We start from the raw sequence: 57,671 nt of genomic DNA on the forward strand, positions 1-57,671 counted from the left end.
TGTATCAATTACCTTAGCAACAAATTGAAATACATTCGCAACCATTGAAATACCTGGTTCTATAATTAAATTGGGTTTCGTTTTATAGTGGCCAAATTCGTTATTCATAACCGTGCACACTGCTTCAGCATATTCCTCAAATGTTGGAGTATTTTCGATAAGGATTTTAGGTACTTCCCCAAAGAACCCTCCGCCAATGTCTATATAATCTAAGTCTGTTAATGTGTATTCCTTTGCCAGGTTACACAAAACTTGAGTTATTTTTTGAAAGGTTTCTACCTTTCTCATGCTAGTAGAAAAATGACCATGCAGCCCTGAAATTTGCACATTTTTTATTCTACTTAACTTGTTCATTGCCGAATCAAAGTCTCCATTTTCCAAGCAAATACCGAACCTACTGACTTCGTGACCTTCAACGAGAGGACTTTCTCCATTTTCTGAGAGATCAAAATTCACTCTTAATCCTACTTTTACTTTTCGATTTGGATTATTTCGGGCATATTCTTCTACAAAATTTATCTCATATTGGGAATCAAGATTGATTTTACTTTCGTTTTCTAAAGCATAGTAAATATCCTCTTTATTCTTTAACGGACCATTAAAAATAACTTTTTTAGGGTCTACACCTATCTTTATTGCCAAATCATACTCTAATCTAGAAACTACTTCTGCATGGGCTCCTAGATTTTTAAGTTGTTTACATACAAAGGGCACGTAATTGGTCTTATACGAATAACCGATAATAAATTGGTCATATCGACTTTGAAAAGCATACTCAATCTTTTTGTAGTTTTCTCTTAATTTATCTACATTCAATAAATAAAAAGAAGCCCCATACTTTTTCTCTAACTCTGTCAAAAATTTATGGCTAGATATTAGTTCATTCTCCATTCTAAAATTGGCCACATTCTCCAAATGATATTCCCCCATTTAAACATCAAGTCATGCACAAACTAAAGTTCATGTTAAAATATGAACTTTTTCATCCTGGTTTGTACTGAACTTTGTTTTATTAGCAAAATAATCTACTACTATATGATCAATATCTTCATCAAATTTTCTAGCGAAGAAATCCCCTGATTTCTCTATTAAAGGAATATCAAGATTGGTTAAGTATTGCGGTGAACTTTGTTCACTGAACTTTTCTCCCCACTTGAGAAACATAAAATTGTTATTTACTACGTCTATTTTATAGGGCGAATTCATAATTAGTGTGTGAAAAAACCACTCATCCGGACACAATGTATTTTCAAAATATTTAAAGTACCATTCATTGTTATCTAGAAACTCTATCATGTATTCAGCAACCTCTAAAGGCACACTAAACCATTGAGATCCGTTAAAGAATGAGTATTCTTTTGGCCAATAATTAGTGTTAGGAAAAATATTTAGTCCTCTACGATATAAGCTTTGTAGTACTCTCCTATAAATCCTATTAGGGTGGGGGGTTGTATACCGCTTACGTGTATTTTTGGGCCAATTAATATTCATTAGTCCTAGATTAAATCTGCTAACATCCCGTAAAGTCATATATATATTTTTTTTATCACTTAATAAAAAATCTTTAAATCCATCCTTGATCAGTAAGTCTTGGCCGCTTCTTAAACAAACATAATCATATTTCTTATTAGCAGCCAAAACCTCCCTTAGCAACATGGTAGTAGTTGTGACTTGGCTTATGTCACCCCATTCACAATTAATGCTGTCCTTCAGCACAGTCACAAATGGGCTTTTTATGATTTTTTTGCTCATACTTTCATAACTTCTTTTGTCAATATGAACAAAAACATCTGCATAACCATCAGAGATAAGCTGGTTAATAAACTTATTCACTTGATTAGGATTTTTGTGGATTTGTAACATATAGGCCGTTCGTGGTATGGAAGCCATATTCATATCCCCTTAAAAAATAATCTTCTGGAAAAACCTATTTTTCTTTATAAAGAACATTAAAGCGAGAATTTTTTTATAATATTAAAAATTTAACTTATTTGAACTAATTTTAGTTCTATATAAAGAACAAGTCAACCGATATTTTTCTTTATATAACTATCAATTTCGCCATTTTACTAATTTTATCGTAATGCTTCCTTTTGCTTTTTTAATAGATTTCCAAGCACTCCACGTTTCTCTTTAGCTAGCAAACTATACTCTCCATGCTGAATAACCTCTCCTTGATCTAGCACTATTACACGATCTGCATTACGAATTGTCGATAGTCGGTGGGCAATCACGATTATTGTCATTTTTCCTTTTAACCTGTCAATAGCCTCCTGTATCTTTAATTCGTTTTCAGAATCCAATGCGCTAGTCGCCTCATCTAGAATCAGGATTGATGGATTCCGTAAAATAGCACGTGCAAGAACAATTCGCTGCCGTTCTCCACCAGAAAGCTTAATCCCTCTGTCCCCAATGATTGTATCCAATCCTTGTGGCAGCCTTCTTACAAACTCTCCTGCAGAAGAAAATTCAAGAGCCTCCCACATTTGTTCTTCTGTTGCAGTTTCATTAATCAGTAGAAGATTATCCTTAATGCTTGTATTAAAGAGGAAAGGATCTTGCGGCACATAACTAACAGCTCTTCTTAAGGATAAAAGTGTTTTACCTCTAAGCGGGGTTCCGTCTACCAACAGTTCTCCACTTTCTGGAGAATTAAGACCCATCAATAAATCAATTAATGTACTTTTACCAGCCCCAGAACGTCCTACGACAGCGGTAGTTTGGTTAACAGGGAAATTAACATTAATATTCTTTAATGCATATTGAGGCTTGTTTTTATAATATCGAAAAGAAATATTGCTGCATTGTATTCCTTCTCTAATTTGTAACGGTTCCGTCTTGTCTGTACACTCCAATTCTCTATCCGCATGACATTCTTTATGTAAAGCCATTACCGCCTTAAACGAAGGGAGAGTTGCAGCAATCTGCTCCATGGAGGATTGTATTCCCGAGACTCTTGGCCATAACCTTGAAAAAATAATTATGATTAACATCAATTCACCAGATTGTGCCTGATACAAATTTATTGCTACTAAAATAAAGAGAGCAATTAGAAGGGCTGAGGATGCTTTATAATAGAATTGAGATTTGGTCCTTAATTTTGTATATGCAACCTGTTCATCTCTCATTTGCTGAGTTATATTTTGATACCATTCCATCCGGGATTCTTCCAAGGTATTGCTTTTTATATCCTTGATCCCGTTTATTTGATCGGTAATACCTGCAAGATAACTCTTTCCTAGTTCAAAATTTGTATTGCCTAAGGCTAAAGAGCGCCGAAGAAATTTGCGGTTAAAGAAAATGAGAACTAATCCACTTAGTAGTACAAATATTGTTATATTTGGTGAAAGAGCAAAGGCCAAAGCAATCTGTATGAAGGTAAAGATCAATGAGGTAATGAATTGTAAAAAAGAATGTGTTCCAGCACTTGCACGGGTTATTTCTGTTGTTAATAAATTTATTAAATCCGATTTTCTTTTCTTGATAAAGAAATCCCAGTTGGAATAAAGAATCAAACTGTAGGTATTTATCCGTAAGTATCTGAAAAAGCCATGCTGGATCATAGCATTTCTGATCGTGATTTGACGTTGTAATACATTTTGGCCAATAACAATTAAAACATAAATGGCTAATATCATTGGTAACACCAAATTATTAGGAATAGTTTGTAATAGATTGAATGCCCCTACACTAAATACCTTTCCAATATCAATGTTTACGATTCCACTGATATTTATCATTGGAATCAACAATAAAATTCCAATACCTTCAAGTAAACTAATAAAGACCATTGCAATGAGATTCATATATAAAGTCTTTCCAGCAAACACGTGGATTTGCTTCAAGAAATAATTCACATGTTTCATCGTTTCCCCCTGAGGAAAATGTGGCGTAGATGATAATTTATACTGGGCCAAAGAAAAAGTATTATCTATTTTCACTCGGAAATTTCGCTTGCGGTACTTTATTGGCAAATTTTCCGACTACTGTGAATTTCTCCATTCCTTCAGCTCCTGAAACATAATAAGATCCACTGCGAAGCCATGCGTGTGCAATCATTTTTCCTGTTTCATCTTTTCCAGTACCTAAATAAAGAGTACTCTCGATATTTCTCCTTTTGAGCATTTTCATACCAGCTATTGCTCTTACAAGACACTGACTTTCCCAAACGGTATAACGGCTCATTGTATGAATAGCCCAAGAAATGTTGCGTAAGGTCTCCTTAGTATGGTCATTTAGCTCAAAAGAGGTCTCTTCCATATGATTGCCAAGTGATGGAGCAATTTTTTTAAAGGGCATCAATTTTAATAGTCGAGCCCACCCCAATAAAATAAAAGCTTCGAGTAACTGTTTTTTTCTATTGGAACCGAGAGATAAATATATTTTGAGTTTTCGTAAAGCTGTAGTCATCACTTCTCCCCTTATCGCTTTTCAATTAATCCTTCCTCTAAGAGATGCTCTACAAACATTAACACCTGCTGCTGACAATCCATTTCCTCCACCTGGTAAACAGCAATTAAGGCTTTCACTACATCAGAAATTTTTATTGGTGACTCAAGTAATCCCCAAATATCACCACCAATTTCACCTAAGTTGTAGTACTTACCATTTTTAACGCTTAACATTACCTTTTCTCCGCCCATATCGCTGACAATGTTCCCTTTCCCTTGTACAACAAGATCTGTTAGTGAAATATTTGTTTTTATTGTCATTCTTAATCCCCCTAATTTAAAGTCGATAATATAATTGAAGCCAGTTCATTTGCAGTAAAACGTGCAGTCGGACGTCGTAATTGATAAAAGTCCAATTTATCTACTAAACCTGCGGTAAAGGAAAAATGCCATTCCGTCCTTCCAGACGGTCCCAGTATAAAATTACGATATGTGTGATAAAACAAGGTATGCAGCCTTTCAAGACCTTTTACTTGGTGCATTTCAATATTCAAAGTTTCCGTTTTTACTAGTTCAAACACTCCTGCCAGTGGTATAGGTTTATTGACAAATTGAGAAGAAACAGGAACAGCAAACTTCGTCTCCCGGTCAACAATGGGACGTAATTCTTTCGTTGAAATACCAAATTCCAATAAGCTTTCCTGCCATAGTTTTTGTTGTGGATAGGCAGGTGTTACTACCGGTAAGCCTCCGTCAGCTAACGAAACAGGGATAATATCATCACTAAGAAGTTGATAACCTTTCAACAAAAACGACGAGGCAAGTGTTGATTTTCCTGCTCCCGAATCACCAACGATCGCATAGGCTTTACCATTGATTTCGATCGCACTTCCATGAAGCGGGAGTATTTTTCGCTGAATTAAAAGAGCCCCCATACATGAACCTAGTAAATAGAGGCGTACTTGGTCTTCACTGGCTCCATCAGCAGGGGAATATTTAACTGTCATACCGTTTTCAATAGAGTAAACTGCTACATTTGGGATATGAAACATGGTTTGGTTTTCTTTAATAACAAAAAACCTGTTAGACTTTGCAAACTCGTTCCATATCTCTGTTAATTCACCCTTTTCAAAAACTATATCGTATGATTCTTCCTGACAGGTGGACTCAGGCAATTCTGGTAATGCAATATCGCTGGATACCCGAAAACCAAACCCTATGTATAAAACCTTTTGGACTGTATTAGGCATATATCCTCCTGCTTGTTAGAATTATAGCCCTCAATCTTATATGTAAGGACGAGGGCTCTTTTCAGTAAGCGTATGATTTCTAGCTATCTAAACAACTTGCATTCGATCTACCGGTGTGCGTTTCATCCAAACCATCAGAAACATCAAAACAATCAGCATTTGCATTTCCTGGACCATTCATCGTCATACTAATATCTAGTACTTCTAATATAGGAACTTTCCATTCTTTCTTCAAAACCTCACCTCCTTTTATACGCTTTTTATAAAGCGATACACAATAAGGCTCCTCGTTAATAATCTGAATTCATTTGAAAAAACATACTCTGGCCGCGGATTTCCTTCTAGCTTGGATACTGCCTGTTTAATCAGTTCAACATTCACCAATTCGGAAAACAACGAGTCTTTATAAATAGCTTTAACTTCATCAATAAAGGTATTCCAGTATGGGGCCATTCGATGAATCACATCTGCACCTTGGATACCCCTCGTTCTAAAGTTACGTCTAACTTTTTCAGGAAGATAATTTGCAGTTGCCCTGCGTATTAATGAGCGGTCCATACCATCTAGGACATATTGTTCATCAGGTATAGATAAACAAAAGCGTATAACCCGTAAATCATTCGTAGGATCCCTATCCCAAATTCCATAACGCAGCGATAATTTTGTCGTGGCCGTCCCGCTTTTATTCCAATAGTAGGGCAGTTCATAATGACTGTTTCTATATTTGTTTAGATTCTTTGCATGAATGTTTCCATTTGAAAGGTACATACCTTGGTCTCGAAGTTTCTGATATACCTTTGTCTTTTCAGCAAATAACGGATTGATTAGCATTGAGGATTGTTCACCCGTTTGAGTTTTTTGTGTACTGGAGGTAAAAGATGTATATGTTTTTCTCATTACCATGGGAAGAATTGCAGATTTACCAGTTTGAAAATTCATACAATATTGATTTAACTCATTAAAAAGACGTTTCCATCTTAAGCTTTTCAATAGCCGACTATAATAATTGAGTGTTAGATTAGGAGAACCCCAGGAAATTGAATGATTTCCCCTTGCTCCGTTTAATAGTACCTTAACCTCTTGTTTTTGGGCTTCTTCAAAAATCCCCTTTAACCAGAAAGAATTCTCAAAGAACTTATAAGGCATTTCCATTAATTCTAGGAAATCATCAACCTCTGTATATGGATTTCTTCCTTTAAAGTTAAAATAGTAATCATTTATATTACCAACATGGCTGACAGTTTCTTGGATATAGGGCCTTTCATCCGGATTATAGTAATAAGCTGTCCAGTCAACAAATTCATCTTCTGGTACATAACTGTATGTATGGAGTCGTTTTTTTTGTTCATTTAGACCTTTGGCAGCAAAGCTCACTACTGTGCCTGAATCCAATCCACCACTTAAATGTGAGCCAACGCCTCCGAATGTTCGAATTCTTGCTTTCACTGCTTTATTAAAAACGTCACGAAATGCTTCTTCATATTCTTCATTTTTTTTAAATCTTATCAATTGATTTGATACAACATTTGAATACTTTGAAATAAGCACCCTTCCATTTTTCACTGTGATTGAGTGGCAGGGAGGAAGTTGGTTAATTTCTTGATAAACAGTAAGTGACATATCAACTGCTTCTACCATTGTTGGAATAGCAAGAAATTCTGCAAGCCATTGGTCGTTAAGGCTCCTATTAATAAATGGCAGTTTAAGTATTGGTTCTATAGTGGTAGAAAAAGCAAATCGCTTATGATCATGAAAGAAATACAGTGTCCTTGCCCCTGAAAAATCTCTTGCCCCAAACAACTTCTTCTCGCGAGAGTCCCAAATCATAAAAGCGAAATCCCCCACCAAATGTTTAGGGGCTTCTTCCTGCCATTTATAATAGGCTAACAAAATTAACTTACTATCTGATATTTTTTCTCTTTGATTTTGGCTAACTTGCAATTTTTCAAATAGCTCTTCTCGATTATCAATAATCGCATCTGCAACAATCGCAGTATTTGTACCATCATCCCAGTACGGCAGAGTTTCACCTTTTGATTGCGGGGTAATCCATTGTCCATGGAATCCCATGCTGATTTCTTCCCCACTCCAGGTATGAATAATATCAGCTGGAAATTTCCGGAGTGAATCCATCATTATTTTAACTTCTTGAAAATTTACGGGGGAACCATCGAAATGTAAACAACCAGTTATCGCACTCATACCTACCTCCGTAAATTTCATTAAAATTTTAAACATGACCATTATAAAGAATTTTTTAATTCTATATAACGAACATATTGATATTAGTAAATTATCATTTATCCATTAATTTGTCAACATTCCCGAAATTGTTTAAAAGCCTTACTTTGCTTCTTTCAATGTCAGTAGGTTAATTTCAGGGGTAGTAAATAACCGGAAATTTAAAAACGGAATTGCATCGCTACTTCCTAGACCCGTGCTCACATATTGTTTTATATTTCGGTAATTCCATAGACCTTTAACTCTATCCTGAGGCGGGAACAGTCCATCCCTTGGGTACCAACCTTCTGGTATAAATAGCGCACCAATGAACGGGATTCGGAATTGACCTCCATGATAGTGTCCAGCGATGAGTAAATCGTAGTCTCTGAATCTATTTTTTGAATTTGATATTAAATAGTCGATCCTTTTATCAACAACAGGATAGTGCGTCAGCCCTATTAGAACATCAGATTTCTCTATTTGCTCAAGAGTGGATATACCTTCAAATAATTGATCCCGATAGGTTAATATTTGTGAAGATGTTTCCTCTGACACCAACTTTTCCTTTAGTGTTCCTACTATCTCCTCTTTATCCTTTAAGGAAAATTCAAAATCAACAAAATGCAATTTTGAATGGCCGATATCCATTGTAACTAATGACTCCAGAAATTTAACTCCTCTTAACTCCATTCCATTAATAAAATCTGATTTGATAAGAGGTTCTTCAGAGTCTATACCCATTTCGGGATCTGTATTTCCTGGAACAAATAAAGCTATTTCTTTATTGTCAATTCCTTCTAACAAATCATAAAAGGGATGATAATTGTTACTCGTGTTATTTTTCAACATATCACCCGTAAATACAATTGCATCATAATGAATAGAATTAATTTTATCGACGAGTTTTGTTTGGCCTTTCCCAAATTCCTTTTCATGTAAATCGGTAATTTGAAGTATAGTGAATCCATCTAATTCCTTGGATAAGTTAGCAATTTCAATTTCCTGTTTAGTTAAATTTATTTTGTTATTGTCATAAAAAATATAAGTAATTAGTACCAGTAGAATTACAAAAAAAACAATCCATTTTCTGTATTTAACTATTTTCATTTCTTCCTCACTGCCTAGAAATCATAATGTAGGATTTTATCATCCAGAAGCCAATAGAATATGAACAAAAACACCTCTTATGTAATGAAACATCTAGAGGTGTTTTTAAATTCGATATTCTAAAGTAGAATCATTCAATATACATTAAACGATTCCCACTAGCTGTCATTTCCCCAGGTTAAGTCACTCCAACGTGTTCCAGCTTCAAAAGTATCATCTAGAAAATTACCTGGATTAGTATTCGCCATTGTCATACTAACCTCAAGGACTTCTAGTACAGGTTGCTGCCATTCCTTTTTCATTCTATCACCTCCTTTCAAGTAAAATTGCTTAAAAATCTATAGACAATTAAAGCTCGCATTAACATTCTAAAATCTGGATGTGTCGCATATTCAGGTTTTGGTTCCTTTGCATTTTCAATTGCAGATCTTATCGCATTCCCATCCATATATTTTAGTACTCTTTCATCCTTACTTAGCTGCTGAAGCTCTTCAAGGAATTGCCCCCAATAAGGAATCATCCTATGCACCCAATCAGCTCCTTGAACACCTCTTATCCGCTGATTTAACCTTACTTTATCCGGCAGAAGTTTATCTGTAGACCTGCGAATTAGCCAACGATCGACTCCGTTTTGAACATACTGTTCTTCTGGAACAGATAAACAAAATCGAATAACCCGTAAATCATTGGTTGGGTCACGTTTCCATAACGAATACTTTAACGATAATTTCGTTCCAAGCGTGTTAGTGGCATTCCAGTGAAATAGCTTCTCAAAATGGTTTTCCCTTTGTTTGTAAATATTCGATGAAGCTAGCCAGCCTGTTGTACCAATGCCATGAGCCAGAAGTTTCTCATATATTTTTGTTTGTTCTGCAAAATTGCTATTAATTAAACTTTGGGGTACACTTGACTGTTCTGCACGGTCAATAGCAGGAAAAGCAATTCTTGCTATTAAAGGAATTCTGCCTAACCTCGGCCCTCCAACATTCTGACTATATTTGTGCAATTCTTTTAAAAGTTGAATCCATTTAAGTCGCTTAAGCAGAAGGGCATAATAATCTAGTGCTGACCCCCAAGAGATGCTTAAATTTCCTCTTCCTCCACTCAACAAAACACCAATATCCAGTTCAGAAGCCTTCTCAAATATCCCTTTTACCCAGAAAGAATTTTCAAAGAATTTATAAGGCATCTCCATTGTTTGCAGAAAGTCGTCAATCTCTAATAATGGATTTCTTCCGTTAAAATCATAGTAATGATCATTAACCCCCCCAATAAATTGGACTGTAGAATATATAAACTCCCTCTCATCAGGGAGTAAATATTTGGGGGTATAATCATTAAAATCACTTGGCGGGATATAGCTAAAGGTATGTAAAGGTTTATTTAGTTTATTTAGGTGCTTTGCAGCAAAACCAACGATCGCCCCAGAGTCCAGTCCTCCACTTAAATGGGAACCAACATTACGATATGTTCGCAAGCGGGACTTAATGGATTCATCAAAAACTTCCTTAAATGCTTCAACATATTCATCATTTGTTCTAAACTTTAATTGTTCACTCATTGATAATGTACAGTACCTCTTAATTGATAATTTATCCCTCTCAACCGAGATGCTATGAGAAGGAGGTACTTGAAAAATATCTTTATAAGGTGTTAGTGAAACATCTACAGTATCTACTACGGAAGAAATCGCTAAAAATTCAGCCAACCACTCTTCATTTAATTGTTTTTGTATATATGGCATTGTTAGTAATGGCTGAATAGTTGTTGAAAAAGTAAAGAGATTTTTATGCAGATGATAATAGAGGGTTCTGCATCCCGAGAAATCCCTTGCTCCAAAAAGGTTTTGCTTTCGTTCATCCCAAATCATAAATGCAAAATCACCTATTAAGTACTTAGGAGAATCCTCTCCCCATTTCTGGTAGGCAAGTAAGATTAGCTTACTATCAGTTATTGATTTTCGATCTAACGGTTTTATTTGTAATTTTTCAAATAACTCCCTGCGATTATCAATAATAGCATCAGCCGTAATAGCTAGTTTGCTAATAGAATCATAGTATGGTAAGCGTTCACCAATAGATTCTGGTGTAATCCATTGGGCATGACACCCAAGAAAGACATTTTCTCCAACCCATGATTGTATATCATCTGCCGGAAAACACTCTAGAGCCTTCATTATGCTTGAACTATTTTGCTTGTTTATTGAACTATTATCGAAATTGACTAATCCGGCTATTGCACTCATGTGTTCCTCCCTTTACAAAGAAACAGTTATTCAAAAAAAAAGAGATGTTTATTTGATACTTATATGTCACTTTTCAATAATATTTTTCATATTAATAGTCTTTTTAGTAGAATAAGATTCTATTTTTCATTGTTTATGAATTTTATTGTCTTTTAAAGAGCTTTGTAAGTGAACTGGTACTGTAATACTATTCATTGCGTTATTTTTTAATACATTTTTACTAATAGAAACATCTGAAGTAGCTTTAGAATTTTGATCTAGTTCAATCGCAGCTCCAGAGGAATATTCGTCACCTGTTGTATCTGATATTACATTTTCTGAAATAGTTAAACCTTTTAATGTACCATTACCATTCTGAGTTTGGACTATACCCTGTTTTCCGCCTGATATCATATTATCGCTAATTTTAATATTTTCCATTTCTTTTTCTTCAACGGTAATATATACCCCCGAGGCATTTTTTATCACATTGTTTTCCACTGTAACGTTTCCAGTTCCGCCTTTTAAATAAAGGGCATAATCACTGAATTCTTCAAATTTATTTTCAAGTACATAAAGTCCATTAATGCGGTTATCACCATAATAATCATAGTCAGTAATAATTCCGTAATCAAAGTTTTTAAATATATTATTAGATACTGTTGTATTCGTTATATCTGTCTCTGAAGCAAAAAAATAAACACCTGTGTTTCCTGCCCCTGTGAATGTATTTTGATCGATTATTGTATCTTGTGAACCTGCTATTAGCTGTACACCATCACCTTTAGTTGTAATATTATTATCAGTAATTTGGGTTCTTTTGGAGTTAACTCCCCAAGTTCCTTCAATAACAATTCCATGCTTAGAAGAGATCTTGTTTTTGAATATCTTAAGATCTTCGTTTTTTATCCATACAAACAACTTTGAAACATTGAGGGTATTATGATGAACATTCGAATCTTTGGTTTCCATAATTAGAAATTGACCTGTAGGACAATTAACGATGTTTTCGTAAAAATTGACATTATGATAAAAGTTCCCTTCGTTGACTCCGCCTTCTAGTTGGACACAGTAACCTGTGGTATTAGAACTAAAAGTATTATTCCAAATTTCAGCATTATAAAAGGACATTTCCTCCCAAGGCTCAAAATGGAGAGCAGGGCGTTCTACCTTTGATGTGCTGGTATTATTAAAAATTTGTAAATTACTAACTTGTTCAAGGACAATATTTGAGCGATGATTATCTTCCAAAATATTATTTGATATAATAACATTATTACTTGTTACTGATGAGCCTGAAATGGAGATTCCATCCGCTACAGCATTTATTAATTTATTGTTATCAATCAAAATATTTTTACTATCCCACGCAAAAATACAATGCATATGCTCAATTCCATTTGGATGATTCTTTTTATTGCCATCACAAGTTATGTTTTGTATTTTTACATCCTGTATATTTTCAAGGTTAATAACACGGGTATAATCATCCGGAGCATTATCAGACAATTTAATGAATACACTATCCCGATTTTCTCCAACAAGATTAACCTTAGATTGCAAATAGATTGGAGTTAAACTATAGGTTCCCTTAGGTACATATACATCCCCTCCGCCTTTGGCAGCTACATAATCAATCGCTTTTTGAAAGGAGTCCGTTTCATCCTTAACTCCATATCCATGAGCTCCAAAATCTTTAACATTTACTTTTAGAGAGGTAGAGGAAACCGATACAGACATTGATGTAATAATTCCTTGAAAATTGGCTGTTATACTGGCAAAGCCTGGACCAACACCAGTTATCGTTCCGTTCTCGTCAATCGTTACAACATTCTTATCTGAGGTTGAGTAATGACTTTGATTGGTTACCCTGCTACTTGACCCATCTGTCTTATGAACAGTAACAATTAGCTGATGTTCCTCCTTGGATTCTAAATTGTAACTTGTTGAATCTAAGGTAACGAATGTTTGATCCCCTTTAGAATTTACTACTGGAGCTAGTGTCTCCGAGTCTAATTGTTCTTTATTTAAATTCTCTTTTATTTGGAGCAGACTTAAAATTATCATCATTGAAAATAAAAAAAAGAATATATAAACCCTTAGTTTTTTTCTTCTTTTTCTATTAAATCGGTTCATCCCCTAGCCTCCTTCCCAAAACGAATATTAATTATTTTGATATTGAGTGCTTCTTCGTTCTTCTTATGGCTAAAAGGAATGGTCTTAAAGGAAAATATAAAAAGTATAGCCTTTTAGGTAACTTGATTGTTTTTACATCAGTTATAGAAGGATATAGGACACTTAAGAAAAATAATAGTTTTTGTTTTGTTGTCATTAGTGATAATAGGTATTGATTATGATATGATTCGATTCTTTCAGGAAGATGTTCAGAATGTAAATTCACCATTTCCTCAAAGTAAAAAATTGCATTTTGAGCAAGTTGTGTAGAAATAGGGTCAGAAATAATTAGTTTCATTTCCTGATCAATCGGTGTCTCTAACAACTTTGATGAAAGTTTAAGTGCTTGCCCACCTAAATAAAGAAATTGATACTTTAGCAATAGACGAGTAACAAATTCCCATTTAATATTTTGACGGGCCAAAAGGTCAATATCTACCAACCAACGAAGTCTAGACCATCCATGGCGTGCTCCGTGAGTTATAAGAAAGAAAAATAAGTCTTCCCTTCCTAAATAATGTACCGGATAGTTGGTTAGTGAACTAATTCGTTTTCTCTCCCATAAATCATTAAAGGAAGGCTCTCTTCCTGGACCAGGGTTCAGCCTCCAATGAACTTCTATTTTCACATGTTTTTTAGGGTGATAGAATGATAGATGATGATGCCGCCACTTCCAATCATTTAGGTTCAGATCAATTTGAAATTCTTCTTCTTGCTCAAATCCAATCTTTTCTAAAAGATGATGAACTTCAATTATATCTTCAATTGAAACAAGAATATCTAAATCTCTGCATGTGCGTTTTGAAATATCCCCGTATAAATCTTCTGCTAGAACTGGTCCTTTTAAAACAAGAAGGCGCAAATTATTTCCCGTAAATATTCTGCTTACCTCCTCCATTACAGCTGTAAGATGAAGCATTTGAAAGGTGTTTTTTTTATAAGCATTATTTATTTTTTTGAATACTAAATTCGGAACCAAGCCTTCATTAATTCGCTTTAACTTAGTATATATGATTGGATAAAGTCGGTGGTGGGCAACCAAATCAAGGAAAAGTTGCCAGTCCATATCTGCAAGTTTGTTTTTCAGGTTATGTTGATAGTGTTCGTTATATCCATCTGCTTTTTCATTTAGAATATCTAGTAAAAACATTAGTTCTTTAGGTATTCGTTCTAAATTGATACTAAATGTATTCACTTATTTTACTCTCCTTCGGCTACCTGCAGTTCTAACATCGCATTTTGCAGTCTCTGTTACCCTACCCATTTCTCCTCATCTTCTTAAACCTGTCATTATGCATCCAGTTTTCCACTAGTTCTAATTTTTGCGGAATTTTATAACCCGGCAATTTATCACTGCAAAACTGAATTAAGCGAATCCGAAAATCTTTTAAACTTTCAGGTGAAGATAGTTTTATAGTGGCTTTAACAATTTGTCCTGTAATAGGGCTTGGTACACTGCTGACAGCTACTTCCTGTACTCCCTCCATTAACTGAAGGATACTTTCCACTTCAGCTGGAAAGACTTTTTCTCCTCCAACATTAATGATTTCCGATGACCGCCCAAGAATCTTAATATATTCTCCATCTACCTCGACCTGGTCTTGAGTCATAAACCATCCATCTTCCGTATAAGGAGATGGTGCATTAAGGTACCCTAACATCGCGGATTGTGCCTTTATTTCTAACATTCCATTTCTCACTCGAGTCTTAAACTCTTCACCGCCGACCTTCACCCAAAGAGAATTGGATGATTTTGATTTAGATCGGAGTATTCCTACCTCCGATAGTCCGTAAGTCTGCAATAAACGAATAGTTGGAAACAGAGCATGAAACTTTTTAAGTGTAGTTTCTGGCATCACTTCCGTACCATATGTAACCAATTCTAGACTGCTAAGGATAGCATTTTTATATGCTTCACTCAGCATAATGAGATTAATAAAGGTTGGCGATGTCGGAAGGGTCTGGACCTGATATTCTTCTACCGCAGCACAAACTGCCTCTGGCGATCTATCTTGAACAGTAACAAGACAGCCTCCATTGGATAATGTATAGAACATGGTGTTCAGTCCGCCAATATGGTCAAAAAGTAAAAAGGCAATTGTAACTTTTGCATGCCTTTGAATTTTAAATTTCTCAAGTAATGGAACAAAATCATGAACAGCAGCTTTGCTCTTGCCAGTAGAACCAGAAGAAAAAAGGACTACCCCAGGACGTTGTTTACTGCGTAATTTGCTATAGATGTCATGGGTTGCTTTTCGGTCATGTTTAATAATTGAAACCGTATCATTTTTATTTAAAGAGATCATATACTCGGCTTCTGCAATTTCACAAAACTCATGTTTCTTATCTTTCACAGCCTTACTCAACAAAGCAATAATGCTTCGCTTTTCGATTAAGGCCAGCAAGAGGGCAATGGATGTCGGTGAAAAATCCGCATCTAAAGCCACAACACTCCCTTCCGGAAAATGCTCATTTTCTAAATTTATCATCAGACTATTAGTTAACTCATGCATTTTACCGTAAGAGTAAACTTCATTTTGCCAAATAAGCGCTTGCTTATCGGCATTCATTTTAAATCGATCAAGTAAAAAATCGATATACATTATATCCCTCCTAGAAATAGCGTTTGCCCTGTAATAAAGGAGCTTTGCTTTTGGAGGAAAAAATCCACTACGTTCGCAACATCTTCTACAGTTCCATATTTTTTAATTGCCTGCCTGCTAATAAGAGCCTCTATCTTTTCCTTTGGAACTGACCGAATTAAGTCTGTTTCAATTGGAGTAGGGCCAATACTATTGACTGTTATTCCATAAGTGGCTAACTCTTTTGCAATTATTTCTGTAAACGAAATGACAGCCGCTTTAGAAGCTGCATAAATGGATTCTCCTTCAAGCTTTAAAGGGGTTGCAACCGTTGTAAAGTTCACAATCCGCCCATAACGATTTCTTTGCATCAGCTTTGCTGCTTCCCGACTGAATAGGAAAGTCCCAATAACATTTGTATTTAGAATCTTGGTTACCGTGGCAGCAGGCGTCAACATAAAGTGGTTCATTGAAGCTATACCTGCATTATTAATCAAATGATCTAACCTTCCATATTTCTTCTTTATATGAGAGAAGATGTTTTTCACACCGATCTCATCTGAAACATCTAATAAAAAATGCTCATACCCTTCAAGACTCCAATCTGGTTCATTTCTACTGCAGCCAATGACAAGGTGACCTTTTTTTGCATAATACTCTGCTAAATATTTCCCTATTCCCTTACGAGTGCCTGTAATTAAAGTGATCGGTCTGTCCACACGGGTATCTCCTCATCCATCAAGCTGTTAATGTAGTTGACTAGTAAACTGACATTTAAAAAAGGACTAGTCTTTTGTGACAAAGCCCTTTCATCTGCTAATATTAATGACACTTCCCATTCATCTTCAATTGCCTGTTCAATCATCACGATTAATGAAACAAGCCCTAAAGAGTCTACAACTCCATCTTTTCCATATAACGGTGTTTCTTCTCCTTTTTCTAATGGGAGTTTTTGTTGATAAGCAATATTAAATTCATCGATTGTTTTTAAAACCAGCTCTAACAGCTTCTCTCTCATTTTAAGTTCCCCTATTCCTCATTAATAGTTATACTTCAATTGGATCTAAAATAACGGTCGAAGATAAATCGAGGGAACAGGCTGCCCATGATAAACCGACACCAAAACCACAACAAATTACCTTTTCAAGCTGGTTTCTTTCCGATAATTTTTTATGTTTGATGGCTAACATCAAGGGAATTGAAGCGGGGCCAGTATTCCCCACAGAAGATACAGCAATAGGTACAGATTCCTTTTGCAGCTTCATTTTTTTTCGTAAATACTCCAGCATAAATTTGTTTGCCTGGTGAAGTGCGTATGTCCCAACATCTTCTTTTTTCCAGCCGCTTAAATTAAGAAGGTCTTCAATCATGACTGGAATTTCCCTTAACGCAAAGGACATGATTTCCATTCCATTCATATACACAGTTTCTTCACTACGTACATTACCATCTTCTGTTTCAATTGGTTTCGAGGTTGCTTCACTTATTGGCTTTCGTGACCCTCCAGCAGGAATGATTAAATGTTCCGCTCCAGATCCATCTGTTCTTAAGACAAAATGTGTTGTATTTTTTCCTTTTTCAATTAGTGCAGCACTCCCGGCGTCTCCAAACACCATCCGAACCGAACGATCTCCTGGATGAACCATCCTTGTGGAAGTATCCCCGACACATACCAATACTCTTTCACAGCCACCTGCTTCGACCATCATTGAAGCTTGGTACAGGCCATAAACAAATCCGGAACAACCATAGTTGATATCAAAGGCAACCGCAGTAGTTGGTAAACCTAGCCTATGTTGAAGCAACACACTCGTTGCAGGCATTCTATAATCTGGAGTCTGCGAAACAAAAACAAGCCCATCAATAGTTGATGGACTGATCTCTAGTCTTGAAAGCAATGCTTCTGCTGCTGCTTCACATAAATCTGATGTGCACAAACCTTCTCTAGCAACATGAATCTCTTCTATACCAGTACTAGCAATAATTCTATTAACCTCATCTTCTCCATAAATAGAACTTAGTGAATGAAGATTAACTTGTGTTTTAGGGATTGCTGTAGAAATACCTTTAATAATTGAATTGGTTAAAGTAGCTTTCACAGTTGCTCACCTTTCTAATGGTGAATAATACCATCATCTTATTGAAATATACGTTTGCTTTCACAATATTGATTAACTTATTTCTTTTTCTCTGTTAATAACAACTGGAAACTGCTTATTTAACTTGCTAGATAAGTGGTTAGCCAGTCTAATAGAAGGTTTTTCAATTGTCAACCAAGCAATACTTGAAACAATAATGGTGAGAATTACAGATAAACAAACAATGATTATTAAAGGTAATTTCTCATAAAATATATAAATCAAACATAGTAAAATCGGAAAGTGATATAAATATAAACTGAAAGAAACCTTTCCAAAAAACTGTAACGGTTTGAGCAACAATATCTTTGATGCAACTTGTGAAGATAAAGAAACTATAAGTAAGATTGATACCCCTAATGTTGCTGTCCAATCAATTAATAGAGGATTGATCAATAAATCTGCATAAATGTAAAGAATTGTTCCAAAAAGAGCAATTACAATTTTTCTACCTTTTGTGAAAGACTTGAACATACTTATTAAATAATTTCTATTTTTACTTAACAATATCCCTACAATAAACATTAGAATATAAATTAGTGATTTATAAAAGGGTTGATATGAATCTTGATATAAAAGATGGAATGCAGCTCCTATTGTTGCTAATCCAATACCAATAGTTAAATTTATTTTCCAACCAAAACGTATTGCAAAAACGACTAACAAAGGAAGGATAAAGGATATTCTCATCTCATGAATAAGTGTCCAAATTACTATATTGAACGAATAGACGTTATAATTACCGATAAACAAAAAGTGATCAAGCACACTACTTATGTTCATAGGGTCCATCCACACAATATTAAATAAATTACCAAGATTGTCATTACCTTGTTTAGAGAACAGTAAACATAATGTAATTGCGACAACTATAGAAACAGCATAAGGTAGATATAATCTAAAAATTCTTTTAGTAATAAAAGATGGATATGAAATTTTCTTACCTGAAAAGTACACCAAAGATAAAACAAAGCCACTTAGGACAAAAAAGAGAATCACTGGCTGCTCGCCGGTAAAAAAAATGTGTAGAGGGCTAAAAAATAAAATATCCCATAATATGTCTCCCTTCCATGAGTCTGGAAGAATCATTGCAATATGAAAAAGAAAGACACTCATAGCAGCAATTCCTCTCAATGAATCTAGTTCCTTGTAGCGACTGTTCAACTTGTTCCCCCCTTAAACTAATCTTGATTATTCTTAGTAACAGCTAATTTAATCTGCGATTTTATATCTTCAATAAAATTACTGAGGTCTATCTCCTTGTTTTCTTCTCCTTTTTGGTAAATATTCATTAAAATTTCTTTTAGCATCTGTTGATTAAGATTTTGGGAACCATACATTTATAAATCTTCCTTATCAAAAGAATTAGAACTTTTACATGATACTTAGAGCTTTACTAAATTCGTCTGGGATACTTTTAAAATTAAGAACTTTCAATATTAAATTAATTACCCTCATTTGCTGATCAACTGTCATTCCAGATCCTGAAGGAAGACAAATCCCCTTATTAAATAGCTCTTCTGATACACTTAATTTCTCACTATGCGGATAATAAGAGGTACCATTAAAAAGAGGCTGCAAATGAAGAGGTTTCCAAACATGCCTCGCTTCTATGTTTTCTTCCTCCAGCTTCCCTAAAAGTTTTTCCACTGTTATTCCTGTAACATTTTCTTCTATTAATAATGTTGTTAACCACCGATTTGAACGGGTATATTCTAACTCCTTCATAAAAGAGATTCCAGGTACATCGAACATATGTTCTAAATAACGATGAAATATTGCCCTTCTAGCGCTTACCCTATCCTCCAGTACCTCTAATTGAGCCCTTCCAATTCCAGCTAAAATATTACTCATTCTGTAGTTAAACCCCATCTGACTATGCTGATAAAATGGTGCCTGATCTTTAGCTTGAGTTGCTAAAAATCGTGCCTTTTTTATTTCATCAACATCATTCGATACCAGCATTCCACCTCCAGAAGTCGTAATGATTTTATTACCATTAAAAGAGTAAATACCATACTTCCCCATGGATCCACTAGCTTTTCCTTTATATGTAGAGCCCAGAGATTCTGCTGCATCCTCGATGACAGGAACATCATACTGATCGCATAGATGAAGAATTTCATCCATCTTTGCACTCTGCCCATATAGATGGACTACAATGACAGCCTTCGGTAATGTCCCCCCTGAAGCAGCATCGATTAAAGCCCGCTCCAATGCTTGTGGCGACATATTCCACGTGTCAGGTTCTGAATCAATAAAAACAGGTTTAGCTCCTTGATATAATATGGGATTTGCACTTGCAACAAAAGTAAAGGTGGAACAAAATACTCGATCACCAGGCCCAACATTCAATAGCTGTAATGCCAAATGTATAGCTGCTGTACCTGAACTTACTGCTAATGCTGCATTAACGCCCACATATGCGGCAATTTCTTTTTCAAATGCATCCACATTTGGTCCTAATGGAGCAACCCAGTTCATATCAAAAGCATCGTTAATATATTTTTGTTCATTACCACTCATATGTGCTAGTGAAAGGTGTATTCTCTCTTTTTCATTTGTCATTCAACCAACTCCCGAAGTTTTCTTATGAAATAAAAAAACTATCGAATTAATAAGGTCGATAGTCGTCATAAACATATTTTTAGATTTTTCAATTCAGACGGATGTATAATTTCGATTCTGCTGCGGGGTCCCTTCAAAATCGGGCATTGTTACATGATTTTGATTGCTAATCCCGTCTGAGACTAGAACTTTTTTTATTGTTAAGAATAATATTTTTAAATCAAGTTTTAAACTTTGATTATCGACATACCACACATCTAAATTGAATTTTTCCTCCCAAGTAATTGCATTTCTGCCGTTTACCTGGGCCCACCCCGTGATTCCTGGTTTTACATTGTGTCTTCTTCCCTGTTCCTCTGTATATAACGTTAGATATTCTGTTAGTAGTGGCCTCGGGCCAACTAAACTCATATCACCTTTAATTACGTTGAGTAACTGAGGAAACTCATCAATGCTTAATTTCCTTAAGAGTTTTCCAAAAGATGTTAATCTGACATAATCCGATAACAATTCACCATTTTTCCCTCGATCATCTGTCATTGTGCGAAATTTATAAAGTACAAACGTCTTACCATACAATCCAGGCCGATGTTGTCTAAATATAATAGGGGAACCTAGCTTCATTCCTATGAAAAATGTTGTCAACAATATTAATGGTAAAAACAGAATTAATATGAAAGAAGAAACAAGCAGATCAAATACTCTTTTCATTTTCCACCTCTACCCTAAATTTGGAATTCCCATTTCAGCATATGTTTTACTACTTCAATATATGAGATAACGCATTGTTTATTTCATAACCATTTGTATTTTTCAGCTGCCATCTCCAAGCATCCTTGCACATTTCTTCAATACCTCTAAAACTAGACCAACCAAGGTGATTTTTTGCTTTTGTCGGATCAGCAAAGCACTGTGCAATATCCCCTGGACGGCGGTCTACGATTTGATATGGTATTTTTCTGCCTGAGATTTTTTCAAAAGCTTTAATGACTTCTAACACACTATAACCATTACCTGTACCTAAGTTATAAGCCTCTACCCCTTTTGAAGTCAGTATCTTTTCTAAAGCTTTCACATGTCCGCTTGCAAGATCCATAACGTGAATATAATCTCTTACACCTGTACCGTCTACAGTTGGATAATCGTTTCCAAATACCCTTAGTTCTTTAAGCCGCCCGACTGCAACCTGAGAGATATATGGCAGAAGATTGTTTGGTAAACCATTTGGGTCTTCACCAATACGGCCGCTTTTATGAGCTCCAATTGGATTAAAATAACGTAAAAGAGCAACACTCCATTCATGGTCCGAAACATACAGATCACGGAGGATTTCCTCTATCATCTGTTTGGTTCGTCCATATGGATTTGTTGCTCCTAATGAACAATCTTCAGTTATTGGTACTTTTTCTGGTACTCCATATACAGTTGCGGAAGAGCTAAACACAAGCTTTTTTACACCGTATTTTTTCATTATTTCACAAAGACTTATTGTTCCAGTAACGTTGTTATGATAGTACCATAAGGGTAAAGCAACAGACTCTCCTACTGCCTTTAACCCTGCAAAATGAATGACGGCCTCAATAGTGTTTTCTGCAAAGATTTTGTCAAGTTCCTTACTATCTAACAAGTCTGCTTTATAATATTTTAAATTCTTACCGGTTATTTCAACAACGCGTTTTATTGATTCCAATTTACTATTTACAAAATTATCAATGACTATTAGATCATATCGGTTTTTTAATAATTCAATACATGTATGACTTCAAATATAACCAGCACCACCTGTAATTAAAATTGCCATATGCTTCACCCTTTCAATTTCCGTCCTTAAATAAGTAGACAAAAAAAGGACTCTCAATGAGAGCCATAAAGTTTATTAAAATAATCATTATCTAGAGAACAAATATTTTAGATTAGCTTGAACAGACGTTTTTTAAATTTAATTTTTTAACCACGGTATCTAATAAAAGACTTAGGTTTTGAAGCTAAATTTAAAACCTTCAATAAAATCACTTTAAAATAATTTAAAGTATAATTATAAACTGCCTTTTCAAATATGAAACTAATTAATAAGTATGCTGGAACCATCACAACACATAATATGACCGCCCATAAAAATACTTGAATATAAGTGATAGGGCTTATGTTTAATAGAGAACATCCCCCGATAAATATAATAAATATTCCCATATTGATTAGCCATCTTCTTATAGGGATCCATGGTGTCCTATAAAGTATTTTTCTACTCGTATAAAATATTATTTCTGTGGATCGATATAATAATGCAATAATGGTGCCACATAAAACCCCATAGATTCCTATAATGTTTACTAACAATAGAGATACGATCAAATTTATTGAAGCCTCAATTATAGAGCTATTTTTTGTTTCCTTAAAATGCCCTATTATATTTATTAAAATATTTGAAGGAGTTCGAGCAAGACTCAGGAGTTTTAGCATTACAAAAAGAGTAGGTAACCAGAAATCAATATAATTTATATCATTAATTCCCTCTGTATACAATCTCATGAAAGGAATTATTAAAACATATGCGACAGAAAATAAAGCAAAAACAATAGCCATAAAGAGGACCTCAAATGAATCATAAAGCTTAACGAACTTAGCCTTGTTTTCATGGAATGTTTGCCCCAATGCAAATGTCACACTACTATGGACCGTATTAACAATGCTATCAATTATCCCAAAAAGCATATTATACAAAACATATACACTTACTACTTTTAAATTACAAAAAATGGTTAACAAGATTATATCGGTGTTTCTAAAGATTAAAGTAGAAACTTCGTGAACTACAACAGAATTTTTTTGTTTAATTGCATCGAAGTTAGGCTTTACTGTTAAATCAACCCATTTATAATTCCTTTTAATATATATGTTAATTAATAAAATTTGGATCATTATTATTATAAAATGTGCCAGTTGAAGAATAATAATATTAAAGCCTTGCGTCAATAAAATTATCTTTACCCCACTAGCTAAAATACTAATAATTGTAACTAGTGTAGTATTTATATAGCTTTTCCCTTCGGCAGTTAATAATAATATATATTTTCCTTGAAAGAAAAAGTTAAGTACCCCTCCCATACCAGCTAGTAGGATAACAATCATTATTGTAAATGTATTTAGTTGCGTACTGATTAAGAATGGATAAAGAATAGACAATGCAACAACTGCAAAAAAATAATAGCCCCCGGCTTTTTTATAATAACTCGAAGTTGCAGCTAAAACGCCATTAATGTTGGCATAATTACACTCTGAGACAGGTTTATAAAGAGCTTGTAATGTAGCGGCTCCGACCCCCGCTTCAAGGAGAGTGAGATAAACAAAAATTTGACTAATAGATGCAATTAATCCATTAATCTCTGAACCAAAGTTAAGTAGGAACAATCTAGGAATTACGATTCCGAGGGCAAGTATAATTAGCTGGCTTCCCAATCCAAATATTAAATTGTAAAAACCTCTTCTTGACTTCATAGTTACTCCTTACTTAAAAGTACATTCCTTTAGATATTGTACTTTAACTTTTACTATATTTAATTCTAAAAATAGGTCTGATGTTAATTTGAACCATAAAATAAAGTATTCGTTTCATCCTATTTTTTATGAAGAATTGGTACATTCTTACAAATTTAGAAGAAGTATTCCCATATTTTATTATTTCTCTAGCTGTGCTGTTATTAATAACAGAAACAATTTGCCAATATTTTTCCTTGTAGTTAAAGTTGCATTTTTCATTTGATAGGTTAACCACACCATAAACAACCTCTACTAGAAAATCCGATCCAACCCTTTTAATGAAACTTCTATCTGGTGTGTCCAATAATGAATTTTTAAGGGATTTATATATTTCCATTTGTATTAAAAACTGGCCTTCTTTAAAGTTATTCATTAAACTCGAATTGTTAAAATAATAATTATACATTGCTTGCCTCAAATACCTTAAATTTCTACAATGTTTGAGATACACTAAATTAAACATTGCATCCTCTCCGAGTTTTTGAATTGGAAACTTAATGTCGTTTTTTGAAATAATCTCAGCCCGATAAATTTTATTCCACACAGCAAATAGAAGTTTACTTTCATATAATTTCAGTAGGATTTCGTCATATGCTTTTTTGTTTTTCTTTGATACACTTTTTGTTTCTATATCACTAATAGAGTTTGTTATATATTTACCTTCATGAGTTATATAATTATAGTCACAAATAACAATATCCGAGTTCGTATGTATAATATTTCTATACAATATTTCTAACATATCAAAATTACCAAATTGATCATCAGCATCAATGAACATTATATATTTACCTTCGGACTGTTTAATACCAATATTCCTAGCAGCCCCCGGACCTTTATTATGACTTTGAATCGTTTTAATTCTCCCATCTAAATTTGCATAATGTGAGATAATTTCTAACGAATTGTCAGTTGATCCATCATCTATTATTATTAACTCAAAATTCTTATAAGACTGACCTATTACACTTTCAATACTTCTATTTAAATATTTCGCTGAATTAAAAACAGGCATTATAACACTAACTTTATCCATATATTCTTCACTCCAACCAAATTGTAAGAATATTTTTCTAACTAAATAAATTTCTACAATTTTTTAGTACTACAGCCTTTGAAAAAGGATATCTAGGTATATCTTCACTAATATTGTTTTCCATGTTTTTTAATAATAGTATTTGGTGTATTCCATCATATAGATAAAAATCAGACTCTAATAATATGCCTTTTCTGTATTCCTTCAGCAATTCTTCCGGTCCACCACATTTAGTAGATAAAATAAATTTATTTAAGACCATGGCTTCAGCTACCACCAAACCAAATGATTCGACCTTAGAGCTACAAACTATTACATCACATTTCTTCATGTAAACATATGGATTATCAACAAAATTCAATATCTTTACACTCTGTTCCAAGTTATATGTTTTAATTGCTTTTAATAAGTTGCTCTTCTCAGGTCCTGATCCAATTATGGTTAGATTAACATCGTAATTTTCATCTCTAATTTTTTTAATTGTAGAAATAACGGCGATAAAGTTTTTTTCTTCGGACAATCTTCCAATACAGCAAATCTTAAGGCCATTATCGAATGGGTAATGGTTATCAGATTCGGCAAGTCTTCTTACATTTACCTCATCAATGGCATTATAGATGACGATACTATCAACATTCTTAGAAAGATAATCATTATATTGGTTTTGTATATAATGTGAAACACTTATTCGTTTATTAAATTTTAAAAGGTGTGTTAATAATCTATCTTTTGTAAAAAAGTAATATATATTGTTATCGTTATATGTTGGGTCATTATGCATCCAATTATATTTTTTTGTCTTTGTAGTATTTATACCCGACACTATTTTTGTTGGTATACCTTCCTGATATGCCACAACATAATCATAATTGTTTTTAATAAAAATATAGGGAAGTAATTTTGGGGACATTACTTTAAAAAAACGATTTATTAGGATATTCTGTTTTTCAAAGATATATTGATAATTTATCTCTTTTGGGAGCAGCTGACCTAACTTCAAGCATTTATATATAGAAAGGACAGTTATTTTATTTTCCTTGTCTTTAATTATTTCTATCAAGTCAATCAAGGATTTCTCTACACCACCAAATTCACTTGCTTCTAGGATAAAAAGTAAGCTCTTCATTTAACACCTCGATTAACTATTAACCGTCTTAGTGGTTTCTTCATTTTGCAAATTATCATCATTAAAAATAGTTGGTTAAACCTTAAAAGTCTAAGTAAGAATTTATTAAATCTACTTAATTTATACTTCTTATATGCATATAGCAATTCCCAATCATTATTAGTTTGTTCCACCAGCACCTTTTTTTTCTTGTAGGTTAAATCCTTATTCTTTAGAATACTTTCTATATGATATAAACCTTCATTTATTTTGTTAGTTATTAGATAATCACTAATCTCTACCTTATATAATTCCGCAAACTCTTTTTCAGCTTTTAATAGTCTTTGGATTATTTTGTATTTGTCATTGTAGAATTTCTGTGAAAGACTAAGTTCATCTCTAATAAAATAAATGTATACGCTATTTTCTATAGTAATGATTTTTTCTGATTGTCTAAAAGCACCAAGATTAAAGACTAAATCTTCTCCAAGTGATAAATCTAAGTCAAATTTAAGGTTGTTATCTTTTATCAATTGTAGAGAAAATAGTTTGTTCCAAAGAGCATTTATTACTCTTTTCTTTTTTAACGCTAAGTATTCAGCTGCAAAATCATTTAGTGTATAGATTTTTCCCTTAGCGAAATACTTCATTACTTTGTAATTACCGCTATTATTTTTTCTTCTTTCCTCATGTCCACCAATTACAATTTGTGCACCATTTTTCTCGGCTACTTCAACTAATATACGAGTGGAATGTGTAGGTATTATGTCATCAGAATCGATAAATCTTATATACTTGCCTTTTGAAGCTTCTATACCAATGTTTCGAGTTACTGAAACTCCTTGATTTTTATGAGTATATACCCGAACCCTATTGTCAAACGCCTTATATTTTTCACATATAAATAAACTGTTATCTTTAGACCCATCATTAATTAACAATACCTCAATATCTCTATAAGACTGGTTTAGAACACTTTCTATAGTTTTATCTAGATACTTCTCAGAGTTATATATTGGTATGATAAAACTAACTAATGCTTTAGGTCTCATTAAAATAACTCCTTCTCCTTATTAAAATAGGTCATTATAATTTTATTACTTATTAAAAATTTACAGATTTTATATCCAAAGAGGGAACACACCCCTAGGATCTTATAAAGATTATAGGAACCCCTTTTTTTAATCATTATTAATAGGCTATTTCTAATATTCCTCGTAAGAAGCTCACCAATATTATTAAAATCATTTTTAGGGTATTTATAACTATATTTTAATAACTCAATAAGTAGTCCACAGCTACCATATGCATTATAAAACAGAGAGTAATTGACTAGTTCCTTATACTCTCTTTCTATAAAAGTAGAAATTTCCTTTATCGCTTCAAGATATTCAAGTTTTTTTTCATTAAAGCTATTCCGAAGAATGCTATTTGCCCTTTGTACATAATAATATTTAGGACTATCACAATATACAGTCTTATTAGCCCTTGCAAATAGTTTATATGTTGTAAAAACATCTTCAAAAATCTTTCCTTCGGGATACCTCACACCTTGGAATAGTTTCTTGCTATATAATTTATCTACTGCATAATGATGGATTATTTTAGCTTCTAATAAAGCTTTCATTCCCTCAAAATTATTTAAAACAACTATCTTATTTGAGTTCGATACCTTAACAAATTGATTTTTGTAAACCCTTTGAACCATACAGACAGAAATATCTGCAGAAGTTTCTACCATATTACTCAATAATGTTTCATACATATCTTCAGCAATATAATCATCACCATCAATAAATCCAATAAATTCTCCAGTCGCTGTATCTAGTCCTGCATTTCTAGCAGAACTTAGTCCGCCATTAACTTTATTAAAAATGATAATTCTGTTATCATTTTTTGATTGATTCGTAATCTTCTGGAGGGTATTATCGGTGGATCCATCATTAACAACAATTATTTCTAAATCTTTATGGGTTTGTGCTTTTATTGATTCAAGACATTTGTCAATATAATTTTCAACATTGTAGGCAGCTACTATTACACTTATTTTCATCTTAATACCCGCTTTAAGTTAAGAATTTTTGCAGCAAACAATATGAATTTGCTATTATACGTTTTCAGAATTCTTTCTAATAATTTTGTAGTGATATCCTCAAATTCATTTCTAACTAGTACATCTCTAATATCTTTTTTTTGAAGAACTTCATTAATAATATGCAATTTCTCATCATAAGAATAATCACAATTTTTTTTGTAAAAATCCATAAAAAAAGCCATGATATCTTTGATCAGTAATCGATCTATCATGACTTGGTTTTCTAATAAGTTTTCCCAATAAGACAATAACTCCTTTATTTCTTCAAGAAGGGCAAACCTTAATTCAAATCGGTTTGGCCTAAACCTTGATACCAACCCTTCCCCCTTTTTTTGAGAGTAATTAACTAATGATTTACTAAGTATATTGACGTATTGGACATCCCTAACAAAGGACAAATTAAACTTTAGGTCTTCTCCTATATCCAATTCTGGTGCAAATAATATTTCGTTTGTCTTAAGATAACTGGTTAAATAGATTTTATTCCAAGGAGCATTAATCATTTCATTTTCTATCAATGAAACAGCATAATTTCTAAAAGCTTTTTTCCTAAAAAATTGTAAGTCTTTGTTACTAGGAAGAATACATTTTGATGCTGAATTTTCATATTCAATGTTATAACCGAATATAATCAGTTCTGTTTGATCATTCATGCAGGATATTACACTTTCTAATGCATTCTCTACATAATAATCATCGGCATCTAAAAATGTAGTATATTTTCCTCGTACATGTTCAATACCAACATTTCTCGCTCCGCTCACTCCAGAATTCGGAATATCGTAAACCCTTATCCGAGTATCCCTTTCCTCAAAATACCTCATGATCTCAAGGCTATTATCAGAAGATCCATCATTTACAAGCAATAACTCAAAGTTTTGGACTGATTGTTTCCGAATACTTCTAATTGCTCGCTTAATGGTTTTTTCAGCATTGTAAACCGGTATAATAATTGAAATTAAAGGTAACTCCATTACCTTTCTCCTTTACTTTTTAAACACAGAAAATAAAAAAGAATAAAGTAAAACCAAAGTGCTGTTCTCCTTAGATCATTAATTCCAAAACCATACATGACAAGCGTGACAACCCCGCATAGAATATATATGTTTATATAGGTAGTCCTTGCCATCCTTAAGATTAATAAGAGATAAGCAATTCCCCCTATTATTCCACCTTGAGTTAATATTTGTAAAAGGGTATTATGTGCTTCATATCCACCAAAAACATGCGTTCCACTATATGAACCTGGGCCTAAACCAAAGATGGGCGAATGCAACCAGGCTTGAATGGCACTACTCCAAATTAATATTCTGTTTTGGCCATTTGTGTCCCCATCGAAGAAGTCTTGAACAAAACCTATTACCCTCTCATAGTTAAAGAATAAAATGATAATCATTAAACAGACTAAAGCTGTAACCATACTCAAGGACTTATTCTGTTTTTTTAACCATTCACCAGCTTTTAAGATAATAAACAACATTGCAGAAATTGCCCAAGCAGACACTAATGTAGAGGAAGTTGTCGATAGTCCAATCTTTACACTTAATATTATTCCTGCTAAGGCTAGTATTCTAAGACTGAAACTTTTTTCTTTGTTCATAATATATAAACCAACAAAGGGTAAAGGAGCAACAAAATATGCGAATTGGTGATAGTCGTTAGCAAATGGGGAAAAGATATCAGACCCTGCATATGTTAAGTAAAATCCGAATAATGATCTCATCCCCTGTAAATAAAGGAAATACAAAATCCCAATTACTGCTAAGCCCCAGATATAAATAAAACGTAATAGACTATATAAATGAATGAAGCTGCTTCTCTTAAACAATAGCTCAAAGGTAAAACATAAGAATAAGATAACGATATATGCCCTATAATCAAATGTTACCGATTGCAGGGCAATACGTAGGAAAGTATTAATCGCATAACCAAACGTAATGATCGCAAGATATGCTATCCAAAAAATGGAGAAGATGTGATTTTTTATTGATACTACAATCGTCTTTTGGTCCACTATTTGAGCCACACAAAAGAACAACAATATAAGCTCTCCTAGTCCATACATCCCGAACCTTAGGGATGTGAAACTAAAAAACAGGATCATTAATAATATCAGGATATTTTGGAAACTAAACGTTATATACTTCTCGTGACTAAAGATTTTTTCCATGCGAGCACCTTTTTTTTAGGATTTTTTAGTCTTGCTGGTACACCTATATATAGACACCTGCTAAGCTATCAACTACTTTGTTCACTTCATATTCTTTTATAATCTCGAATGCATTTGAACCCATTGTTTCACGTAAGCTCTTGTCTTTAAGCAGTTTTTCAATTTTTTCTGCAGTTTCTTTTGAATCATTAATGTTTACTAGGTAACCACTTACCCCATCCTCAACGAGGTCTCTAATTCCTCTTATATTAGTACCAATAACAGGCTTTTTGCATGCCATTAATTCCATAATATTTCTTGGAAGTCCCTCCCTATAGGACATTAATATCCCTATATCACTAGCGGTGATTAACTCATTAATATCTCCCCTAGGTCCAAGCAGTTTTATATTTTCATCTAACCTCTTCATGGTAATGACCCTTTGGATTTCATTAAGAAGAGGCCCGTCTCCAGCACAAATAACCTTAACATCTATACCCTTGTCCTTGAGAATTTGGATAGCATCAATCATTTGAAGGTGATTCTTATTTTTATTTACTTCAGCAATCATAATAATTACAAAATCATCTTCTCTTAAGTTCAGCTTCCGTCTTGTCTCTTCCTTGCTAAATAAATTGAGATTATAGGAAGAAAAGTCTACTCCAACTCCATTTATCTTGTGAGTTTTCTTCACCTTTAATTTTTGTGCTCTCTCATAATCCTCATAGTTCATGGTAATGATCGTATCAGTAAAATGGGCCATGATTTTTTCTATCGGATAATATATACCCCAATTGAGAATGGGGGCACCGCTATAAAAGTGAAAACCATGTACTGTATATACCGTTTTTAATTCTTCAAATCTAGTTTTTAATAACCTTCCATATAAAGCGGCTATTGGTGTATGGACATGAACAATATCATACTGGTGATCCTTTTGAATTTTAATTAACCCTAAAAATGCTTTTAGGTTACCAGGATGCAGCGGATTTCTAGTAAAGGGAACATGAAAAAACCTAACTCCCAGGGCAGTTAGGTTCTTATCAATATCTTCATCAATATAGCATGCACAATCAACTCGGTTTCCTTCATTGATGAGCTTCTCTATATGTGGGACTAAAAAAGCATTTATCGTTCTACTTAAAGTTGTTATAAAAAGTATTTTTTTCAATTTATTCACCATCTTTATTAGGTGTATTATTTAATTTGACTAACTCCTTATTTATTTACTTTGACCTTGTTGTTCTCAGCAACCTTTGATAGGTAGTCACATAGTTCATTCTTCAAATCATTTCGTTGAAGTGCAAACTCAATCATCGTTTTAATATAGCCCATTTTTTCGCCAACATCGTAGCGTACACCTTCAAAATCATAGGAAACCTTGTTCCTAAACCAGCTGCTGGAATAATTGAATAATTGCCTTTTTAACCTTCATGTTTTACGCCCCTATATTGAAATTGGTAATAACTCTTTAGATTTTGCTTTACAGTTGGCAATCATAAGTAAATTATTTCTGAGCTCCATTTTATCCATTTTCAAAAATGACTCTATTAACCTTTCTATATCAGCAATATACAGCTCAGATGTTTTCCCAATGTAAATCTTAGGATAAATTTGCTGTTCATGGACTTCATCCGCTTTTAGAAGCTCCTCAAACAATTTCTCTCCTGCTCTCATTCCGGTAAATTCTATTCCAATTTCCTCTAGAGAGTTTCCTGATAGTTTAATTAGATTCTTTGCTAAATCCACTATTTTTACCGGGTCACCCATATCTAAAACAAAAATTTCTCCACCCTTGGCTAGAGAACCTGCCTGAATTACTAGTCTTGATGCCTCAGGTATTGTCATGAAATATCGAACCATATCTGGATGAGTAACCGTTACTGGTCCCCCATTTTTTATTTGTTTTTTAAATAAAGGAATTACACTGCCGCGGCTCCCGAGTACATTTCCAAATCGAACTGCCACAAATTTTGTTTGGCTTTTCTTATCCAAATCCTGAATAATCATTTCAGCTAAACGTTTCGTTGCTCCCATCACACTCGTAGGATTTACCGCCTTATCAGTAGAAATCATCACAAAGGTTTTTACTCCATTCCAGCTTGCGGCCCTGGCAGCATTCATCGTTCCCATAATATTATTCTTTACTGCTTCCTCTGGATTTCGTTCCATTAGCGGTACATGCTTGTGTGCTGCCGCATGATAAACAACATCAGGACGATACAAACCCATAATCATATTCATTTTATCTATATCCTGCACATCGGCTATTTCTGTATAAAATTCAATTTTACTCCCTTTATAGTTCTCAGCTAATTCCATTTCAATAGAATAAATACTATTTTCGCCATGTCCTACTAAGACAAGTCTTTTCGGTGTAAATGACGCCACTTGGCGACAAATTTCAGATCCGATTGATCCGCCAGCACCCGTAACTAAGACTGTTTGATCTGTTAAATATTCCGAAATACTATCAATATCAAGTCTAATGGGTTCTCTACCTAATAAATCCTCTACTTGTACATCTCGAAATTGATTGACAGACACTTTTCCAGTAACTAAGTCTTCTATCATTGGTAAAATTTGCGTCTTGGCACTTGTTTTTGCACATTCTCTAAAGATTGTATTTAATTCTTTTTTCCTTAAAGAAGGAATTGCGATTACAATATTATCAACATTGAATCTTTTTACGATTGATTCAATGCAACTTACTCCGCCCACTACGGGAATCCCCATAATATCCAGCCCTTGTTTTTTGTTATCATCATCAATAAACCCAATTGGTAATAGACCAGATTCATGACTCTTCATTAGTTGTCGTGCAACCATAGTACCTGCAGAACCAGCACCTACTATTAATGTTTTATTCGTATCCATTCCTTTATTAAAAAGTGAATCTCGGTAAACCCTCCAAAAAAACCGTGATCCGCCAATTAATAAAATATGGAGAAGCCATGTAACCCCTAATAATCTAAAGAATATGTCTGTTAATATAAGTTGTTGAAATATCCCCGAAACAGTAATTGAAGAGGTGACAACTTTAAAAATAATTAATAATTCACCGATACTCGCATATTCCCATGCTTTCTTATATAATTTGAGCTTAAAGGAAAATAGATGATGACTTAATAATATGGATATGGATGTAATAATTATTGGTAAAGTAATAACATTTACTGTAGCATTAACTAGAAAACTACTAAAATATACAGCTAATATTACGAAACATGAATCCACAAAAATAAAAAAAGATATCCTTTGTTTATAAGTCATATACTCTATCCTTTCTACTTTAAAAAGATTGGAAAACTTACATTGATCGATCCATTATTTATTACTCTTCCCCTCCACACTTTTATTTAATTAAAATTTCTCCTGAGCAGGTCTTTTAAAAGACCTGCTCAGGAGAAATTTTAATAATTAGGGCATTCAACCCCACCTCACATCATACTTTCGACGACCTGCGTCTAAGGTTTATTTCAACCCACAGCATAACCGAGTGCCTTCATTGATATTGGTAAGAAGACATCACCACWAAAGATAACGTTATTGTTCCTTATTAAGAACAAAAGGATGGATAAGAATCATTTTTTATCTATTAAAATAATCTGGTTCCTACGTTTTATCATTTAAGATAACTCCTAATAATTTTGCAGAAGCAGATTCCAGTAATCTCTTAGCTTCTATAGCATCCTCGTTTTTTGTTTTTCCCCAGCGTAAAACAAGGATCAATCCATCACACTTATTAGCGATAATCTTTGCATCTGAAACTTCAAAAACTGGGGGTGTATCAAATAACACCACATCATAATTTTTATTAACTGTGTCAATTACTATATCCATTGATTTTGAACCTAACAACTCAGCAGGATTATGAGGTACAGGACCGCTTGTTAAAAGATCTAATCCTCTTATATCTGTATTGTAAATGGCATCCTCCATTAGATTCCTACCTATTAACACATTACTTAAACCGATAGAATTTCCAATGTTAAATGCCGATTGTAAAGATGATCCTGGACTTCTTAAGTCCGCATCAATTAGTAGAATTTTCTTACCTTGTTGTGCTAATGCAATGGCAAAATTTGCTACAGTAGTAGATTTACCTTCTCCACGCTTTGGTGACGTCATAACTATAGTTTGATAATTCTCACCATTTACTGATGAAAGGAAATTGGTTCGAATCGTTCTATATTGCTCAGAAATTTTACTTTTTTGACTTATTGCAGCTACTAAATTAATTCTTAAAGAGTTTGTTAGTTTCCTATTTAGAATCCCCAAATGATTCCCCCCAAACCTCTACCTTATATCTCTCTTTTTTAGTAATCGCTGTATTTTTTTTATTCATTTTTGAAACACTCCCCAATACAGGAATTGCCAATATTTGTTCTACTTTCCGTTCAGATTTTACCGTGTTATCAAAAAAGTCCAATAAAAATATCAGACCTAACCCAGCAAAAATCCCCACCGCCACAGCAATTACTATTTTCTTTTCTTGATCACTATTTAACGGTTGTTTACTAACTTTTGCTTCTGAAAAAATACTAATATTACTAAAATCCAATATATTGGGCATTTCCCGTTTAAACACTTTAGCAGTTGTATTTGCAATATTAGCTGCCATTTCAGGGTTTGAATCCAAGACTGTAATTTTTACAATCGTAGATCCGCCTATACTTCCTGCCGTAATTTGTTGACTTAGCTGTTCAGGAGTCTTCTCTAAACCCATCTCTATGACAACATGCTCTAGGAAACTCGGTTCTTTTATCATTACCATTAACGTATTCATTAAACTTGGTTCAGCATTTACAATCATTCTAGAAGAAGATTCATATATGTTGGGTGTATAATATACACTTATGATTGTTCCAACTATGGAGGATAAAATAGTCGTTACTATCAAAATCCATATACGTTTCTTTATTAAGTTTAACAATCTCTTGATATTAATCTCTTGCTCCAATTTTTCCACCCTTTTCTTTTTATTTGGTTTCTCATAACGTATTCCATCCGTTTCTTTTAAAGAACACTTCAAATAAACTCACCAAAGACTCTCTTACTTGATATTACTTAGAATAGAACATAGGTGTATTTTCACATTTTTCAATATAAAGGACGAAATATCCTCAATTATATTTGAACTCATAGGAAAATGGTAATGAAAACATTAAATCCATCCTTTATTAAGAACATTATAGCATCATGGTATAAAAAAACAATTTTAAAAATACCCTAAATTGCTTGCTTTTCTATTAACTTTAGACAAAAATCCCGAACTTTCTTGTTAATTTTCAATCCCTATTTATCGGAATTTAGTTCTTTAAAAAGAACAAGATTTATTTTATAATATTATTAACTTTGAAAGGTCTAACTATATGAAAACTCTCTACTCATAAAAAGAACTTCTGCATCGAATAGTATAATGACCAATCACTCCTAAAAGCCCTGCAACATGAAGACTGACTCTTTCAATTAAACGTTGCCTAACTCCTTTATTGGATCCGCTGTTACTTCCAACTATCATACGTGGTTCGATGCTGCTGTATATTCCGGCTTATTCCAACCACAATGCTCGGAATAACCTCAAATCTGATCCATAGTAATTAGAACATGGTTTCTCCATATTCATGGCTCTAACTTATGTTAGGAGTACTACATAAAAGTCTAAGGCAATGTCACTAATACTCCAGTCAAACTTATACAAAGCATTGGTATCTAAGTGGGTTAACCTAATGAAGTAAGAAAATGGTAAATGGTGCATTAACAAAATCTTTACATGAGGAGAATACTATGATTGGAGAGAGATTAAAGAAACTTAGGGAAAAAAAAGGTTATTCTATTACCGAGCTAGCAGAACTTGCTAGTGTTTCGAAGTCATATTTAAGCTATATTGAACGGGATCTTAATAAAAACCCTTCTATTCAATTTTTAATGAAGGTTGCAAATCCTTTAGATGTATCGATTGAATACATACTAACTGGCATTGATCAAATTGAGGACGAAGTAGATCACAATGGTAAAAAAATAATAGATGATGAATGGAAAAAGATGCTCCAAAAGGCAATCGAGGATGGAATAGAAAAAGAGGATTTCAGAGAATACATCAATTATATAAAGTTTAAAATCTGGGAAAAAAATAATAAGTAAAGTTAAACGCTTCCATTCGATAAATTCATAAAAACCATTGACACCACCGCTTCACTGTAGTAAATTATTATAAATAATCTAAATATTTTGGGTTCTTATCAAGAGAGGTAGAGGGAATGGCCCTGTGAAGCCTCAGCAACCATCAATGTTCTTCATTGAAAAGGTGCTAAGTCCTGCAAATCTTTGTGTTTGCGAGATAAGAAGAATGACATTGTGTTCGAACTGACAAAAGTCTTCTTCTTAGAAAGAAGGCTTTTTTTGTTTATATTCAGAAGGGATGAGTTGACATGTATAAAATTGACACGAAGCTAGCTCAAATTGGAAATCGTAGTGAGTCGGTGACAGGCACCGTTAATCCGCCTGTGTATTTTTCAACAGCCTTTCGTCATGAAGGGATTGGACAATCAACTGGGTTTGATTATACTCGTACGGGTAATCCAACACGTCAGATCTTAGAGAAGACGATTGCGGATTTAGAAGGCGGTGACCGAGGATTTGCCTGTAGTTCAGGGATGGCAGCGATTTTTACGATTCTTTCATTGTTTGAATCTGGCGATGAATGGTTAGTGAGCGAGGATTTATATGGCGGTACATACCGTTTGTTGGAAAGAGGTTATAAAAAGTGGGGTCTAAACACTAAGTATGTCAACACTTCTGACCTTGATGAAATTGAAAATAATATTTCACCGCAGACGAAAGCCATTTTTATCGAAACTCCTACCAATCCGCTTATGCAGGAATCGGATATCGCCGAGGTCTCAAGAATTGCGAAAAAATATGGACTCTTATTAATAGTAGATAATACGTTCTATACACCACTTCTTCAACAGCCGATTAAGCTTGGGGCAGATATTGTTATGCATAGTGCGACGAAATACTTGGGTGGTCATAACGATGTACTCGCAGGCCTTATTGTTGCAAAGGGAGAACAGCTTTGTGAAGACCTGTTTCTCTACCATAATGGTGCAGGAGCTGTGTTAAGTCCCTTTGATTCTTGGCTATTAATGCGCGGAATGAAGACTTTGTCACTAAGAATGGAACGTCATGAGAAGAATGCTAAGGACATTGTTAACTACCTTTCCACTCACGAAGCTGTAACAGATGTTCTATATCCTGGTAAAGGTGGCATGGTTTCTTTCCGATTAAAGGATGAAAAATGGGTGAATCCCTTTTTGCAAAGTATGAATCTCATTACGTTTGCTGAGAGCCTAGGTGGAACGGAAAGCTTCATTACCTATCCGGCTACACAAACACATGCTGATATTCCGGAAGAAATTCGGATTGCATCTGGTGTCTGTAATCGTCTATTACGCTTTTCTGTAGGAATTGAAGACTCAGAGGACATCATTTTTGACTTAGAACAGGCTTTATCTAAATTAAAAGAAGGAGTGATTGGATAAAATGGCACACGATGAGATCAGTTTTGAAACAAAGCTCCTTCATAATAAACATAAATTTGACCCGGCAACTGGAGCGGTAAGTGTACCGATTCAACATGCTTCTACCTTTCATCAATCTGATTTTGATCAGTTTGGTAAGTATGATTATGGCCGTAGTTTAAATCCAACTCGGGAAGCACTCGAAGATGTGATTGCAGATCTTGAAGGCGGGGTAAAAGGCTTTGCCTTTGCTTCTGGAATGGCTGCTATTTCAACGTCCTTTCTTCTTCTCTCAGCTGGGGATCATATTGTGATCACAGAAGATGTATATGGCGGTACTTTTCGAATGGTTACACAAGTTTTGACTCGATTCGGCATTGAACATACCTTTGTAGATATGACAAATCTAGATGAAGTAAAGCAAGCGATCCAGCCAAATACGAAGGCGTTTTATGTAGAGACACCTTCTAACCCAACAATGAAAGTAACGGATATAAAAGCCATTACGAATATAGCAAAAGAAATTAACGCGCTAACCTTTGTTGATAACACATTCCTTACTCCTTCCCATCAAAAACCTTTGGAGTTAGGGGCAGATGTTGTCCTGCATAGTGCGACAAAGTTCCTATCCGGACATAGTGATGTAGTGGCAGGGCTAGCAGTCGTTAAAGATGAAGATCTGGCTAAGAGACTTGGCTTTTTGCAAAATGGATTTGGCGCCATCTTAGGTGTTCAGGATGCATGGCTTGTTTTAAGAGGAATTAAGACTCTACACGTACGTTTAGAGCAATCGCAAAAGTCAGCGATAAAAATCGCAGAATTTTTAGAAACACACCCGCTTGTTGAACAAGTTTACTACCCAGGTCTTACCAGTCACCCGCAATACGAGCTTCAGAAGGAACAAGCAGCTGGCCCAGGTGCTGTGTTATCGTTTGAATTGACGAGTGAAGATGCTCTTAGAACCTTCCTGGCAAATGTAAAACTGCCAGTCTTTGCTGTTAGTCTCGGGGCAGTTGAATCGATCCTTTCTTACCCGGCAAAAATGTCACATGCTGCCATGCCACAAGAGGAGCGGGAAAAAAGGGGGATTAGTAATCGTCTCATCCGTTTGTCTGTTGGTCTTGAAAATCCAGATGATCTGATCAGAGATTTTTCACAGGCACTTGAGGCGGTTAAACAACCAAGAGGAGAATACGTATGACCCTTCTTGAAAAATTAAAACAACAAATTTTAATTGCAGACGGTGCCATGGGGACCCTTCTCTATTCATTTGGGAAAGATAGCTGCTTTGAGGAACTGAATCTTTCACGACCTGAAAAAATCCAAGAAATTCATAAAGCATATATCGATGCTGGTGCAGACATCATTCAAACCAACACTTATGCAGCCAATTATTTAAAGCTGCAACGATACGGGCTGGAGGATTCGGTTAAAGAAATGAATAGTGCAGCCGTTAAAAATGCAAAGCTGGCTGCACAAAAGGATGCCTTTGTCGTTGGTACCATGGGCGGAAATCGTGGAATACGCCCAACTTCCATATCTATAGAAGAAATAAAGCGCAGCTTTCGTGAGCAGCTGTACTGTTTATTATTAGAAGGGGTCGATGGTCTTTTACTTGAAACCTTCTATGACCTTGAAGAACTTGAAACGGTTTTAAGCATTGCTCGAAAGGAAACAAACCTGCCAATCATTGCCCAAGTTTCCCTTCAGGAGCCTGGATTTTTACAGGACCGTACTCCTGTTAATCGTGCATTAACAAGGCTTGAGGAACTGGGTGCAGATGTGATCGGTTTAAATTGCCGTCTTGGACCCCATCACATGCTGTTAGCGCTCGAACAGATTGAAATTCCAAATACGGCATTTCTTTCTGCCTATCCAAATGCGAGCCTTCCTACCTATACAGACGGAAAATTCCATTACGAAGGCGATGCTGATTATTTCAGAAAATCTGCACGTGCTTTTCGTAATGAAGGAATTCGCTTACTCGGAGGCTGTTGTGGGACAACACCTGACCATATCCGTGCCTTTGCTACTGAGCTGAAAAATAGTGCACCTGTTACAAAAAAAGTTGTAAAATTAGAACAAACGAGAATCATTGTTGAATCCCAAGCCGTTAAAAGAGAGTTTAAGCCTCTTGAAGAGATCGTAAAAGAGAGGTCTTCGGTCATTGTAGAATTAGATACTCCTAGAAAGCTGGATACAAGCAAATTTTTCGCAGGGGCAAAAGCATTAAAAGAAGCAGGAATTGACGCCATTACGATGGCGGATAACTCTTTAGCACAAGTGCGGATTAGCAATGAATCATTAGGATATTTAGTGAAGCAGGACTTGGGGATGCGGCCGCTTATTCATATTGCCTGCAGAGACCGGAATATCATCGGGCTTCAGTCCCACCTAATGGGTCTTCATACCCTTGGGATGCATGACGTTCTTGCCATTACAGGCGATCCAGCTAGAGTGGGAGATTTCCCTGGTGCATCTTCTGTATATGATGTGTCGTCGTTTGAATTGATTCAAATGATGAAACAATTAAATGAGGGTCTTTCTTATTCTGGCAAGGACCTTGGTCAGAAAACAGCTTTTAGCATTGCTGGTGCCTTTAATCCAAATGTTCGTTCCGTTGAAAAAGCAGTCAAAAGGCTCGAGAAAAAAATTGAATACGGTGCTGATTATTTTATTTCTCAGCCAGTATTTTCACAAGAAAAATTATTAGAAGTCTATGAACATACAAAGCATCTAAAAGCACCAATCTATATTGGCCTTATGCCATTGACAGGCAGTAAGAATGCAGAGTTTCTTCATAACGAAGTGCCAGGAATTAAAATTGCACAGTCCATCCGCGACCAGATGGCTGCATTGAGCGATAACCCTGTCCAAGCGGCCCTTGAAGGAATAACCATCACAAAATCATTAATTGATGCGGCACTAGATTTATTTAACGGAATTTATTTAATCACACCATTTTTACGATATGAAATGACAACGGAGCTGGCCATCTATGCTCGTCAGCGCGCAGAAGAAGTTAGGGGGAACAGCAACTATGCCGAGAGCAGCTTTCATTGAACAACTTAAAAAACGCATTCTCGTAATGGACGGTGCGATGGGAACGATGCTTCAAAGGGCCGATTTAACCGCAGAGGACTTTGGCGGAGAAGAATATGATGGCTGTAATGAGTATTTAAATTTAACCGCCCCTTCGGTCATTGCCGATATTCATCGTGAATATCTAGAGGCCGGAGCAGATATTATTGAAACCAATACCTTCGGGGCAACAAGCATAGTCCTTGATGAATATGACCTTGGCTATAAGGCCTATGAAATTAATAAAATTGCTGGTTTTCTTGCGGTGAAAGAGGCGCAGCGAGCTTCAACCGAAGATTGGCCTCGTTATGTAGCTGGTGCAATGGGTCCTACAACGAAAACACTTAGTGTAACAGGCGGTACAACATTTGATGCACTTGTCGCTTCATACGAAGAACAAGCGATTGGTTTAATTGATGGAGGCGTCGATCTTCTTTTATTAGAAACAAGTCAGGATATGCTGAATGTAAAGGCCGGCTATGTTGGCATCACGAATGCTTTTCGTAAAACGGGTAAAACTCTGCCGCTGATGCTTTCTGGAACGATTGAACCGATGGGGACCACTCTTGCTGGTCAGTCGATTGAATCCTTTTACATTTCTGTTGAGCATATGAACCCTGTAGCGGTAGGGTTGAACTGTGCAACAGGTCCTGAATTTATGCAGGACCATATCCGCACGCTTTCTGATTTGGCGACCACTGCCGTCAGCTGCTACCCTAACGCTGGACTGCCTGATGAAGAAGGGCATTATCATGAAACACCTGAAACACTAGCAAAGAAACTTGGAGATTTTGCTGCCCACGGCTGGCTCAATATTGTCGGCGGGTGCTGTGGTACTACTCCTGACCATATCCGGGCAATAGTTGCTGAGATGGAGAAATTTCAGCCAAGGGTGACTAAATCAAGTTCTGTTCATATGGTATCAGGTATTGAACCGTTTGTTTATGATGATCCAACTCTCCGTCCTATCATGGTTGGAGAGCGGACGAATGTCATCGGCTCTCGTAAATTCAAACGGTTAATCACAGAAGGGAAATTTGAAGAAGCAGCCGAAGTAGCACGAGCACAGGTTAAAGGCGGAGCACATGTGATCGATATCTGCCTGGCAGACCCAGACCGTGAAGAACTAGTGGATATGGAAAACTTTATTAAAGAGGTAGTTAAAAAAGTAAAGGTTCCTCTTGTCATTGATTCAACTGATGAGAAAGTTCTTGAACGAGCGCTTAAATATTCACAAGGTAAAGCGATTATTAACAGCATCAATTTAGAAGATGGGGAAGAACGTTTCGAAGCGGTTGTCCCGCTCATCCATCAGTACGGTGGTGCTGTAGTTGTTGGAACCATTGATGAAATAGGAATGGGTGTTACGGCTGAACGTAAGCTAGAAATTGCTAAGCGTTCCTATGACCTTTTAGTGAATAAATATAAGCTTAAACCACAGGATCTTATTTTTGACCCGCTTGTATTCCCAGTAGGGACAGGTGACGAGCAATATATCGGATCAGCGAAAGCAACGGTTGAAGGAATTAAATTAATTAAAGAACATCTTCCTGAAACACAAACCATTTTGGGGATTAGTAATGTCTCATTTGGACTTCCTCCGGTTGGAAGAGAAGTTTTAAACTCCGTGTTCCTCTATCACTGCACTCAAGCAGGCCTAGATTATGCGATTGTGAATACGGAAAAGCTTGAAAGATTTGCTTCGATTTCTAAGGAAGAAGTAGAATTAGCAGAAAAGCTTTTATTTACGACTACGGATGAAACTTTAGCGGTTTTCACTGAGTTCTACCGCGGTAAGAAGAAAGAATCAAAAGTAACGGTTCCTAATATGACTTTAGAGGAACGTCTTGCTTACTATGTTATTGAAGGAACAAAGGAAGGCTTGCTAGCTGATTTGGAGATTGCCCTTACCACCTACGCTAAGCCGCTTGATATTATCAATGGTCCATTAATGGAAGGTATGAAAGAAGTCGGCCGGCTATTTAATGACAATCAGCTGATCGTTGCAGAGGTATTACAAAGTGCTGAAGTCATGAAAGCGTCTGTTTCTTTCCTCGAGCCTCATATGGAAAAAGGCGATGTATCGTCATCTAAAGGAAAAGTCATCTTGGCTACTGTTAAAGGCGATGTTCATGACATTGGTAAAAATCTAGTTGAAATTATCCTGAGCAATAATGGTTATGATGTCGTTGATTTAGGAATTAAAGTTTCCCCAACCGATTTGGTTCAGGCCGTTCTAAAAGAAAAGCCTGACATTGTTGGATTATCAGGTCTTTTAGTGAAATCAGCACAGCAAATGGTATTAACGGCACAAGATATGAAGCAAGCTGGAATCTCTACACCAATCTTAGTTGGCGGGGCTGCCCTTTCAAGAAAGTTTACAGATACGAAGATTTCGAAAGAATATGACGGTCTTGTCCTTTATGCAAAGGATGCTATGACTGGGTTATCACTAGCTAATCAGCTGCAAACTCCAGAAGAGCAGGAGAAGCTAATTGCTGAAAAAAATGAAAAGCTTGCATCTCTGGGTACTGCAACGGATTACGCTGCCACCAGAACTTCCGTCTCTGTAGCTGTGAAACCAAGATCGACTGTATCGACTGAGGCACCGGTTTTTACGCCAATGGATACGAAAAAACATATCTTAAGATCCTATTCGCTTTCTCATATTGAGCCATATATCAATATGCAAATGTTGATTGGACACCATCTTGGCTTGAAAGGAAAGCTTGCTAAATTACTCGCAGAAAAGGATGAAAAGGCGGTTAAGATCAAAGAGGTTGTCGATGAGTTACTGGCAAATGCAAACAAGGAAAATTGGATCACGCCTGCAGCTGTTTATCAGTTCTTCCCTGCTCAGTCGGATGGAAACAAAGTGTTGATTTATGATCCAAAAAACACGGATAAAGTCATTGAAACCTTTGAGTTTCCACGTCAGGAGACTGAACCATTTCTATGCTTAGCAGACTTCGTCAAATCGGTTGATAGCGGTGTGAAAGATTATGTCGGTTTCTTTACCGTTACTGCTGGCAGGGGAATCCGCCAAAAAGCAGATCAATTTAAGCATGAAGGCCGCTTTCTTGAAAGCCATGCTCTGCAGTCATTGGCACTGGAATCAGCCGAGGGCTTTGCCGAATTAATTCACCGGCAAATGCGCGACCGCTGGGGCTTCCCAGACCCTCTTAATTTCTCGATGCAGGACCGTTTTACTGCGAAATACCAAGGTCAGCGTTTTTCCTTTGGATATCCAGCCTGCCCTGACTTAGAGGACCAGAAGAAATTGTTCAAATTAATTCAGCCTGAGGAAATCGGAATTGAATTAACAGAAGGCTGTATGATGGAGCCGGAAGCCTCTGTTTCAGCTATGGTATTTGCTCATCCTGAAGCTAGATATTTTAATGTATTGAGGTAGTTTGTTTTTAAGTCCCGCGGAGATCCTTTCGCGGGATTTTACTGTTTACTCACCGATTTTTCCATTTTACTCGCGGAAATTTACTATTTACTCGCGTAATTTACCACTTTACTCGCGGACCCAACTATACTCTCATCCCTTGACATTCACTCTATTAATCTATATAGTTACCTAGGTAACTATCTTATAATTTTTCGGAGTGATCCTACTTGAATAGCCATGAATTATTTCATACCCTCCATCAACTCTCCAGGCATTTAACGAATAAACTCAATGAAACATTAAAACCATTTGGCTTGTACAGTGCACAATGGGCGGTCCTGTATACACTGATGAACAAAGGTTCTCTCACTCAAAAGGAATTATCCGATTATTTATTTGTCGAAGCTCCACCAATGACTCGTACCATTCAACGTCTTGTAAAGCAGGGCTATGTAAAGCAGGTTCCTGGAAAGGACAAACGCGAGAAATACATTGAATTAACAGAAGCTGCATTAAAAGAATTCTCGAAATGGGAACAGGCAGTCATCCTAAATAATCAAACACAATTAAAGGACCTCCCAGAAAAATCACAAGCTGAACTAATTCAGATCCACTCTTCTTGGATCAAGCACCTGTTGTAAAGGAGCAGATAAAATGACTAAACCAAAATTATGGACAAAAGATTTTCTTAGTATCAGCTTAAGTAATTTCTTTTTGTTTCTAACCTTTTATTTTTTATTAATAACAATGCCGAGCTTTGCATTAGACGAATTTAATAGCAGTGCCTCTGATGCCGGCCTAATGACGACCGTGTTCCTAGTTTCTGCGATTATTTCACGCCCAATTGCCGGTAAATGGCTCGAACGTGAGAAGCATCAAATCGTACTTTTAACAGCCTTGTTCATATTCTTTGGTACTTCACTATTGTATTTTTTGCCAAACTCAGTAAATGGATACTTAATGATTCGCTTTCTTCATGGCATTGGATTTGGAATGGCTACGACTGCTGCAGGGGCGATCGTCGCTGATCTTGTTCCAGATTCCCGTCGGGGAGAAGGCATGGGGTATTACATTATGTCATCCAATTTAGCCATGGTTCTGGGACCGTTTATTGGGCTTACCTTTATGCAACAATGGGGGCCAAACGTCTTGTTTACCATCAGTGTAATCGGTGCACTCGCATCGCTCTTAATCGGACTAGGTGTTAAACTGACTAATAAGCCAGAACACAAAGTAGTTCATTCAGCCTTTTCATTTAAAAATTTGTTCGAAGCATCCGCTATTTCAATTTCATTAGTTGGCGCGTTCTTTGCGCTAGTTTATTCTTCGATTATTTCATTCGTCTCTGTATATGCCAATGAAATCAATCTACCTGCCGTTTCTAGCCTTTTCTTTGTGGTTTATGCAGTCGTCTTATTGATATCAAGACCGTTTACTGGAAAATGGTTCGATTCACAAGGGCCCAGTGTCATTGTTTTCCCTTCTATTATCTTATTTGCGATTGGAATGTTTATCCTAAGTCAAACAGAAACAGGCGGAACCTTCCTCCTATCTGCGGCACTGATTGGGTTAGGTTGGGGTACATTATTTCCGACCTTTCAAACGATTGCGATACAAAATGCTGCACCGAACAAACGCGGGCTCGCGACAGCCACTTTTCTCTCAGTTTTCGATATAGGAATTGGCCTGGGTTCATTTTTAGTTGGTTTAGTTGTTGCTAAGATTGGTTTTAGTTCTTTTTATCTACTAAGCTCTTTTTATATTTTATTAGGGATCGGGCTTTACTATATGCTTCACATTCGAAAACAAGCTGCCTCACCCCAATTACAGCGGCAGCAACAACGCTAAAGTAAGGCTTCCACAGAATTCACTTTTGTTATATAATGGAATCCATTATAGTTTAGGAGTGATTGTGGTGGCAAAATCCAAAGCCAAAAAACTTCGTGAAAAGCTTGAAAGAGAAGGAAAAATGAATCCCGAAATAAAGCGGAGTCCTTTTGTTTTAGCAGATATGCGAACAAGAACAACGAAAACGAAAAAAGATCAAATTTATCAATTTAAAAATAAGAACCATCGATTCCAAGACGGGAATGATGGTTCTATTTTGTTACATTTTGTTTTACATTATAAACAACATACCTAGGAAATGATCGTAGTTCACTTATTGTATAATTTGCTCTACACGAACGCTTCCCTTTTGGTCACTAATTTTATAAGAAGAGTTTTTATCAATTTGGATAATAGTTTCTTTACCTGTTTCCATAAAAGATTGATACGCTTCAAGGAAACCAGGTAAATGATCATATTTAAAAGTATCAATAAACTCACCAAAATAATCATACCCAACAACAAATGCGCCTGGACCTGCAGCATATATGACTGTATAACCTTTAAGTACAAATAAATGATCTGTACCCTCAGCCCCATAGAAAACTGCCCCAGATTTTTGTGCAAAATCAACCGACTGATTGATTCCGGCATTATCAGGACGCTTTTCAATTTTTTCGTAAGTAAATCCATTTTCTCTGTAAATATCAGGTGCGTTGGAACTATCGATGAATCCCACTGTATCATCTTCATAATATGGAAGTAAGATATCTGCTAATGCTTCAATATCTGAATCAACAATATTGGTAATCAGCCGAATACGAATTGATTCACCTTCTCTCTTTTCACCATTGGTAAGGTTAAATTTTTTTGAATCAAAAGTAATCCAAAATGGCTTTTGTCTAGTTTCTTGTATTGGCCTTGGAAGGGAGGAGACATCATCGGGAAAAAACAAAACATTCCCTGGGTAGTAACCATATTCCTCCTTATCGAGACACACGATCGTACCGGTTAACTCTACGTCACCCTTAAACACTGTAATGAAACTTCTCTTTGTAAAATGTTTAGGACTTTGATTGATGTCGACTAATTCCCACTCGCCAACTTTATCTCCAATTGCGATTGTAGTTATATCATACTCATTAGGCGCTAGTGGTTCCGTTTGCTCTTCTATCGGAGTGCTAATTTCTTCATTCTCTTCAATAGGTTCCACTTGTGGTTCCTGTTTCTCAGTTTTGGGTTCGTCTTCAGCGTTTTTATTAGTATCTCTTAGGCTATCCTGTAGGACGAGAACCCCGATTATAATAGAGATTAAGATTCCTATTCCAACGAAGGAGAGAACTCTTGGGAAGAATGTGATTTTAGCTGTTTGTTTTTGTTTTTCAATATGATTAATTTTTTCAAATACTTTTTTCTCATCCTCTTCGGTAAATACTCGCTCTACTGAGATGAACTGTTCCATATCATTTTTAAACTTCTTGTTTTCATACATGAAATTCACTTCCTTCCCGCTCAGTAAAGGTTAAACGAAGCTTTTCTCTTCCTCGATGCAATCTAGTTTTGATTACCGACTCACTTAGTTGAAGTAATTCACTAATTTCCTTTACTGATAGTTCTTTATAGTAATAGAGGATAATAAGCTCTCGATACTTGATTGGTAAAGAAAAAATCCTCTGCATCATTTCTCTCGATGCATCCTCCATCAAAAGATGATGTTCTGGTATTTCAGTTGCTGAAGCTGCTTTTCCCAGCGGTAACTTTTCCAACAACTGCATATTTCGATAATGCCAGCTTTTTAAGTAATCTTTACAACGGTTAATGGCTATCGAATAGATCCAGCTTCTAATGTATGATTTTCTTTCAAACTTATCTAAATGAAGATACACGGAGACGAACACTTCTTGTGACAAATCATCGGCACTGGACCAACTTTTGGTATATGTATAAATGAGTCTTTTAATCTCTTCCCCATATTCCTTCATTAAAACCTTTACTGCCATTTTTTTATCCATTTCAAAAAGATAAGCTTCATCATCATTCTGGGAACTATGTTTCTCTTTATATTCCACTTTCCTCCCCCTCCCTATTTCACGAGTAAGACGATGCAATTTTCACTTTGGTTACATTTTACAGCAAACAAGACCCTTACTTTGTAGCAAGGGCCAAATGTTTGAATAATTTACTTCGTAATAAAAATTCTGATTGCGCTTTTTGTATGGGGATTTCTTCAAATTCAACACGAGTCCCTGGTCTCGCTTGTGCTAGACGTGGAATATCTACGGAAATGACAGTGGCGATTCTTGTATATCCCCCTGTTGTTTGGCGATCAGCCATTAATATGATGGGCTGCCCGCTTGCTGGTACTTGGATCCCGCCAAGAGGAACCGGATCTGAAATAATATCAGGACCCTTGAGATGCTCCAACTTTGGGCCCTTTAGCTGATAGCCCATTCGATTTGACTTTGGGGTGATCGTAAATTCCTCCGTTAGGAAGCTTTCTATACTACCCTGCTTAAACAGATGCTGATGAGGTCCTAGGATAACCCGTACTTTGATATGGTTCTCATACTTTGGTATTAGTGTAGGATGGAGCCTTTTTAAAGGCTTTTTTATACTAGGTCTACCTAACAATATGTCCCCTTTTTCCAATGCACGTCCTTCAAGTCCTCCAAAGGCAGCATTTAAACAAGTAGATTTACTGTGTAAAATAAATGGGACATCTAAGCCGCCTGCAATACTTATATAAGCTCTCGCACCATCCCTCGCAGAACCTAAGGTTAGAACCTGCCCCTTTTTCAACAAAAGGCATTTCCAGGTGGGAATGGCTTTTCCGTCCACTTCGGGTGAAAAATCTCCCCCGCAGATGCTAATGACTATATCGGCTAATGCCTCAAGCGAAGGGCCGATTAGGCTTACTTCCAGCACTGCTTCTCCTAAACTATTACCAGTTAGGAGGTTGGCCATCTGCATGGAATAGGTGTCCATAGCTCCTGAAGGGCTGATTCCATATTGCTGATAGCCGTATCTGCCCAAATCTTGCACGGTAGTTTGTAAGCCCGGTTTGATTGTCTTTAAAATGGGAATGTTCATTCTGCATCTCCCCAACTTTTTCTGATTTGAATACCCTCTTTCTTTAATGCTTGTTTTAACTCAGTAACAAAATTCAAAGCCTGCGGCTCATCTCCATGAATGCAAATGGTGTCTGCTTGGATGTTTAGATCTGTGCCATCCACAGCCGTTACCTTTCCTTCCTTAACCATTCGGACAACTCTGGTAATTGCTAGCTTACTATCATGAATCATTGCATTTTCTTCCTGCCTTGATGTCAAGGTTCCGTCAGACTGATAGGTTCGATCAGCGAAGATTTCTTGTGCTGTTCGTAAGCCTTTTTCCTTACCAGCTTTTATCAACTCGCTTCCAGCAAGACCAAAGATAACAAGCCTAGGATCGATATCACTGACAGCTTGAGCAATTGCATCTGCAATCACTCGGTCTTTAGAAGCCATGTTATAAAGTGCTCCATGTGGCTTAACATGGCTCAGTTTGGTCCCATTCACCTGACATATAGAAGATAGTGCACCGATTTGAAATACTGTTAGATTGTAAATCTCACGTGCTGACAGCTTCATTTCCCTTCTTCCAAAGCCTGCTATATCTGGAAATCCTGGATGTGCGCCAATGTTCACAGCTAGCTTTTTGGCCAGCCTTACCGTCTCAAACATGACGTTATGGTCACCCGCATGATATCCGCATGCAATATTAGCGGAAGAAATATATTTCATTACTTCTTGATCATTACCAACCTTAAAGCTGCCATAGCTCTCGCCTAAGTCACTATTAATATCAATACTTCTAGTCATTTCTTGCACCTCCTGCTTTAACCGTTTCAACTTGAAACTTTCCTTCTTCTACCAACCTTTTAATCGTTTGATACTCATCCAAAGTGATGGAGTAAAAGTGTATATAATTTCCTGCAGAAAATAAAAAAGGTTCACTTTTCTCAAAATCAAACAGTTTAACAGGTGTAATCCCAAGGATCCTCCAGCCGGAAGGAACTTCATTTGGATAAATTCCCGTCTGATTACCGCCAATCCCTACAGAGCCTGGCTCCACCCTTGGCCTAGGATGTTCCAGTCTTGGAACGGCCAAACCCGCTGGCAGTCCTCCTAGGTAAGGAAAACCTGGCATAAACCCAATCATGTGAATCAAATATTCTTTTTTTGTATGGAGTTCAATTACTTCCTGTTCACTAAGCTGATGATACTGTGCTACAAATGAGAGGTCCGGGCCTGTTTCACCGCCATAATATACCGGAATTCTGTATGTAATCGGCTCGATACGAACTGATCCGGCTAATGAGTCATAAATACGTTCAACTTCTTGGATTAAATTCGAATAACTAATGATTTCTGGACGATAATAGATGGCAACTGAGGTGTAAGTGGGAACCCATTCAACAATGCCTGGAATATTTTCTTGTTTAAGTGTGAACACAAACCTTTGGATTTTTTTGTGGACATTCTCACTAATTTCAATACCGAAGGAAATCCGAATGGCTACGTCTCCTAGTGGTTGAATCTCGATTCTCATAACAACCTCCTCCCTAGGGTTTATAAGCAGTTCCTTTTACATTTAGTTGGAACTGCGATAAGCTTTTTTTGTTTACTATTTTATCAAAGTTGGAGGGGAAATTGATGTTTGATGTTGTAATTATTGGTGCAGGACCAACTGGTGCTAGTGCGGCAATCTTCACTGCAAAAGCTGGAAAGAAAACTTTAGTACTTGATAATGACAAAACCGTAACAAAGCGTGCCTGGGTTGAAAATCATTATGGTGTTAATGCCATTGAAGGACCCGACCTTGTTGAGATAGGTAAAAAACAGGCCGGTAAATTTGGTGCCGAGATAATTCAAGCAACAGTTTCCGATATCCAAAAGGTTGAGGGCGGCTTTACAGTTGAATCCGATCAGGGTAAATTCGAAGCAAAACATGTAATTGTGGCGACTGGCTTCCTTACAGACCTTGCAGAAAAAATCGGACTTGCCACAAAGCCAGGCACTGAACCTAGAGTTAAAACTATTCTTGATGTAGATGCTGCTGGAAAAACTAGTATGGAAGGTATTTGGGCAGCTGGTACGATTGCTGGTGTAAGTGTACATACCATTATTACTGCGGGCGATGGAGCAAGAGTGGCAATTAATGTGATTAGCGAAATGAATGGGGAACGCTACGTTGACCATGATATTTTAAAATCTTAAGATTAGGGTGAATAGGAATGGCAGGAAAAAAGATTGACCATGTTGGTGTCATGGTTAGGGATATTGACAGCGCAATCAAATTTTATCAGGATGTTGTCGGTATGGAGCTCAAAAATAAATTTAAACATACTGATGAATCATTGACGCTAGCCTTCCTTGGTTTCAATGGTTCTGATGAAACGGAACTAGAACTGATTCAAGGCTATAATGACAATCTTCCAGAGGAAGGTAAAGTCCATCATTTCGCTGTAACAGTGGATGATGTTGAAGCAGAATTTGAACGAATCAAAGGCTTGGATGTTACATTAATTGATCAAGCTATCACCACCCTTCCTAATGGCTACCGCTATTTCTTTGTCCACGGACCAGAAGGAGAATGGGTAGAGTTTTTCCAAAGAAGTTAGAATGAATCCCCTTTAAAGGGGATTTTTTATCGAATATAAAAGGAGTAGATAACTACTCCTTTTAAACCTCAAGGTCCTTGCCTTCTTCCACAATATGAAACAGAAGATGTGCTAAATGATGAATGGGACCATATTCCTCCTCTTCTTCACTAACTTCCTCGTTAAATTCCATGTCATTTAGATAAAGAGCCATGAACTCATAAAAGTCCTTCATTTGAAAAGAGTAACAGGCTACGGGGTCTTCATCGACACCCTCTTCATTTGGATCCTCGTATTGAAGAACCATATGCGAGACATCCCCATCTTCACTTTCCGCATCAAAAAACACAAAGAAGCCGATATTTGTATCTAATTCAAATAGATGTCTTGTCCCGCCTTCAGTCGCCTTAGAAAAATCTTCTTGGTTTAGTTTTTGTATTTGCATTGAATCCACATTATCTTCCTGATGAAAGCCTACAACAAATGATTTCATTACTTTTCCTCCTTATTAACACATATAAATTATATTGCCCTTTACTTAAAAATCCAAACGAACTTTTCTAAGAAGCTGAGGGTATGCCTCATTCATCACCTTGAGAATCTTCTTGGTAATGCTCATTTAAAAACTGATTTTCAGTTGTTGCAGCAAAATTAACAGACAATAAGCTCATCTCTGGATCTAAACCATATAACCCTTTTTCTTTCTTACTAACTGACTTTCCACTCTGGAATTGTGGTTCTTTTTCTGTCATTTCCTTTTCACCTCTCAAGAATCAGTCTTCAAGTGCTTTTTCCAAATCTCTAACTAGAAGATCTGCATTTTCCAGACCAACTGCAAGACGGATTGTACCAGGATGTATATGTTGTTGTAGTAGTTGTTCCTCATTGTTTCCAATGTTAGGGGATAGGACTAGACTTTCGAAGGAACCCCATGAAACCCCTATTTTAAAGATTTCCATTTTGTTTATAACCTGTTTCACCTGGTCAAAGTGAGCATCCTTTAGTTCAAAGCTCATCAACCCGCTATATCCAGATAGTTGTTTTCTTCCTAGTTCAAAATCTGGGTGTGAAGCTAGTCCAGGGAAGTTTACCTTTTCTACTCTTGGATGCTGCTCTAAAAACTCAGCAACCTTTATGGCATTCTCCTGATGACCCATCATTCGAAACGGCAAGGTCCTTAATCCACGAAGCAAAAGGGAGGCTTCAGCAGGTGGGATGGATGCACCAATGAGCAGAAATTCTTTTTCAAAGATCTTCCTCATAATATTTTTCCTCGTAACTAATACACCAGCTAATACATCACTATGCCCCGCTAAGTATTTTGAAGCAGAGTGAACAACGATATCAATTCCCATTGTAATTGGCTTCTGAAACAAAGGAGTGGCCCATGTATTATCAATAATAGTTCGAATCCCCCGAGATTTCGCAAGCACTGAAATCCCCTCAAGATCTACTAATTTATAAGTCATGTCTGTAGGATTTTCAATAAATATGACGGTTGTATTTTCCTGAACCGCTTGAGATATATCCTCTATTTTTGTAGAGTAAATAACTGAATGACTAACATTAAACTTCTGGAAATACTTCAACAATTCCATGGTTGAGTAATATAGATTACTTACACAAAGAACATGATCACCACTTTTTACACTATTAATAATTGCCGCACTAATCGCTGCCATTCCGGACGAAAAACACTTACCCTCCTCTCCCCTTTCTAAAGCAGCCATTTTCTTCTCCACTACCCCAACGGTGGGGTTAGCGCCTCTAGAGTATACATAATGTGTTTGTTCATCCTTTACCGCTTCAGCTAACCGTTCGAATGTCTCATAAGTAAATAAAGTATTTTGAAAGATCGGAGGGACAACCGCTCCCTTAAATCGCTCCCTATCATCTTCAAACTGCATGCATATTTCTTTATCTCTTTCAAATGGATCCATCTGGTTCATGGCACAGCTCCTATACGAAAAACAAATTACTATATGTCTACAATACCCATTTCAATTCTTCATATTCGTTCTAAAAAAGCAAAACCGCAAAAAATCCTCCTAGACAATAACCCTGTCTAGGAGGATTTAGATTAGATTAGCCAACTGGCGGGTAAATAGGAAAATCGTTTGGAGTAGCACCATTCGCTAGATTATTAGCAGCCAAATCATGACTGCCGCCTTTTGCCGGTGTTAATAGAAGAAGTAATGAGAGTGAAAATAGTAGTATAATTGCCTTTTTCATATTTTTCCTCCTCCATTCATTTTTGTATAATATTTTACTGCCTCCGGATACTCGCTCTTTTCAGAGTAGTATTCTGCAAGCAATTTGTAATAACGTGCTAGGTCGTTTCTATTTTCATTTGAGGCCTCGAAATACGGAATGACCTTTGATTCTAGAAATTTGATTGACTTTTTCGGAGTATCTATATTAATCAAATAAAAATTGGCCAAAATGCCACACTTCTTTTCACCAAGCTCCTTTGACAGCGTTACCACCTGCTGAAAGCATTCTTTAGCTTTTGCGCGTGAATCTAATAAGTAGTGTATTTCAGCAATTGAATACAGTGTAACAAGATAATGGTGACTCTTTTTGGGCTGTAACGCTAAGCTCTTTTCGTAATAGCTTAGCGCCTCTTTACCATTGTTCATTCTATTTTGTAGGTAACCCATATTATGATAAATCTGTGCAAGCATCTTTTCTTCTTTTAATAATTCAGCGTTACGAATAAGATGCTGAAAACACACTAATGCTTCTTCATAAATGGTGGAATGAGTATAGTTGATTCCCAAAAGCATCAGCGTGTGGAGGATCCGGTAAAAATTATGCTGGTTCATAAAAATCTGCAGTGCTAATCTTCCATAGTGAATGGCATAACCGGATTGATCTAGTGAGCCTTTAACAAAGGCCCAGTGATAGAGAAATTCACCATTCGTAGATTCACTGTTATTTTCTAAGTATAGCACCTCAAAGATTTCATCAGCCATTTGAAACTGACCCTTTAATATTAAGGATACAGCATAAAAATAGCGAAATAAATAATTCTCATGTTGGGAAAAATTTTTCTTTTGCTTCGATAATAAATCTTTTTGTTTTTCCGCTTCCTGCCGCTGTCCGATAAATAACAGGGTTCGATACTTGTATAATTCATATAAATACATATGATTTGAATAAGGTATAATATGTTCTAACTCTTTTAATTCTTGGTAGGTTTCCTGGACATCTTCTCTTAAATAGAAGTTAATACTAGATTCTATTTTCTTAAGAAGGTTTCTGATTTGCTCTTCTTTTTCTTCTATATCGTTATAGTCAATTGCTAGACGTTTAAGTAAGAGTGAAATCGTTTCTTCGTTTGCATCCTTTGAATTGTTTTCAATTTTACTTAAGTGTGGGACGGAGCAAATTCCAGCGGCCAGTTCTTTTTGCGTCATCCCTCTTTGGGTTCTGTAGTATTTAATTAAAGAACCGAATTCCATATAACCACCCAAATGCTTTCTTTTTTCCTCATTTTATCCTAACTTGTCCACGTCTTCCACTCATTTTTTCAGACTATTTAAAAAATAAAAAAGCCATCTGGGTTGCCAGACGACTTTAAAAAAGTTATTATTTTACTCTTGGGAAGCCGAAGCCTGATGCATAGTCGTCGCCAATGGACGCTCCTATGCCTCCTTTTATGTCAACGGATTTTGCTCGGTTTTGAAGTTCGACACGAAGCTGTACGTTAGTAAGGCCTGAATTTTCTGCCCAGATTTTTGCTGCTAGTCCTGAAACATGTGGTGTAGCCATTGAGGTCCCGCTTATAGTATTATAGGAGCCATCATACCAAGTAGATTCAATCGCTCTGCCAGGTGCTGAAACCTCTACATCACGTTCACCAATAAGATAGTCACCATCTGTGGTTGGATTGCCGCGGGACGAAAAGTCAGCAACACGGTACGTACCATTCTCTTGAACATTCTCCAATGCAGCGACGGCTACAGCATTCACCAGTGCACCTGGATAACCGATGGTGTTACTACTCGGACCAGAATTTCCTGCAGCCGCAATAACTAGGACACCTTTACTATATGCATAATCTACTGCACTGGAAATCAATGAATCTTTCGAACTAGAACCTAGAGACATGGAAATGACCACCTTAGCGTTCCCAGCAGTATCTGCTGCCTCTCTAATGGCAGCCGCAATATCGTCCGAGTAGCCTGAACCACGGTCATTTAATACTTTATAAGCCCAAAGGTCCGCTTCTGGTGCCACACCATAGATCCCTTTCCCATTGCCGCCATTTGCGAGAACGGTACCTGCTACATGTGTCCCATGTCCATTTTTATCAGCACAGCTGCCATTAACCAACGGCGATTTTCTTTGCGTAAAATCCTTACATTGCTCAAGATTGCCGGCTAAATCAGTATGGGTAGTATGAACACCTGTATCTAGAACAGCTACTTTAATCCCATTTCCACCAGATGTACTCTGAATGGAACTGTCATTATAGATAGCTTCAATTCCCCATGGTGTACGGTTAGTTGGCGCTGCAGCTGCAGAAGAACCAGGCTTAGCGGCAACGGTAGGATTAAGCTGCAATTCTGGAACTAAGTCAATTTTCAGGTTTTTGTTTTTTAGTAGTGCTTGGTACTGATTACTCGTTACAGTGGCCGTAAAACCTTGAGTTCCAAAATCCCAACGGACTCCAACAGATTGCTTCGCCTTTGCTTGATCTGCTGCTGGACCTTGGATGACTACCCGATAAGAATCTTTTCCATTAACCTGCTGTCCAAATGCCCCGGATGCAAACATCGATACCCCCATTACCAAGCTTAAAACTGTTGCTCCCAACACTTTCCCCTTTTTCATTCGCAAGCTCCTCCCGAATTCATTACAGCTTGTATCACTGTTCCTTTATTTTATTTTGAAAATTCAGAATAAAACAACTACAAATAATCCTAAAAAAGTTGGGAAATTTTTAAAAAAACCCGCCCTTTTAAACACAAAAAAATCCGTCTCCCAACGAGAGAGCAGATTTTTTCGATTAAAAATATTTCTTTTTCCAGAATATTAAAGCTGTTAACGTCGATAACATACCAGCGATACCTATAGATATCCAAAAGGCGTTGGGATCGTTCTGGATCGGTAAATCAACATTCATCCCATAAAAGCTAAAAACAATCGTAGGGAAAGAAAGTATAATCGTAAATGATGTTAAGAACTTCATGACAATATTAACATTGTTAGAAATAATCGATGCAAAAGCATCCATCATACCACTTAGAATGCTGCTATAAGTCTCTGCCATCTCAATTGCTTGGATTTTATCGATCATAACGTCTTCGAGTAAGTCCTTATCGTCCTCGTACATCTTTATATAACTAAACCTCAGAATCTTGTCCAATACAACTTTATTAGATTTTAATGATGTCGTGAAATAAACTAAACTTTTTTCTAATGAAAGCAACGCATATAGTTCTTTATTTTTCATTGACTGGTGTAGTTCCCGTTCAATGTCGTTCGTTTTTCTATTAATTTGTTTTAAATATCTTAGATAATAAGAAGTAATAATCGCGAGAATCTGTAAAGCAAAGCGATTCTTTTTAAACGTGTAAAAATCTCTTAATTTATTATTCTTAAAAACTTCCAAAA

General features: G+C 35.9%; 55 protein-coding genes and 1 riboswitch (2 of these 56 cut by a window edge). Of the genes, 10 read left to right on the top strand and 45 right to left on the bottom strand.

Annotation, left to right across the window (positions count from 1 at the left end):
* The 33 genes from BTR25_RS14655 to BTR25_RS14800 form a co-directional block, all read right to left on the bottom strand.
* Nucleotides 1-906, bottom strand: partial view of a type III PLP-dependent enzyme domain-containing protein gene (locus BTR25_RS14655; protein ID WP_368482996.1) — the 5' portion only. 375 nt of this gene lie to the left of the window's left edge; the window shows 906 of its 1,281 coding nt (coding positions 1-906); its start codon is at nt 904-906; the stop codon falls past the left edge of the window.
* Nucleotides 907-960: 54 nt separating this feature from the next.
* Nucleotides 961-1,890, bottom strand: a complete 930-nt coding sequence (locus BTR25_RS14660) for a beta-1,6-N-acetylglucosaminyltransferase (RefSeq protein WP_075688790.1) — start codon at nt 1,888-1,890, stop codon at nt 961-963.
* Between the two features lie 185 nt (nt 1,891-2,075).
* Nucleotides 2,076-3,866, bottom strand: a complete 1,791-nt coding sequence (locus tag BTR25_RS14665; RefSeq protein WP_075688791.1) for an ABC transporter ATP-binding protein — start codon at nt 3,864-3,866, stop codon at nt 2,076-2,078.
* A 61-nt stretch (nt 3,867-3,927) separates the two neighbouring features.
* On the bottom strand, nt 3,928-4,410 hold the full coding sequence (locus BTR25_RS14670) for a lasso peptide biosynthesis B2 protein (RefSeq protein WP_075688792.1): 483 nt from the start codon (nt 4,408-4,410) through the stop codon (nt 3,928-3,930).
* 11 nt (nt 4,411-4,421) lie between these two features.
* Complete coding sequence (locus tag BTR25_RS14675) at nt 4,422-4,712, bottom strand: lasso peptide biosynthesis PqqD family chaperone (RefSeq protein WP_075688793.1); 291 nt, start codon at nt 4,710-4,712, stop codon at nt 4,422-4,424.
* An 11-nt stretch (nt 4,713-4,723) separates the two neighbouring features.
* A complete protein-coding gene (locus BTR25_RS14680) occupies nt 4,724-5,641 on the bottom strand; it encodes a phosphoenolpyruvate carboxykinase (ATP) (RefSeq protein WP_075688794.1) in 918 nt (305 codons plus the stop codon).
* A 79-nt stretch (nt 5,642-5,720) separates the two neighbouring features.
* Nucleotides 5,721-5,876, bottom strand: coding sequence for a paeninodin family lasso peptide (locus BTR25_RS27145; protein WP_139311248.1), 156 nt, complete (start codon nt 5,874-5,876; stop codon nt 5,721-5,723).
* A 14-nt stretch (nt 5,877-5,890) separates the two neighbouring features.
* On the bottom strand, nt 5,891-7,843 hold the full coding sequence (locus BTR25_RS14685; protein ID WP_075688795.1) for an asparagine synthase-related protein: 1,953 nt from the start codon (nt 7,841-7,843) through the stop codon (nt 5,891-5,893).
* Between the two features lie 141 nt (nt 7,844-7,984).
* Nucleotides 7,985-8,971 (bottom strand): metallophosphoesterase, encoded by a 987-nt coding sequence (locus BTR25_RS14690; protein ID WP_075688796.1) that lies wholly within the window; start codon nt 8,969-8,971, stop codon nt 7,985-7,987.
* Between the two features lie 158 nt (nt 8,972-9,129).
* Complete coding sequence (locus tag BTR25_RS27150; RefSeq protein ID WP_139311249.1) at nt 9,130-9,273, bottom strand: paeninodin family lasso peptide; 144 nt, start codon at nt 9,271-9,273, stop codon at nt 9,130-9,132.
* 14 nt (nt 9,274-9,287) lie between these two features.
* Nucleotides 9,288-11,216 (bottom strand): lasso peptide isopeptide bond-forming cyclase, encoded by a 1,929-nt coding sequence (locus BTR25_RS14695; protein WP_075688797.1) that lies wholly within the window; start codon nt 11,214-11,216, stop codon nt 9,288-9,290.
* Between the two features lie 126 nt (nt 11,217-11,342).
* Nucleotides 11,343-13,331, bottom strand: coding sequence for a right-handed parallel beta-helix repeat-containing protein (locus BTR25_RS14700; protein WP_075688798.1), 1,989 nt, complete (start codon nt 13,329-13,331; stop codon nt 11,343-11,345).
* A 31-nt stretch (nt 13,332-13,362) separates the two neighbouring features.
* Nucleotides 13,363-14,520 carry a nucleotidyltransferase domain-containing protein gene (locus BTR25_RS14705; RefSeq protein WP_075688844.1) on the bottom strand — a complete coding sequence of 386 codons (1,158 nt, stop codon included), beginning with the start codon at nt 14,518-14,520 and terminating at the stop codon, nt 13,363-13,365.
* Between the two features lie 106 nt (nt 14,521-14,626).
* A complete protein-coding gene (locus tag BTR25_RS14710) occupies nt 14,627-15,973 on the bottom strand; it encodes an ANL family adenylate-forming protein (RefSeq protein ID WP_075688799.1) in 1,347 nt (448 codons plus the stop codon).
* Entirely contained in the window at nt 15,973-16,671 is a 699-nt protein-coding gene (locus tag BTR25_RS14715; protein WP_075688800.1) for an SDR family NAD(P)-dependent oxidoreductase, read from the bottom strand. Before BTR25_RS14715 ends, BTR25_RS14710 begins: the two co-directional genes overlap by 1 nt.
* Nucleotides 16,650-16,970 (bottom strand): hypothetical protein, encoded by a 321-nt coding sequence (locus tag BTR25_RS14720; protein WP_075688801.1) that lies wholly within the window; start codon nt 16,968-16,970, stop codon nt 16,650-16,652. Before BTR25_RS14720 ends, BTR25_RS14715 begins: the two co-directional genes overlap by 22 nt.
* A 28-nt stretch (nt 16,971-16,998) precedes the next feature.
* Entirely contained in the window at nt 16,999-18,051 is a 1,053-nt protein-coding gene (locus tag BTR25_RS14725; protein ID WP_075688802.1) for a 3-oxoacyl-ACP synthase III family protein, read from the bottom strand.
* 72 nt (nt 18,052-18,123) lie between these two features.
* Nucleotides 18,124-19,254 carry an acyltransferase family protein gene (locus tag BTR25_RS14730; RefSeq protein ID WP_075688803.1) on the bottom strand — a complete coding sequence of 377 codons (1,131 nt, stop codon included), beginning with the start codon at nt 19,252-19,254 and terminating at the stop codon, nt 18,124-18,126.
* Between the two features lie 17 nt (nt 19,255-19,271).
* Nucleotides 19,272-19,430, bottom strand: a complete 159-nt coding sequence (locus BTR25_RS27695) for a YwzD family small protein (protein WP_175596796.1) — start codon at nt 19,428-19,430, stop codon at nt 19,272-19,274.
* A gap of 34 nt (nt 19,431-19,464) precedes the next feature.
* A complete protein-coding gene (locus BTR25_RS14735) occupies nt 19,465-20,658 on the bottom strand; it encodes a DegT/DnrJ/EryC1/StrS family aminotransferase (RefSeq protein ID WP_075688804.1) in 1,194 nt (397 codons plus the stop codon).
* 93 nt (nt 20,659-20,751) lie between these two features.
* A complete protein-coding gene (locus BTR25_RS14740; RefSeq protein WP_075688805.1) occupies nt 20,752-21,369 on the bottom strand; it encodes a sugar transferase in 618 nt (205 codons plus the stop codon).
* A gap of 49 nt (nt 21,370-21,418) precedes the next feature.
* On the bottom strand, nt 21,419-22,408 hold the full coding sequence (gene galE, locus BTR25_RS14745; protein ID WP_254842724.1) for a UDP-glucose 4-epimerase GalE: 990 nt from the start codon (nt 22,406-22,408) through the stop codon (nt 21,419-21,421).
* A 197-nt stretch (nt 22,409-22,605) separates the two neighbouring features.
* On the bottom strand, nt 22,606-24,153 hold the full coding sequence (locus BTR25_RS14750; protein ID WP_075688806.1) for a polysaccharide biosynthesis protein: 1,548 nt from the start codon (nt 24,151-24,153) through the stop codon (nt 22,606-22,608).
* 43 nt (nt 24,154-24,196) lie between these two features.
* Entirely contained in the window at nt 24,197-25,231 is a 1,035-nt protein-coding gene (locus tag BTR25_RS14755) for a glycosyltransferase family 2 protein (RefSeq protein WP_075688807.1), read from the bottom strand.
* Between the two features lie 37 nt (nt 25,232-25,268).
* Nucleotides 25,269-26,357 (bottom strand): glycosyltransferase, encoded by a 1,089-nt coding sequence (locus BTR25_RS14760; RefSeq protein WP_075688808.1) that lies wholly within the window; start codon nt 26,355-26,357, stop codon nt 25,269-25,271.
* Entirely contained in the window at nt 26,354-27,388 is a 1,035-nt protein-coding gene (locus BTR25_RS14765; protein ID WP_075688809.1) for a glycosyltransferase family 2 protein, read from the bottom strand. The genes BTR25_RS14760 and BTR25_RS14765 overlap by 4 nt, the downstream gene beginning before the upstream one ends.
* A complete protein-coding gene (locus tag BTR25_RS14770; RefSeq protein WP_075688810.1) occupies nt 27,388-28,389 on the bottom strand; it encodes a glycosyltransferase family 2 protein in 1,002 nt (333 codons plus the stop codon). The genes BTR25_RS14765 and BTR25_RS14770 overlap by 1 nt, the downstream gene beginning before the upstream one ends.
* Nucleotides 28,386-29,405: a glycosyltransferase family 2 protein gene (locus BTR25_RS14775; RefSeq protein ID WP_075688811.1), complete on the bottom strand. Its 1,020-nt coding sequence runs from the start codon at nt 29,403-29,405 to the stop codon at nt 28,386-28,388. The genes BTR25_RS14770 and BTR25_RS14775 overlap by 4 nt, the downstream gene beginning before the upstream one ends.
* Entirely contained in the window at nt 29,405-30,472 is a 1,068-nt protein-coding gene (locus tag BTR25_RS14780) for an O-antigen ligase family protein (RefSeq protein ID WP_075688812.1), read from the bottom strand. Before BTR25_RS14780 ends, BTR25_RS14775 begins: the two co-directional genes overlap by 1 nt.
* A gap of 172 nt (nt 30,473-30,644) precedes the next feature.
* Nucleotides 30,645-31,751: a glycosyltransferase family 4 protein gene (locus tag BTR25_RS14785; protein ID WP_075688845.1), complete on the bottom strand. Its 1,107-nt coding sequence runs from the start codon at nt 31,749-31,751 to the stop codon at nt 30,645-30,647.
* A 275-nt stretch (nt 31,752-32,026) separates the two neighbouring features.
* A complete protein-coding gene (locus BTR25_RS14790; RefSeq protein WP_075688813.1) occupies nt 32,027-33,853 on the bottom strand; it encodes a polysaccharide biosynthesis protein in 1,827 nt (608 codons plus the stop codon).
* A gap of 342 nt (nt 33,854-34,195) precedes the next feature.
* Entirely contained in the window at nt 34,196-34,861 is a 666-nt protein-coding gene (locus BTR25_RS14795; RefSeq protein ID WP_075688814.1) for a CpsD/CapB family tyrosine-protein kinase, read from the bottom strand.
* A complete protein-coding gene (locus tag BTR25_RS14800; protein ID WP_075688846.1) occupies nt 34,845-35,543 on the bottom strand; it encodes a YveK family protein in 699 nt (232 codons plus the stop codon). The genes BTR25_RS14795 and BTR25_RS14800 overlap by 17 nt, the downstream gene beginning before the upstream one ends.
* A gap of 827 nt (nt 35,544-36,370) precedes the next feature.
* Between BTR25_RS14800 and BTR25_RS14805 the strand changes: the two genes are divergently transcribed.
* The 8 genes from BTR25_RS14805 (at nt 36,371) to BTR25_RS14840 (ending at nt 46,724) form a co-directional block, all read left to right on the top strand.
* Entirely contained in the window at nt 36,371-36,727 is a 357-nt protein-coding gene (locus tag BTR25_RS14805; RefSeq protein ID WP_075688847.1) for a helix-turn-helix domain-containing protein, read from the top strand.
* A gap of 92 nt (nt 36,728-36,819) precedes the next feature.
* A riboswitch (SAM riboswitch) is annotated at nt 36,820-36,930 on the top strand.
* Between the two features lie 84 nt (nt 36,931-37,014).
* Entirely contained in the window at nt 37,015-38,127 is a 1,113-nt protein-coding gene (locus tag BTR25_RS14810) for a methionine biosynthesis PLP-dependent protein (RefSeq protein WP_075688815.1), read from the top strand.
* A 1-nt stretch (nt 38,128) separates the two neighbouring features.
* Nucleotides 38,129-39,307, top strand: coding sequence for a cystathionine beta-lyase (metC, locus tag BTR25_RS14815; RefSeq protein WP_075688816.1), 1,179 nt, complete (start codon nt 38,129-38,131; stop codon nt 39,305-39,307).
* A complete protein-coding gene (locus tag BTR25_RS14820) occupies nt 39,304-41,169 on the top strand; it encodes a bifunctional homocysteine S-methyltransferase/methylenetetrahydrofolate reductase (protein ID WP_075688817.1) in 1,866 nt (621 codons plus the stop codon). Before metC ends, BTR25_RS14820 begins: the two co-directional genes overlap by 4 nt.
* Nucleotides 41,147-44,599: a methionine synthase gene (metH, locus tag BTR25_RS14825; protein ID WP_075688818.1), complete on the top strand. Its 3,453-nt coding sequence runs from the start codon at nt 41,147-41,149 to the stop codon at nt 44,597-44,599. The genes BTR25_RS14820 and metH overlap by 23 nt, the downstream gene beginning before the upstream one ends.
* A 209-nt stretch (nt 44,600-44,808) precedes the next feature.
* Nucleotides 44,809-45,222, top strand: coding sequence for a MarR family winged helix-turn-helix transcriptional regulator (locus BTR25_RS14830; protein WP_075688819.1), 414 nt, complete (start codon nt 44,809-44,811; stop codon nt 45,220-45,222).
* Between the two features lie 13 nt (nt 45,223-45,235).
* On the top strand, nt 45,236-46,429 hold the full coding sequence (locus BTR25_RS14835) for an MFS transporter (protein WP_075688820.1): 1,194 nt from the start codon (nt 45,236-45,238) through the stop codon (nt 46,427-46,429).
* 67 nt (nt 46,430-46,496) lie between these two features.
* Complete coding sequence (locus BTR25_RS14840) at nt 46,497-46,724, top strand: hypothetical protein (protein ID WP_075688821.1); 228 nt, start codon at nt 46,497-46,499, stop codon at nt 46,722-46,724.
* 18 nt (nt 46,725-46,742) lie between these two features.
* Here the strand turns inward: BTR25_RS14840 and BTR25_RS14845 are convergent, their stop codons facing one another.
* The 5 genes from BTR25_RS14845 to pxpB form a co-directional block, all read right to left on the bottom strand.
* Complete coding sequence (locus BTR25_RS14845; RefSeq protein ID WP_075688822.1) at nt 46,743-47,900, bottom strand: hypothetical protein; 1,158 nt, start codon at nt 47,898-47,900, stop codon at nt 46,743-46,745.
* Nucleotides 47,893-48,477, bottom strand: coding sequence for a sigma-70 family RNA polymerase sigma factor (locus tag BTR25_RS14850; RefSeq protein WP_083652398.1), 585 nt, complete (start codon nt 48,475-48,477; stop codon nt 47,893-47,895). The genes BTR25_RS14845 and BTR25_RS14850 overlap by 8 nt, the downstream gene beginning before the upstream one ends.
* Before the next feature lie 76 nt (nt 48,478-48,553).
* On the bottom strand, nt 48,554-49,498 hold the full coding sequence (locus BTR25_RS14855; protein WP_075688823.1) for a 5-oxoprolinase subunit C family protein: 945 nt from the start codon (nt 49,496-49,498) through the stop codon (nt 48,554-48,556).
* Nucleotides 49,495-50,268 (bottom strand): LamB/YcsF family protein, encoded by a 774-nt coding sequence (locus BTR25_RS14860; RefSeq protein WP_075688824.1) that lies wholly within the window; start codon nt 50,266-50,268, stop codon nt 49,495-49,497. Before BTR25_RS14860 ends, BTR25_RS14855 begins: the two co-directional genes overlap by 4 nt.
* Nucleotides 50,261-50,998, bottom strand: a complete 738-nt coding sequence (gene pxpB, locus BTR25_RS14865) for a 5-oxoprolinase subunit PxpB (protein WP_075688825.1) — start codon at nt 50,996-50,998, stop codon at nt 50,261-50,263. The genes BTR25_RS14860 and pxpB overlap by 8 nt, the downstream gene beginning before the upstream one ends.
* A gap of 104 nt (nt 50,999-51,102) precedes the next feature.
* On the opposite strand from pxpB, the gene BTR25_RS14870 reads away from it, so the two are divergent.
* Both BTR25_RS14870 and BTR25_RS14875 read left to right on the top strand, forming a co-directional pair.
* Nucleotides 51,103-51,666 (top strand): NAD(P)/FAD-dependent oxidoreductase, encoded by a 564-nt coding sequence (locus tag BTR25_RS14870; protein WP_075688826.1) that lies wholly within the window; start codon nt 51,103-51,105, stop codon nt 51,664-51,666.
* 17 nt (nt 51,667-51,683) lie between these two features.
* Nucleotides 51,684-52,070: a VOC family protein gene (locus tag BTR25_RS14875; protein ID WP_075688827.1), complete on the top strand. Its 387-nt coding sequence runs from the start codon at nt 51,684-51,686 to the stop codon at nt 52,068-52,070.
* Between the two features lie 61 nt (nt 52,071-52,131).
* Here BTR25_RS14875 and BTR25_RS14880 read toward each other — a convergent pair whose 3' ends face one another.
* The 7 genes from BTR25_RS14880 to BTR25_RS14900 all read right to left on the bottom strand — a co-directional run.
* A complete protein-coding gene (locus BTR25_RS14880) occupies nt 52,132-52,542 on the bottom strand; it encodes a cytosolic protein (RefSeq protein ID WP_075688828.1) in 411 nt (136 codons plus the stop codon).
* An 88-nt stretch (nt 52,543-52,630) separates the two neighbouring features.
* Nucleotides 52,631-52,801 (bottom strand): hypothetical protein, encoded by a 171-nt coding sequence (locus tag BTR25_RS27700; protein WP_175596797.1) that lies wholly within the window; start codon nt 52,799-52,801, stop codon nt 52,631-52,633.
* A 21-nt stretch (nt 52,802-52,822) separates the two neighbouring features.
* Nucleotides 52,823-53,998 carry a trans-sulfuration enzyme family protein gene (locus BTR25_RS14885; protein WP_083652399.1) on the bottom strand — a complete coding sequence of 392 codons (1,176 nt, stop codon included), beginning with the start codon at nt 53,996-53,998 and terminating at the stop codon, nt 52,823-52,825.
* A gap of 136 nt (nt 53,999-54,134) precedes the next feature.
* Complete coding sequence (locus BTR25_RS27705) at nt 54,135-54,281, bottom strand: hypothetical protein (protein WP_175596798.1); 147 nt, start codon at nt 54,279-54,281, stop codon at nt 54,135-54,137.
* Nucleotides 54,278-55,513 carry a helix-turn-helix domain-containing protein gene (locus tag BTR25_RS14890; protein WP_075688829.1) on the bottom strand — a complete coding sequence of 412 codons (1,236 nt, stop codon included), beginning with the start codon at nt 55,511-55,513 and terminating at the stop codon, nt 54,278-54,280. Before BTR25_RS14890 ends, BTR25_RS27705 begins: the two co-directional genes overlap by 4 nt.
* Nucleotides 55,514-55,640: 127 nt before the next feature.
* Nucleotides 55,641-56,888 carry a S8 family peptidase gene (locus tag BTR25_RS14895; RefSeq protein ID WP_075688830.1) on the bottom strand — a complete coding sequence of 416 codons (1,248 nt, stop codon included), beginning with the start codon at nt 56,886-56,888 and terminating at the stop codon, nt 55,641-55,643.
* A gap of 175 nt (nt 56,889-57,063) precedes the next feature.
* Nucleotides 57,064-57,671, bottom strand: the 3' portion of a protein-coding gene (locus BTR25_RS14900; protein WP_075688831.1) for a magnesium transporter CorA family protein. It continues 331 nt past the right edge of the window; the window shows 608 of its 939 coding nt (coding positions 332-939); its start codon lies beyond the right edge, outside the window — the gene reads right to left on this strand; its stop codon occupies nt 57,064-57,066.

It is taken from the genome of Bacillus sp. MRMR6, assembly GCF_001940785.1.
Classification (GTDB): domain Bacteria; phylum Bacillota; class Bacilli; order Bacillales; family Cytobacillaceae; genus Neobacillus.

Coding starts and splice junctions, on each gene's coding strand:
- BTR25_RS14660 (WP_075688790.1), bottom strand. CDS start 1,890: ATGGCTTCCATACCACGAACGGCCTATATGTTACAAATCCACAAAAAT.
- BTR25_RS14665 (WP_075688791.1), bottom strand. CDS start 3,866: ATGAAACATGTGAATTATTTCTTGAAGCAAATCCACGTGTTTGCTGGA.
- BTR25_RS14670 (WP_075688792.1), bottom strand. CDS start 4,410: ATGACTACAGCTTTACGAAAACTCAAAATATATTTATCTCTCGGTTCC.
- BTR25_RS14675 (WP_075688793.1), bottom strand. CDS start 4,712: ATGACAATAAAAACAAATATTTCACTAACAGATCTTGTTGTACAAGGG.
- BTR25_RS14680 (WP_075688794.1), bottom strand. CDS start 5,641: ATGCCTAATACAGTCCAAAAGGTTTTATACATAGGGTTTGGTTTTCGG.
- BTR25_RS14685 (WP_075688795.1), bottom strand. CDS start 7,843: ATGAGTGCGATAACTGGTTGTTTACATTTCGATGGTTCCCCCGTAAAT.
- BTR25_RS14690 (WP_075688796.1), bottom strand. CDS start 8,971: ATGAAAATAGTTAAATACAGAAAATGGATTGTTTTTTTTGTAATTCTA.
- BTR25_RS27150 (WP_139311249.1), bottom strand. CDS start 9,273: ATGAAAAAGGAATGGCAGCAACCTGTACTAGAAGTCCTTGAGGTTAGT.
- BTR25_RS14695 (WP_075688797.1), bottom strand. CDS start 11,216: ATGAGTGCAATAGCCGGATTAGTCAATTTCGATAATAGTTCAATAAAC.
- BTR25_RS14700 (WP_075688798.1), bottom strand. CDS start 13,331: ATGAACCGATTTAATAGAAAAAGAAGAAAAAAACTAAGGGTTTATATA.
- BTR25_RS14705 (WP_075688844.1), bottom strand. CDS start 14,520: ATGTTTTTACTAGATATTCTAAATGAAAAAGCAGATGGATATAACGAA.
- BTR25_RS14710 (WP_075688799.1), bottom strand. CDS start 15,973: ATGTATATCGATTTTTTACTTGATCGATTTAAAATGAATGCCGATAAG.
- BTR25_RS14720 (WP_075688801.1), bottom strand. CDS start 16,970: ATGAGAGAGAAGCTGTTAGAGCTGGTTTTAAAAACAATCGATGAATTT.
- BTR25_RS27695 (WP_175596796.1), bottom strand. CDS start 19,430: ATGTATGGTTCCCAAAATCTTAATCAACAGATGCTAAAAGAAATTTTA.
- BTR25_RS14735 (WP_075688804.1), bottom strand. CDS start 20,658: ATGACAAATGAAAAAGAGAGAATACACCTTTCACTAGCACATATGAGT.
- BTR25_RS14740 (WP_075688805.1), bottom strand. CDS start 21,369: ATGAAAAGAGTATTTGATCTGCTTGTTTCTTCTTTCATATTAATTCTG.
- BTR25_RS14750 (WP_075688806.1), bottom strand. CDS start 24,153: ATGAAGTCAAGAAGAGGTTTTTACAATTTAATATTTGGATTGGGAAGC.
- BTR25_RS14755 (WP_075688807.1), bottom strand. CDS start 25,231: ATGGATAAAGTTAGTGTTATAATGCCTGTTTTTAATTCAGCGAAATAT.
- BTR25_RS14760 (WP_075688808.1), bottom strand. CDS start 26,357: ATGAAGAGCTTACTTTTTATCCTAGAAGCAAGTGAATTTGGTGGTGTA.
- BTR25_RS14765 (WP_075688809.1), bottom strand. CDS start 27,388: ATGAGACCTAAAGCATTAGTTAGTTTTATCATACCAATATATAACTCT.
- BTR25_RS14770 (WP_075688810.1), bottom strand. CDS start 28,389: ATGAAAATAAGTGTAATAGTAGCTGCCTACAATGTTGAAAATTATATT.
- BTR25_RS14775 (WP_075688811.1), bottom strand. CDS start 29,405: ATGGAGTTACCTTTAATTTCAATTATTATACCGGTTTACAATGCTGAA.
- BTR25_RS14790 (WP_075688813.1), bottom strand. CDS start 33,853: ATGACTTATAAACAAAGGATATCTTTTTTTATTTTTGTGGATTCATGT.
- BTR25_RS14805 (WP_075688847.1), top strand. CDS start 36,371: ATGATTGGAGAGAGATTAAAGAAACTTAGGGAAAAAAAAGGTTATTCT.
- BTR25_RS14810 (WP_075688815.1), top strand. CDS start 37,015: ATGTATAAAATTGACACGAAGCTAGCTCAAATTGGAAATCGTAGTGAG.
- metC (WP_075688816.1), top strand. CDS start 38,129: ATGGCACACGATGAGATCAGTTTTGAAACAAAGCTCCTTCATAATAAA.
- BTR25_RS14820 (WP_075688817.1), top strand. CDS start 39,304: ATGACCCTTCTTGAAAAATTAAAACAACAAATTTTAATTGCAGACGGT.
- metH (WP_075688818.1), top strand. CDS start 41,147: ATGCCGAGAGCAGCTTTCATTGAACAACTTAAAAAACGCATTCTCGTA.
- BTR25_RS14835 (WP_075688820.1), top strand. CDS start 45,236: ATGACTAAACCAAAATTATGGACAAAAGATTTTCTTAGTATCAGCTTA.
- BTR25_RS14845 (WP_075688822.1), bottom strand. CDS start 47,900: ATGTATGAAAACAAGAAGTTTAAAAATGATATGGAACAGTTCATCTCA.
- BTR25_RS14855 (WP_075688823.1), bottom strand. CDS start 49,498: ATGAACATTCCCATTTTAAAGACAATCAAACCGGGCTTACAAACTACC.
- BTR25_RS14860 (WP_075688824.1), bottom strand. CDS start 50,268: ATGACTAGAAGTATTGATATTAATAGTGACTTAGGCGAGAGCTATGGC.
- pxpB (WP_075688825.1), bottom strand. CDS start 50,998: ATGAGAATCGAGATTCAACCACTAGGAGACGTAGCCATTCGGATTTCC.
- BTR25_RS14870 (WP_075688826.1), top strand. CDS start 51,103: ATGTTTGATGTTGTAATTATTGGTGCAGGACCAACTGGTGCTAGTGCG.
- BTR25_RS14875 (WP_075688827.1), top strand. CDS start 51,684: ATGGCAGGAAAAAAGATTGACCATGTTGGTGTCATGGTTAGGGATATT.
- BTR25_RS14880 (WP_075688828.1), bottom strand. CDS start 52,542: ATGAAATCATTTGTTGTAGGCTTTCATCAGGAAGATAATGTGGATTCA.
- BTR25_RS27700 (WP_175596797.1), bottom strand. CDS start 52,801: ATGACAGAAAAAGAACCACAATTCCAGAGTGGAAAGTCAGTTAGTAAG.
- BTR25_RS14885 (WP_083652399.1), bottom strand. CDS start 53,998: ATGAACCAGATGGATCCATTTGAAAGAGATAAAGAAATATGCATGCAG.
- BTR25_RS27705 (WP_175596798.1), bottom strand. CDS start 54,281: ATGAAAAAGGCAATTATACTACTATTTTCACTCTCATTACTTCTTCTA.
- BTR25_RS14890 (WP_075688829.1), bottom strand. CDS start 55,513: ATGGAATTCGGTTCTTTAATTAAATACTACAGAACCCAAAGAGGGATG.
- BTR25_RS14895 (WP_075688830.1), bottom strand. CDS start 56,888: ATGAAAAAGGGGAAAGTGTTGGGAGCAACAGTTTTAAGCTTGGTAATG.